The sequence below is a fragment of the Kitasatospora sp. NPDC097691 genome, from assembly GCF_040302665.1.
In the GTDB taxonomy this organism is placed as follows: domain Bacteria; phylum Actinomycetota; class Actinomycetes; order Streptomycetales; family Streptomycetaceae; genus Kitasatospora.
In genome coordinates this window covers 1-56,773 of sequence record NZ_JBEORY010000063.1, presented here as the reverse complement: position 1 = coordinate 56,773, position 56,773 = coordinate 1, and the positions used below count along the sequence as shown (strand labels likewise).

37 protein-coding genes are annotated in these 56,773 nt (G+C 74.7%); 31 read left to right on the top strand and 6 right to left on the bottom strand.

The window, feature by feature from the left end; genetic code table 11:
* From ABTY56_RS32070 to ABTY56_RS31995, 16 genes are all read left to right on the top strand, one after another.
* Positions 1 to 546 (top strand): class I adenylate-forming enzyme family protein (locus tag ABTY56_RS32070; RefSeq protein ID WP_350632874.1); only part of this gene is annotated, 546 nt, incomplete at its 5' end.
* Positions 543 to 4,295, top strand: coding sequence for a condensation domain-containing protein (locus ABTY56_RS32065; protein ID WP_350632873.1), 3,753 nt, complete (start codon positions 543 to 545; stop codon positions 4,293 to 4,295). The genes ABTY56_RS32070 and ABTY56_RS32065, both read left to right, overlap by 4 nt.
* Positions 4,292 to 6,793 carry a lantibiotic dehydratase gene (locus tag ABTY56_RS32060; protein WP_350632872.1) on the top strand — a complete coding sequence of 834 codons (2,502 nt, stop codon included), beginning with the start codon at positions 4,292 to 4,294 and terminating at the stop codon, positions 6,791 to 6,793. Before ABTY56_RS32065 ends, ABTY56_RS32060 begins: the two co-directional genes overlap by 4 nt.
* 15 nt (positions 6,794 to 6,808) lie before the next feature.
* Complete coding sequence (locus tag ABTY56_RS32055) at positions 6,809 to 10,276, top strand: non-ribosomal peptide synthetase (RefSeq protein WP_350632871.1); 3,468 nt, start codon at positions 6,809 to 6,811, stop codon at positions 10,274 to 10,276.
* 4 nt (positions 10,277 to 10,280) lie between these two features.
* Positions 10,281 to 12,869, top strand: a complete 2,589-nt coding sequence (locus ABTY56_RS32050) for a condensation domain-containing protein (protein ID WP_350632870.1) — start codon at positions 10,281 to 10,283, stop codon at positions 12,867 to 12,869.
* 28 nt (positions 12,870 to 12,897) lie between these two features.
* Entirely contained in the window at positions 12,898 to 15,696 is a 2,799-nt protein-coding gene (uvrA, locus tag ABTY56_RS32045) for an excinuclease ABC subunit UvrA (protein ID WP_350632869.1), read from the top strand.
* Positions 15,677 to 17,218, top strand: a complete 1,542-nt coding sequence (locus tag ABTY56_RS32040; RefSeq protein WP_350632868.1) for an amino acid adenylation domain-containing protein — start codon at positions 15,677 to 15,679, stop codon at positions 17,216 to 17,218. Before uvrA ends, ABTY56_RS32040 begins: the two co-directional genes overlap by 20 nt.
* 140 nt (positions 17,219 to 17,358) lie before the next feature.
* Positions 17,359 to 18,519 (top strand): hypothetical protein, encoded by a 1,161-nt coding sequence (locus ABTY56_RS32035; RefSeq protein WP_350632867.1) that lies wholly within the window; start codon positions 17,359 to 17,361, stop codon positions 18,517 to 18,519.
* A 43-nt stretch (positions 18,520 to 18,562) separates the two neighbouring features.
* Positions 18,563 to 19,852 (top strand): nucleotide sugar dehydrogenase, encoded by a 1,290-nt coding sequence (locus ABTY56_RS32030; protein ID WP_350632866.1) that lies wholly within the window; start codon positions 18,563 to 18,565, stop codon positions 19,850 to 19,852.
* Positions 19,845 to 20,825, top strand: a complete 981-nt coding sequence (locus ABTY56_RS32025) for an NAD-dependent epimerase/dehydratase family protein (protein WP_350523427.1) — start codon at positions 19,845 to 19,847, stop codon at positions 20,823 to 20,825. The genes ABTY56_RS32030 and ABTY56_RS32025 overlap by 8 nt, the downstream gene beginning before the upstream one ends.
* A complete protein-coding gene (locus ABTY56_RS32020; protein ID WP_350632865.1) occupies positions 20,822 to 21,901 on the top strand; it encodes a glycosyltransferase family 4 protein in 1,080 nt (359 codons plus the stop codon). The genes ABTY56_RS32025 and ABTY56_RS32020 overlap by 4 nt, the downstream gene beginning before the upstream one ends.
* 166 nt (positions 21,902 to 22,067) lie before the next feature.
* Positions 22,068 to 23,231 carry a DegT/DnrJ/EryC1/StrS family aminotransferase gene (locus ABTY56_RS32015; RefSeq protein WP_350632864.1) on the top strand — a complete coding sequence of 388 codons (1,164 nt, stop codon included), beginning with the start codon at positions 22,068 to 22,070 and terminating at the stop codon, positions 23,229 to 23,231.
* Entirely contained in the window at positions 23,228 to 25,114 is a 1,887-nt protein-coding gene (locus ABTY56_RS32010) for a beta-galactosidase trimerization domain-containing protein (RefSeq protein ID WP_350632863.1), read from the top strand. The genes ABTY56_RS32015 and ABTY56_RS32010 overlap by 4 nt, the downstream gene beginning before the upstream one ends.
* Complete coding sequence (locus ABTY56_RS32005; RefSeq protein ID WP_350632862.1) at positions 25,111 to 25,989, top strand: amidohydrolase family protein; 879 nt, start codon at positions 25,111 to 25,113, stop codon at positions 25,987 to 25,989. The genes ABTY56_RS32010 and ABTY56_RS32005 overlap by 4 nt, the downstream gene beginning before the upstream one ends.
* Positions 25,986 to 27,029 (top strand): alcohol dehydrogenase family protein, encoded by a 1,044-nt coding sequence (locus tag ABTY56_RS32000; RefSeq protein ID WP_350632861.1) that lies wholly within the window; start codon positions 25,986 to 25,988, stop codon positions 27,027 to 27,029. Before ABTY56_RS32005 ends, ABTY56_RS32000 begins: the two co-directional genes overlap by 4 nt.
* The gene (locus tag ABTY56_RS31995; RefSeq protein ID WP_350632860.1) at positions 27,026 to 30,217 is read left to right on the top strand and encodes a non-ribosomal peptide synthetase; all 3,192 of its coding nucleotides are present in this window, start codon (positions 27,026 to 27,028) and stop codon (positions 30,215 to 30,217) included. Before ABTY56_RS32000 ends, ABTY56_RS31995 begins: the two co-directional genes overlap by 4 nt.
* Before the next feature lie 44 nt (positions 30,218 to 30,261).
* On the opposite strand, the gene ABTY56_RS31990 is transcribed toward ABTY56_RS31995, so the two are convergent.
* On the bottom strand, positions 30,262 to 31,083 hold the full coding sequence (locus ABTY56_RS31990) for a thioesterase II family protein (RefSeq protein WP_350632859.1): 822 nt from the start codon (positions 31,081 to 31,083) through the stop codon (positions 30,262 to 30,264).
* A gap of 140 nt (positions 31,084 to 31,223) precedes the next feature.
* Here ABTY56_RS31990 and ABTY56_RS31985 point away from each other — a divergent pair, with 140 nt between their 5' ends.
* Both ABTY56_RS31985 and ABTY56_RS31980 read left to right on the top strand, forming a co-directional pair.
* Complete coding sequence (locus tag ABTY56_RS31985) at positions 31,224 to 32,099, top strand: iron-containing redox enzyme family protein (RefSeq protein ID WP_350632858.1); 876 nt, start codon at positions 31,224 to 31,226, stop codon at positions 32,097 to 32,099.
* Entirely contained in the window at positions 32,096 to 32,536 is a 441-nt protein-coding gene (locus tag ABTY56_RS31980; RefSeq protein ID WP_350632857.1) for a Rieske 2Fe-2S domain-containing protein, read from the top strand. The genes ABTY56_RS31985 and ABTY56_RS31980 overlap by 4 nt, the downstream gene beginning before the upstream one ends.
* Positions 32,537 to 32,594: 58 nt before the next feature.
* Here ABTY56_RS31980 and ABTY56_RS31975 read toward each other — a convergent pair whose 3' ends face one another.
* Positions 32,595 to 33,569 carry a YobF C-terminal domain-containing protein gene (locus ABTY56_RS31975; RefSeq protein ID WP_350632875.1) on the bottom strand — a complete coding sequence of 325 codons (975 nt, stop codon included), beginning with the start codon at positions 33,567 to 33,569 and terminating at the stop codon, positions 32,595 to 32,597.
* A 112-nt stretch (positions 33,570 to 33,681) separates the two neighbouring features.
* Between ABTY56_RS31975 and ABTY56_RS31970 the strand changes: the two genes are divergently transcribed.
* The 8 genes from ABTY56_RS31970 (at position 33,682) to ABTY56_RS31935 (ending at position 45,094) form a co-directional block, all read left to right on the top strand.
* Positions 33,682 to 34,395, top strand: coding sequence for a sugar phosphate nucleotidyltransferase (locus tag ABTY56_RS31970; RefSeq protein WP_350632856.1), 714 nt, complete (start codon positions 33,682 to 33,684; stop codon positions 34,393 to 34,395).
* A gap of 374 nt (positions 34,396 to 34,769) precedes the next feature.
* Complete coding sequence (locus ABTY56_RS31965) at positions 34,770 to 35,615, top strand: hypothetical protein (protein WP_350632855.1); 846 nt, start codon at positions 34,770 to 34,772, stop codon at positions 35,613 to 35,615.
* Between the two features lie 106 nt (positions 35,616 to 35,721).
* Positions 35,722 to 36,705, top strand: a complete 984-nt coding sequence (locus tag ABTY56_RS31960; RefSeq protein ID WP_350632854.1) for an ATP-binding cassette domain-containing protein — start codon at positions 35,722 to 35,724, stop codon at positions 36,703 to 36,705.
* Between the two features lie 158 nt (positions 36,706 to 36,863).
* Positions 36,864 to 37,934, top strand: a complete 1,071-nt coding sequence (locus tag ABTY56_RS31955) for a cysteine synthase family protein (RefSeq protein ID WP_350632853.1) — start codon at positions 36,864 to 36,866, stop codon at positions 37,932 to 37,934.
* Positions 37,931 to 39,448 (top strand): argininosuccinate lyase, encoded by a 1,518-nt coding sequence (gene argH / locus ABTY56_RS31950; RefSeq protein WP_350632852.1) that lies wholly within the window; start codon positions 37,931 to 37,933, stop codon positions 39,446 to 39,448. Before ABTY56_RS31955 ends, argH begins: the two co-directional genes overlap by 4 nt.
* Positions 39,445 to 40,746 (top strand): ATP-grasp domain-containing protein, encoded by a 1,302-nt coding sequence (locus ABTY56_RS31945; RefSeq protein WP_350632851.1) that lies wholly within the window; start codon positions 39,445 to 39,447, stop codon positions 40,744 to 40,746. Before argH ends, ABTY56_RS31945 begins: the two co-directional genes overlap by 4 nt.
* Positions 40,743 to 44,099, top strand: coding sequence for a non-ribosomal peptide synthetase family protein (locus ABTY56_RS31940; protein WP_350632850.1), 3,357 nt, complete (start codon positions 40,743 to 40,745; stop codon positions 44,097 to 44,099). The genes ABTY56_RS31945 and ABTY56_RS31940 overlap by 4 nt, the downstream gene beginning before the upstream one ends.
* Entirely contained in the window at positions 44,096 to 45,094 is a 999-nt protein-coding gene (locus ABTY56_RS31935) for a GHMP family kinase ATP-binding protein (protein WP_350632849.1), read from the top strand. The genes ABTY56_RS31940 and ABTY56_RS31935 overlap by 4 nt, the downstream gene beginning before the upstream one ends.
* An 82-nt stretch (positions 45,095 to 45,176) precedes the next feature.
* Here ABTY56_RS31935 and ABTY56_RS31930 read toward each other — a convergent pair whose 3' ends face one another.
* The 4 genes from ABTY56_RS31930 to ABTY56_RS31915 form a co-directional block, all read right to left on the bottom strand.
* A complete protein-coding gene (locus ABTY56_RS31930) occupies positions 45,177 to 46,124 on the bottom strand; it encodes a TauD/TfdA family dioxygenase (RefSeq protein ID WP_350632848.1) in 948 nt (315 codons plus the stop codon).
* Positions 46,125 to 46,220: 96 nt separating this feature from the next.
* Complete coding sequence (locus ABTY56_RS31925) at positions 46,221 to 47,048, bottom strand: ABC transporter permease (protein ID WP_350632847.1); 828 nt, start codon at positions 47,046 to 47,048, stop codon at positions 46,221 to 46,223.
* On the bottom strand, positions 47,045 to 48,301 hold the full coding sequence (locus ABTY56_RS31920) for a methylaspartate mutase (RefSeq protein ID WP_350632846.1): 1,257 nt from the start codon (positions 48,299 to 48,301) through the stop codon (positions 47,045 to 47,047). Before ABTY56_RS31920 ends, ABTY56_RS31925 begins: the two co-directional genes overlap by 4 nt.
* Positions 48,298 to 48,735 (bottom strand): cobalamin B12-binding domain-containing protein, encoded by a 438-nt coding sequence (locus ABTY56_RS31915; RefSeq protein ID WP_350632845.1) that lies wholly within the window; start codon positions 48,733 to 48,735, stop codon positions 48,298 to 48,300. Before ABTY56_RS31915 ends, ABTY56_RS31920 begins: the two co-directional genes overlap by 4 nt.
* Positions 48,736 to 49,138: 403 nt before the next feature.
* Here ABTY56_RS31915 and ABTY56_RS31910 point away from each other — a divergent pair, with 403 nt between their 5' ends.
* The 5 genes from ABTY56_RS31910 to ABTY56_RS31890 form a co-directional block, all read left to right on the top strand.
* Positions 49,139 to 50,956 carry a fatty acyl-AMP ligase gene (locus ABTY56_RS31910; protein WP_350632844.1) on the top strand — a complete coding sequence of 606 codons (1,818 nt, stop codon included), beginning with the start codon at positions 49,139 to 49,141 and terminating at the stop codon, positions 50,954 to 50,956.
* The gene (locus tag ABTY56_RS31905) at positions 50,953 to 52,875 is read left to right on the top strand and encodes an acyl-CoA dehydrogenase family protein (protein WP_350632843.1); all 1,923 of its coding nucleotides are present in this window, start codon (positions 50,953 to 50,955) and stop codon (positions 52,873 to 52,875) included. Before ABTY56_RS31910 ends, ABTY56_RS31905 begins: the two co-directional genes overlap by 4 nt.
* Positions 52,872 to 53,750, top strand: coding sequence for a hypothetical protein (locus ABTY56_RS31900; RefSeq protein WP_350632842.1), 879 nt, complete (start codon positions 52,872 to 52,874; stop codon positions 53,748 to 53,750). The genes ABTY56_RS31905 and ABTY56_RS31900 overlap by 4 nt, the downstream gene beginning before the upstream one ends.
* A 105-nt stretch (positions 53,751 to 53,855) precedes the next feature.
* A complete protein-coding gene (locus ABTY56_RS31895; RefSeq protein ID WP_350632841.1) occupies positions 53,856 to 54,128 on the top strand; it encodes an acyl carrier protein in 273 nt (90 codons plus the stop codon).
* 94 nt (positions 54,129 to 54,222) lie between these two features.
* A partial coding sequence (locus ABTY56_RS31890) for an amino acid adenylation domain-containing protein (RefSeq protein WP_350632840.1) occupies positions 54,223 to 56,773 on the top strand: 2,551 nt, incomplete at its 3' end.

Sequence of the window (56,773 nt, the reverse complement as noted above, 5' to 3'; positions counted from 1 at the left end):
GGCGTGCAGCTGCGGCTGGTCGACGACGCCGACCGGAACGTCGCCCCCGGCGCGGAGGGACTGCTCCTGGTCCGCACCCCCGCCATGTTCCTGGGCTACCTGGACCGGCCGGAGACCACCGCCGAGGTCCTGCGGGACGGCTGGTACCGGACCGGCGACCTGGCCCGGCTCGACGCCTCCGGCCGGCTGCACCTGATCGGCCGCAAGGACACCTTCGTCAACGTCGGCGGCAAGAAGGTCAACCCGGTCGAGGTCGAGCGGGTCCTGCTCGGCCACCCGCTGCTGGCCGAGGCCGCCGTGTGGGGCGAGACCCTGGCGGACGGCGGCCAGCGGGTCCGGGCCACCGTCGTGGCGACCGGACCGCTCACCGCGGCCGAGCTCAGCGCCTGGTGCCGGGAACGGCTCCAGCCGCACCAGGTGCCCGGCGGGGTGGAGTTCGCCGCCGAGCTCCCGAAGACCTCGTCCGGCAAGATCCGGCGCGCCGAGGTGGCCGCGGCCGCCGGCGACCGGGGCCGGACCACCGACCAGGGGGGAACCCGCTCATGACCTCGACCCTCGTCGGGCTGCTGCGCGGCCGGGCCGAAGCGGCCCCGGAGCGCACCGCCTACCGCTTCCTCGGCGACGGCGACGCCGCCGAGACCATCAGCTACGCCGAACTGGACCGCGACGCCCGCACGGTGGCCGGCCTCCTGCGCGAGCAGGGCGCCGCCGCCACCGACCGCGCGCTGCTGCTGTACCCGCCCGGCCTGGACTACATCAGGGCCTTCTTCGGCGCCCTCTACGCCGGGGTCGTGCCCGTCCCGGTCTACCCGCCGCGCTCCCTGCGCAACGCCTCCCGGCTCGGCTCGATCGCCGCCGACGCCCGGGCCGGCTTCGCCCTCACCGTCTCCCCGGTGCTCGACCTGCTCGGCCGGGACGGCGCCGGACTCGGCCTCGACGGACTGCGCACCGCCGCCACCGACGGGCTGGACGCCGAGCTCGCCGGGCAGTGGACCGGGCACCTCCCCGACGCCGACAGCCCCGCCTTCCTGCAGTACACCTCGGGATCGACCGCGGCGCCCAAGGGCGTGATGCTCAGCCACGGCAACCTGCTGCACAACCTCGGCATGATCAGCGAGGCGTTCGACTGCCGCGAGGACACCAGCGCCGTCGTCTGGCTCCCGCCGTACCACGACATGGGCCTGATCGGCGGCATCCTCACCCCGCTGTACGCCGGCTTCCCGGTCACCCTGATGTCCCCCATGAGCTTCCTGCGCCGCCCGATGCAGTGGCTGCGGGCCATCTCCGCCGAGGGCGCCGAACTCAGCGGCGGCCCCAACTTCGCGTACGAGATGTGCGCCCGGCTGGCCACCGACGCGGACCGCGCCGAGCTCGACCTCAGCAACTGGCGGGTCGCCTTCAACGGCGCCGAGCCGATCCGCGCCTCGACCCTGGACGCCTTCGAGGCGGCCTTCGGGGACTGCGGCTTCCGCCGCAGCGCCTTCCTGCCCTGCTACGGCATGGCCGAGGCGACCCTGTTCGTCACCGGCACCTCGGCAGCCGCCGAGCCGACCGTGCTGGAGGTGGACACCGCCGGCCTGGAGGCCGGCCGGGCCGACGCGCCCGCCGCCGACCGCCCGGCCCGCGCCCTGGTCGGCACCGGCCGGCCCGCCGCCGACCAGCGGCTGCTGGTCGTCGACCCCGCCTCCCGGGAGCCGCTGCCCGAGCGCCGGGTCGGCGAGATCTGGGTGCACGGGCCGAGCGTCGCCCAGGGCTACTGGGACAACCCGGACACCACCGCGGAGGTCTTCGCCGCCCGCCCCGCCGGCCAGGACGACGCGGACCCGCGCACCTGGCTGCGCACCGGCGACCTCGGCTTCCTCGCCGACGGCGAGCTGTACGTGACGGGCCGCCACAAGGACCTGATCATCGTCCGCGGCCGCAACTTCTACCCCACCGACGTCGAACTCGCCGTCGAGGGCGCCCACCCCGCCTTCCGGTCCGGCTGCGGCGCCGCCGTCGCCGCCGAGCACGACGGCGAGCAGGTGCTCGTCGTCCTCCAGGAGGTCGAGGGCCGCGCGCTGGCCACGATCGACGTCGCGCAGGCCACCGCGGCCGTGCGCGCGGCGGTGATGGACCGGTGCGACGTCGCCGTCCACGAGGTGCTGCTGCTCAGGCCCGGCACCGTGCCCAAGACCACCAGCGGCAAGATCCAGCGCTCGCTGAGCCGGCAGAGGTACGCCGCCGGGGAGTTCGAGGCGCTCGGCGACGGCCCGGCCGCCCCCGCCGCGGAGACCGTGCCCGGCCCGGCCGAGGTCGCCGCGCTGGCCCCGGCCGAGCGGACGGCGCTGGTCCACCGGGTGCTGCGGCAGCGGATCGCCGACGCGCTGGGCGGCACCGCCGACCAGGTCGCCACCACCGGGGTGCCGCTGACCAGCCTGGGCATCGACTCGCTGGCCGCCGTGCTGCTCGCCAACCGGATCCGCGAGGACCTCGGCGTCGAGCTGCCGCTCAGCCTGATGCTCGGCGGCGCCGACCTCGACGCCCTCGCCGCCGCGGCCACCCTCGTCGACGACCCGCAGCACGGCCCCGCCGACGACGCAGCGGCCGCCGACGGCACCCGGGCCGACGAGCCCGGCATGACCCTCGGCCAGCGCTCGATCTGGCACGTGCAGCAGCAGGACCCGGGCTCCACCGCCTACAACATCCCGGTCGCCCTCGACCTGGCCGGCCCGCTGGACACCGACGCGCTGCGCACCGCCCTGCGGCAGGTCGCCGACCGGCACGAGATGCTGCGCACCCGCTACCGGGTGACCGGCGGCGAGACCGTCCCCTTCCTGACCGGGGACCAGGTCGAGCTGCGGGTGACGGACGCCGCCGGGGACGACCCGGACCGGCTGGCCGAGCGGCTCTCCGCCCTCGCCCACCGCCCGTTCGACCTGGCACACGACCCGGTGCTCCGGGCCGACCTGCTGGTCCGCGCCGAGGACTCCCACGTCCTGCTGCTGACCGTCCACCACATCGCCGCCGACCTGTGGTCGATGGTGAACCTGACCGCCGAACTCGGCCGCCGCTACACGGCGCTGGCCGCCGGCACCCCGCCGGAGCAGACCGCCCCGGCCGGCCGCTACGCCGACCAGGTCCGCCGCGAGCGCCGGCTGCTGGCCGGGCCCGCGGGCGACGCCCTCAAGGCGTACTGGCGCGAGGAGCTCTCCGGGCCGCTGCCGCTGCTCGACCTCCCGCTGGACGCGCCGCACCCGGCGGCCCCCGGCTACCGCGGCGCGCGGATCCCGTTCCGCCTCGACGCGGACCGGACCGCCCGCGTCCGCGCACTCGCCCAGGAGAGCGGCACCACGCTCTACACGGTGCTGCTGGCCGCCTTCCAGATCGCCCTGCACCACGCGAGCGGCCGGCCGGAGCTGGTGATCGGCACCGCCGCCGCGAACCGGGGCGCCCGGGACGCCGAGGACGTCGTCGGCTACTTCACCAACATGGTCGCCGTCCGCGGCAGGTTCGAGGACGGCGTGACGCCCCGGGCGTTCACCGAGCGGCTGCACCGCACCGTGCTGTCCGCCCTGGACCACCAGGCGTACCCGATGTCCCTCGTCCTGGAGACGGTGCAGCCGCGCCGCGAACCCGGCCGCAACCCGCTCTTCCAGGCGGTCTTCGTCCTGCAGCGGCCGCACGCCCACGCCGAGACCGCCGGGTTCGTCCTGGGCACCGCCGACGGGGCCGCCGCCACCTGGGGGCAGCTGCGCCTCACCCCGTACCCGCTGCCGCACCGCACGGCCCAGTACGAGCTGATGCTCACCGTCGTGGACGCCGGGCCGGAGCTGCACGCGGCCCTGGAGTACAGCACCGACATCTTCACCGCAGCCACCGCGGAGCAGCTGGCGGCGCACTACCGGACCGTCCTGGACGACCTCCTGGACCGCCCCGACACCCCCGTCGCCGAGCTCTGCCCGGCCGAACTGCTGACCCGGCGCGCGGCCCGCGACGCCGCAACCGAGGAGGAAGCCCTGACCGGCTACGTGGCACCCCGCACCGACACCGAGCGCGCACTGGCGAAGATCTGGTCCGACGTGCTCGGAGTCGAACCCATCGGCGTCGAGGACGACTTCTACGACCTGGGCGGGCACTCGCTGCTCGCGGTCCAGCTCATCTCCGGCGTCCGGGACGCCCTCGGCGTCGACGTCCCGGTGCGCAGTGTGATGCAGACCCGCACCGTCGCCCAGGGCGCGGCGGTCATCGACGCGCTGCTGTGGGCCAAGGAGGGTGCCTCCGCCGACGGTTCCCGAGAGGACGGCGAGCTGTGACCGACCCCGCCGGCCACCTGCTGCCCCTGCCGTCCGGCGACTGGCGGGTGTGGCGGACCATGGGCCTGCGCGGCACCGGCTTCCCGGCCGGGCAGGTGCTCGACCTGGCCGCGCCGGGCGCGGCGGACGCCGCCGACCGGCTGCTGCGGGTCCGCGACCGGGCCGCGGCCGCCCGGGAGGGGGCGCTCGACGCGCTGCGCACCGCGCTCGACGACCTGCGCGCCACGGGCCGGTGGGACGACACCGCCCTGCGCCGCCCGCTGCTGAAGGCGATCAGCCGTCTCAACAAGGGCGGCCTGCCGGGGCCCGAGTTCGCCGCGCTGCCCGAGGTGTCCGCGCTCGTCGAGGCCGAGGAACTGGTCGCCGGCGCGGAGCGCGACCTGGACAAGGTCTTCGCGGAGGACCTCGCCCGGCTCTCCGCCGTCCTCGACCGGACCGCCGCCGACCCGCGCTTCCGCGAGGCCGTGATCTGGCAGAACCGCAAGGCCTACGCCGACGGCGTGCGCAAGGTCGGCGGCGACGGACGGCGCAACTCCCGCCGGCGCGAGCACGAGGCACTGGTCGCGGGCTACCTCCAGCGCTACACCGTCAAGAACGACTCCATCGGGTTCTTCGGCCCGATCGGCTGGGCCGAGGCCGTCCCCGCCGGGCCCGCGCTGGCCGTCACCCCCGGCGAGGGCCTGGTCGCCCGCCGCGAGGTGTACTTCGAGCAGTGGTGCCTGGACGCCCTGGTGCGCTCCCTGGGCACCGGCCCCGAACTGCGCCGCTGGTTCCCGCCCCGCCGGCTGCCCTCCGCCGCCCTGGAGGGCGCCACCCTGCGCCTGCCCGGCCGCACCGTCGACCTGCCGCAGGCCAAGGCCGCCGTGCTGCGCTCCGTCCTCGCGCTGTGCGACGGCGCCCGCAGCGGCGTCGAGGTGGCCGCCGCGCTGGGCCTCGGCGAGGCGGAGGGGCTCGCCCTGCTGGAGTCGCTGCGCGCCACCGGGCTCATCGCCTGGGACCTCGAACTCCCGGTGCAGCCGCGCCCGGAGCTGGTCCTGCGCGAGCAGCTGGAGCGGATCGGGGACCCGGCGCTGCGCGCGGACGCCCTGGACCGGCTCGGCCGGCTCACCGCGGCCCGCGACCGGGTGGCGGCCGCGGCCGGCGAGCCCGACGAGCTCGACCGGGCCCTGGCCGACCTGGAGTCCGTCTTCACCGAGCTGACCGGCACCGCCGCCACCCGGGCGCACGGGGAGACGTACGGCGCCCGCACCCTGGTCTACGAGGACTGCCGGCGCGACGGACGGGTCGAGGTCGGCCCCGAGCTGCTCGCCGAACTGGGCGGCCCGCTCTCCCTGATGCTGGACTCCGCCCGCTGGCTGACCACCCGGGTGGCGCAGGCCTACCGGGAGGAGTTCCGGCGGGCCTACGACCGGCTGGTCGCCGAGCGCCCGGACGCCGAACCCCGGCTGACCGACATCTGGACCCGCGTCCAGACCGCCCTCCTCGGGCCGGACCAGCGGATCGTCGACCGTGCCGTCACCGAACTCCAGGAACGCTGGAACGACGTGCTCGGCCCGCTGGAGGGGCGCCGCGTCGCGTTCACCACCGAGCAGCTGCGCCCGCGCGTGGACCGCGCCTTCGCGGCCGAGGCCCCCGGCTGGCCGGGCGCCCGCTACCAGGCGCCCGACGTGATGATCGCGGCCAAGGACCCGGAGGCGGTCGCCGCCGGCGACTACCAGCTGGTCATGGGCGAGCTGCACGTCGGCGTCAACACCCTGCGCAACCTGCTCTTCGTCGACCAGCACCCGGACCCGGAGGCGCTGGAACGGGCGACCCTCGCCGACATGTCGGCGCCCCGGGTCCGGCCGGTCCTGCCCAAGGAGTGGTTCTACTCCACCCGCACCACCATCCGCCTGTTCACCGACCGGGACTACCACCTGCTGCTGGGCGACGAGGGCTCCTGGCTGACCGGCCACCCGCGCGCGCTGAATGCCGCCGAGGTCCGGATCGGACTGCGCGACGGCCGGGTGGTGGCCCGGACCGGCGCGGACGGCCCGGAGCTCGACCTGGTCGAACTCCTCGCCGAGGCCATCGGGTTCAAGGTGACCAGTCGCTTCCAGCCGATGCCCGCCCGCCGGCACACCCCCCGGGTGACCGTCGACCGGCTGGTGGTCAGCCGCGAGTCCTGGCGCTTCAACCCCGCCGAACTCGCCTTCGCCCGGGAGAAGGACGAGGCGGCCCGGTTCACCGCCGCCCGCGCCTGGGCCCGCGAGCACGGCATCCCCCGGTTCGTCTTCGTCAAGGCCGCCCACGAGAGCAAGCCGTTCTACGTCGACCTGGACAGCCCGCTGTTCGTCAACGCCTTCGCCCACGTCGTGCGCGGCGCCCCCGAGCAGCCGGACGGCCGGCTGACCATCTCGGTCGGCGAGATGCTCCCGACCAGCGAGCAGACGTGGCTGAAGGATCGTCAGGGAAGCAGTTACACCAGCGAGTTCCGCGTCATCGCGGTGGACAAGTAAGGAGTGCGACGCACCATGTCGCTGATCGATCTGCTGGCCCGCCTGCGCGAGCAGGACATCCACCTGCGGGTGGAGGACGGAAAACTGCGCTACAGCGCCCCCGCCGAGGGACTCCCCGACGGGCTGCGCGCCGAGATCACCGCGCACAAGGGTGAGCTGATCGCCTTCCTGGCCGCGGGCACCGGCACCGACGGGCCGCGGCCGGTGCCGCGCCGCCCCGACGGCACGCTCCCGGCGTCGCCGGTCCAGGAGCGGCTGTGGCTGCTCGACCGGATGGAGCCCGGCAACCCCTCGTACCACATGCCGGCGGCGGTCCGGCTGACCGGGACGCTCGACGCCGCCCTGCTGGAGCAGGCCGTCAACCGGATCGTGGCCCGGCACGAGGTGCTGCGCACCTCCTTCGAGGACGACGGCGGCCGCCCCCGCCAGCGGATCGACGCCGAACGGCACGTCCCGCTGGTCCGGCACGACCTGCGCGACCTGCCCGAGCCGGAGCGCGCCGCCGAGGTCGCCCGCCGCTCGGAGGCCGAGGCCGCCGCCCCGTTCGACCTCGCCGCGGACCCGCTGATGCGCACCACCCTGCTGCGGACCGGCGACGACGAGCACGTCCTGCTGCTCACCCTGCACCACATCGTCGCCGACGGCTGGTCGGTGTCCGTCCTCGCCGACGAACTCGCCGCCCACTACCGGGCGCTGACCGAGGGCCACCCCGTCGAGCTGCCGGCCCTGCCGGTCCAGTACGGCGACTACGCCGCCTGGCACGCCGAGTGGCTGGAGAGCGACGCCTGCGCCGCCCAGCTCGACCGCTGGCGCGCCCGCCTCGGCGGCGAACTCCCCGACCTCAACCTGCCGTTGGACGTGCCCCGGCCCGCCGTCCGGACGTTCCGGGCCGGCCGCGCCGAGCGCACCGTCCCGGCCGCGACGGCCGACGCGCTGAACCGCATCGCCCAGCAGTCCGGGGCCACCCGCTTCACCGTCATGCTGGCCGCCTTCAAGGTGCTGCTGCACCGCCTCAGCGGCCAGGACGACCTGATCGTGGGCATCCCCGAGGCCGGCCGCACCCGGTCCGAGATCGAGCCCCTGGTCGGCTTCTTCGTCAACACCCTGGCGCTGCGCACCGACCTCTCCGGCGCCCCGGCCTTCCGCGACCTGCTCGCCCAGGTGCGGGACACCGCCTACGACGCCTACGCCGACCGCGACCTGCCGTTCGAGCGGATCCTGATCGACCTCCAGCCCAAGCGGCGGCTCGACCGCACCCCGGTCTTCCAGGTCTTCTTCAACATGGTCCCGTTCGCCGAGCAGCGCCTGGAGCTGCCCGGCCTGACCGCGAGCTTCCTGCACGTCCCGGACGCCGGCGCCAAGTTCGACCTGACCCTCTACGCCGGCCTCGACGGCCGCGACCTCACCCTCGTCCACAACGCCGACCTCTTCACCGAGGAGCGGGCCGGGCAGCTGCTGGACCAGTACGTCGCCCTCGTCGAGCAGATCGCGGCCGACCCGGACCGTCCCGTCGCGGCGTACAGCCTGGTCACCGACCCGGCCCGGGAGGTCCTGCCGGACCCGGCCCGGCCGCTGGCCGCCACCTGGCCGGGCAGCCTCGCCGAGGCGTTCGCCGAGCGGGCGCGCACCGCGCCGGACCGCGTCGCCGTCGAGGAGGCGTCCGGCCACTGGACGTACGGACAGCTGGCCGAGCGCGCCCACCGGCTGGCCCACCGGCTGCGCGCCGACGGGGTCGCCCCCGGCGACGTCGTCGCCCTGTACGGGCCGCGCGGCGCCGAACTGGCCTGCGCCATGCTCGGCACCCTCGCCGCCGGGGCCGCCTTCCTGGTCCTGGACACCGCCGAGCCCGCCGCCCGGCTCGCCGAGCAGGCGGCCCTCGCCGCCCCACGCGCCCTGGTGCGCACCGACGGCGCCGAGGCCCCGGCCGAACTCCTCGACCGGGTCCGGGACACCGCCGTCTCCACCCCGGTGCTGCCCTGCTGGGACGAGCTCGCCGGGCTGCCCGCCGACCCGCCGCCGCTCGACCTCGGCCCCGGCTCGCCCGCCTACCTGGCCTTCACCTCCGGCTCCACCGGACGCCCCAAGGCGGTGCTCGGCACCCACGGACCGCTGGCGCACTTCACCGCCTGGTACCGGGACGACCACGCGCTCACCGCCGAGGACCGCTTCGCCCTGCTGTCGGCCCCCGGCCACGACCCGATGCTGCGGGACGTCCTCGTCCCGCTCGCGCTCGGCGCCACCGTCTGCGTCCCCGACTACGCCTCGCTGCCCGGCCGGTTCGCCGACTGGGCCGCCGCGCAGCGGATCACCGTGGCCAACCTGACCCCGGCGACCCTGGAGTACCTGCTCGGCGGCCGGGCCGCCGAGCGCACCGCCCCGGCCCTGCGCCACCTGTTCTTCGGCGGCGACCGGCTGCGCGGACACCACGTCACCCTGGCCCGGTCCCTCAACCCGGACGTCGCGTGCGTCAACTTCTACGGCGCGACCGAGACGCCGCAGGCGATGAGCGCCCACCGGGTGCCGGCCGGCGAGCCCGCGGCCGAGATCCCGCTCGGCCCCGGCACCGCCGGCTCCCAGCTGATCCTGCTCAACGCGGCGGGCGTCCCGGCCGGCGTGGGCGAGCTCGCCGAGATCCACGTCCGCTCGCCCCACCTGTCCGCGGGCTACCCGGCCGACCCGGACCTGACCGCGGCCCGCTTCCTCACCAGCCCGGTCACCGGCGACCCGGCGGACCGCTGGTTCCGCACCGGCGACCTCGGCCGCTACCTGCCCGACGGCACCGTCCGGTTCTGCGGCCGCGCCGACCGCCAGATCCAGATCCGCGGCTTCCGGGTGGAGCCCGCCGAGGTGGAGGCCCGGCTGCGCGAGCACCCCGGCGTCGCGGACTGCGTGGTCGGCGTGCCGCGGACGGAGGGCGCCGACGGCACGGACCCGCGCCTGGTCGCCCACTGGACCCCGGCCGGCGCCCCGGCGCCGACCGTCCGGGAACTGCGCGAGCACATGGGCGCCGTCCTGCCCGACCACCTGGTGCCCGCCGCCTTCGTCCGGCTCGACGCGCTCCCGCTGCTGCCCACCGGCAAGGTCGACGTGTCGGCGCTGCCCGCGGCGCCCGCCGCCGAGCGCGACGCCGACGAGCCGTACGCCGCCCCCGTCACCGAGGTGGAGAAGGCCCTCGCCGCCATCTGGGAGGACGTCCTCGGGGTGGAGCGGGTCGGCCTGAACGACGACTTCTTCGCCCTCGGCGGCCACTCGCTGCTGGCCACCGTGGTCACCCACCGGGTGCGCGAGGCGCTCGGCGCGGAGATCGCCGTCCGGGCCCTGTTCGAGGACCGCACCGTCGCCGGGCTGGCCAAGCTCGTCGAGCAGCAGGGCGACGCGGAGAGCGCCGGGGCCCCCGGCCCCATCCGGTCGGTGGCCCGCACCGACGCCGGCCTGGACGACCTGCTGGCCCGGCTGGGGGCCCTGACGGACGGGGAGGGCTGACCGGATGCGCTGGACCGAGAAGCTCGCCGCCCTCGCCCCCGCGGACCGCAACCGGCTGGGCCGGCTGGTGGAGCAGGAGGGGAGCGTCATGAACCTCTTCCCGCTCTCCTACACCCAGGAGTGGGTGTGGTGGAACAGCCGGCTGCAGCCCGCCTCGCCGATGTACAACGTCGCCGCCACCCTCCGGCTCGACGGCCCGCTCGACACCGCCCTGCTGGACCGGGTGCTGCGCGAGATCGTCACCCGGCACGAGATCCTGCGCACCGGCTTCCACGTCCTCGGCCGCACCGCCGTCCAGGCCGCCGAGGAGCCCCCGGCCGGCCCGCTGATCACCGAGCACGACCTGCGCGGGGTGCCGCAGGAGCGGCGGGAGGCCGAGACCCTCGCGCTGGTCGGGCAGGAGCGGGCCCGGCCGTTCGTCCTCGCCGAGGGCCGGCTGCTGCGGGCGCTGCTGCTGCGTACCGCCGACGACACCTCCCTGCTCGCCCTGACAACCCATCAGATCGCCTTCGACGACTGGTCGATCGGCGTCCTGGTGCGCGAGGTGGGGGAGCTGTACGCGGCCTTCCGGGACGACCGGCCCTCCCCGCTCGCGCCGCTGCCGGTGCAGTACGGCGACTTCTCGCTGTGGCAGCGGCAGTGGATGGACGAGGCCCGGATGGAGGCCGAGTTCGGCTACTGGGAGTCCCGGCTGGGCGGCCTGCCGGCCCTGCTGGACCTCCCGGCCGACCTGCCCCGGCCCGCCGTCCGGTCCTTCCGCGGGCGGCTCCTCGACCTCCCCCTGGACGAGGCCGTCACCGAACGGCTGCGCGCGCTGTGCCGCGCGGCCGGCGCGACCACGTACATGGCCCTCACGGCCGTGTTCCACCTGCTGCTGCGCCGGGCCACCGGGCAGTCCGCGTTCGCCACCAGCACGCTCACCGCCTACCGGACCCGTCCGGAGGTGGAGCACGTGATCGGCGACTTCGGCAACATGATCGCCGTCGTGGCCGCACCGGACGGGCCGGGCACCAGCTTCGCCGACCTGCTGGCGGCCACCCGCAGCGCGGTCCTGGAGGCCCAGGAGCACGCGGACATGCCCGCCCACCGGATCACCGGCCGGCTGCGGCCGCGGCGCGAGGACAGCCACAACCCCCTCACCCAGGCGATGTTCCTGAGCGTGCACGCGATGAACTCCGTCGCCGGCGCGGACCTCGGGGACCTCCGGGTGGGCTTCGCCCGGATCGGCGAGCCCACCGCGTCCAGCGCCTTCGACGTCGAGGTCCGGCTGGTGGAGAAGCCGGACACCCTCACCGTGCAGTTCGTGCTCGCCGAGGACCTGTTCACCGCGGCCGGCGCCGCCCGGCTGGTGGCCCAGTACGAGGACCTGCTCACCGCCGTCCTGGACGACCCGCAGGCCGCGACCGCCGGGCCGGCCGCCCCCGCTCCCGCCCTCCCCGCGGCCCCGGCCGTCGACGGCGGCGGCGAGGCCGACGGCGTGGCCGAGGCGGTCCGCCGCACCGCCGGGCTGCGGCCCGAGGACCCGGCGCTGGAGACCCCCGGCGGCCCGGTCGGCTACCGGGAGCTGTGGCAGCTGGTCGCCGAGGTGCCCCAGGGCTCCCCGGCGGACGGCCCGCTGCCGCTCGCCGACGTCGCGCCCACCCCGGAAGCCGCCGCCCGGCTGCTCGCCGCGCTCCGCGACGGCCGGGGCGTCGACACCGGGACCGGCCCGCTGCTGGAGCCCGACGTGCTGGCCGCGCTGGCCCGGCTCTGGGCCGAGCGCTGCCAGGCCGGGCCGGGCGCCCGCTGCCTGGCCGCCGCCCCCGCCGGCACCGCGACCGCCCTGCTGGAGCTGCTGGTGCCGCTGTCCGCCGGGGCGACGGTGGTTCCCTCGGGCACCCCGGACGGCCTCCCGGCGGAGGGCGGCGTGCACCTCGCCGTCCTGCCGGCCGAGGCGCTGCACCGGGCGGCCCCCGAGGCCGTGGCCGGGCTGCGCGCCCTCGTCCTCACCGGCCGGCACGGCCGGCTGCCGGCGGCCCTGACCGGCGCCGCGGGGCCGGCGGTGCTGCGCGCGGTCGGCCCGGCGGGCCTGGAGCTGTGGCCGGTCCCGGCCGGCGCCGACCGCGGCCGCGGGCCCGCACTGGCCGGCCCGGCGGCCGACCGGGTCGACCCGCTGCCGGTGCGGCTGTGGCCCGCGGATGCCGCCGGGCGCCGGGTGCTGCCCGGTGCCGTCGGCGAACTGCGGGTCGGCGGACCGGCGGTGCCCGGCGGCGAGCTCGCCACCGGACTGCTGGCCCGCGAGGCCGCGGACGGCGGCCTGGAACTCCTCGGCGCCGCCGCCGACCAGCGGGTCGACCCGGCCGGCTACACCGTTCGGCCCGCCGAGAGCCGCTGGGCGCTCACCGCACTGCCCGAGGTCGCCGACGCCCTGGTCGGGTTCGACGACGACGGCGTGCTGACCGCCCGGATCGCCCTGCGGCCGACGGACGGCCCCGGCCCGGCCCCCGACGCGGCGGCGCTCACCAAGCGCCTGCGCACCGTCCTGCCCGGATACCTCCGCCCCGCCCGGCTGGTCGTCGACCAGCCGGCCGACGGGCCGCACCCGCACCACTGAACGAGTCAAGGAAGAACCGGAGAACGCATTGAGCAAGGCCGACCACGGCGGCGGGACGACCCCCGCCGCACCCGATCCGCGCGACTGGATCGTGCTCCGGGGAGTACGGGAGCACAACCTGCGGATCGAGGAGCTGGCCGTGCCGCGGCACGGGGTGACGGTTTTCACCGGCGTCTCGGGCAGCGGCAAGTCCTCGCTGGCCTTCGACACGATCTACGCCGAGGGCTACCGGCAGTACCTGGACAGCCTGTCCGCGTACGTCCGCCGGAAGCTGCCCAAGGTCCCCAAGCCGGCGGTGGAGTGGATCAGCGGCCTCAGCCCCACCGTGGCCATCGAGCAGCGGACCATCAGCCGCAACCCCCGCTCCAACGTCGGCACCATCACCGAGATCTCGGACCGGCTGCGGCTGCTCTTCGCGCGGGCCGGCCGGCACGAGTGCCGCGGCTGCGGGCAGCACATCCACCCGCGCGACGTCGGCGAGCACCTCGCGGCGCTCGCGCGGGCCGCCGCCACCGGACCGCTGGAGCTGTACCGGCCCGCCGTCGGGGACGAGCCCGGCGGGCGCGTCCTGCTGCTGCCCGCCGCCCCCGGCGAGGAGGACCTGGCCCGGGCCCGGCAGGGCATCGAAGCGGCACACCGCGACGGCAGCCCGCTGGTCGCCCGGCGCGACGGCTCCACCGTCCGCCACCTGACGGCCGGCTGGATCTGCCCCGACTGCGGCACCGAGGCCCGCGCCACCTCCTCGCACTGGTTCACGCCCAACTCCCCGGCCGGGATGTGCGAGGAGTGCCAGGGCCTCGGCTTCACCTACCAGGTGGACCCGGCGCTGCTCGTCGGCGACCCGGAGGCCTCCGTCCGCTCCGGCGCGCTGACCTTCTTCGGGGACCGCACCCGCAGCAAGAAGACCTGGTGGCCGCTGCGCGAACTGCCCGCGGTGCTCGAACTCGCCGGTGCCGGACTGGACACGCCCTGGCGGCTGCTCCCCGAGGGCGTGCGGGAGCTGGTCCTCACCGGCGCCACCGCGCGGCCGCTGCCGGAGCCGCTCGCCCGGGAGCTGGCGCGCAAGCCCTTCGACGGGCTGGCCCAGCACCTGGAGCGGCTGTTCCGCGAAGCGGACTCGCCCGAGCGCAAGTCCTTCTACCAGGTGTTCATGGCGGCCCGCGGCTGCACCGACTGCGGCGGCACCCGCCACCACGCCGAGGCGCTCGCGGTGCGCCTGGCCGACCTCAACATCGCCGAGGTGAACGCGCTGCCGGTGGCCCGGCTGGCCGAGTGGCTGGAGGCCGTCCGCACCGAACTCGCCACGACCTTCCTCGCCGAGCTGGCCGAGGAACTGCTGGTCCAGATCGGCACCCGGCTGACGTTCATGCTCGACGTGGGCCTGGGCTACCTCTCGCTGGACCGCTCCGCGCCCACCCTGTCGGCGGGGGAGGGCCAGCGGCTCCGGCTGGCCCGGCAGCTCGGCTGCGGACTGGTCGGCGTCACCTACGTGCTCGACGAGCCGTCCATCGGTCTGCACGCCAAGGACAACTCCCGGCTGATCGCCCTGCTGCGGCAGCTGGCCGACGCGGGCAACACCGTGCTGGTCGTCGAGCACGACCAGGAGACCATGGAGACCGCCGACCACCTGGTCGACCTGGGCCCGGGCGCGGGCACCCGGGGCGGCCTGGTGATCGCGGCCGGCCCGACGGCGGAGGTCGTCGCCCACCCGGACTCGCGGACCGCCGCCTACCTGCGCGGCGAGCTGGTCGTCGGTTCGCCCCGGGCCGGCCGGCGCCGCCCCGGGGACGACTGGCTGACCGTCCGCGGCGCCCGGCTGCACAACCTGCGCGGGGTGGACGCCGCCATCCCGGTGGGCCTGCTGACGTGCGTGACCGGGGTGAGCGGCAGCGGCAAGAGCTCGCTGATCACCCGGACCCTGCAGCCCGCCCTGGAGCAGGCCCTGACCCACCGGCGGGCTCCCGCCGGGCCGTTCACCGAACTGGCCGGCTGGGAGCGGTTCAGCCGGGTGGTCACCGTCACCCAGGAGTCCATCGGGGCCTCCTCCCGGTCCACGCCGGCCACCTACGTGGGCATCTTCGACGAGATCCGCAAGCTCTTCGCGAAGACCGAGGAGGCGGTCCGCCGCCGCTGGTCCACCGCGATGTTCAGCTTCAACACCGAGAAGGGCGGGCGCTGCGACCGCTGCGCGGGCAAGGGCACCATCCGGATCGAGATGCTCTTCCTGGCGGACTTCTCGGTGCGCTGCCCCTCCTGCGACGGGCGCCGCTACCACCCGCGGGTGCTCGAAGTCGCCTACCGGGGGCGGGACATCGCGCAGACCCTGGACCTGGAGGTCGCCGAGGCGCTGGAGGTGTACGGGGACATCCCGGCCGTCGCCAACCCGCTGCGGATGCTCTGCCAGGTCGGGCTGGGCTACCTCAGGCTCGGTCAGGACACCACCACCCTCAGCGGTGGCGAGGCCCAACGCCTCAAGCTGTCGCGGGAGTTGATGCGCCGTGACGACGGCCGGACGCTCTACCTGATCGACGAGCCGACCACCGGACTGCACTTCTCCGACGTGGAGGTGCTGCTCGGGGTCGTCCACGACCTGGTGGACCTGGGCAACACCGCGGTGGTCATCGAGCACAGCGTCGAGTTCGCGGCGGCCTGCGACTGGATCGTCGACCTGGGCCCGGGCGGCGGCGAGAACGGCGGCGAACTGGTCGCCGCCGGGCCGCCGGAGGAGGTCGCCGCCCACCCGAAGAGCGCGCTGGCGCCCTATCTGGACCGCCAGCTTCACGTCATGTCGAGCAGAGGAGGACACAGTGCCGGCACCGAGCGCTGAACCGGTCATCGACGTCGTCGCCGCGTTCGAGCGGTGGGTGGCCCGGGAACCCGGGCGGCCCGCCGTCACCGGCGAGGGGCGGACCTGGACGTACGGCGAACTGGGGGCCGCGGCCGACCGGGTCGCCGGGCACCTGCGGGCCCTCGGCATCGGGGCGGAGAGCCGGGTGGCCGTGCTCGCCGGCCGCACGCCCGAGATGCTCGCCGGCCTGGTGGGCGTCCTCAAGGCGGGCGCCGCCTACGTCCCGCTGGACCCGGCCTATCCACAGGACCGGATCGGCTACATGCTCGCCGACTCGGGCGCCGCCGCGGTGCTGGCCGAGCGGCGGCACGCCGGCACGCTCGCGTACGGGGGCCCCGAACTCGTCCTGGAGGAGCTGGTGCAGGGCGGCCCGGACGGGCCGGACGCCCCGCCGGCCGACGCCCCGCCGCTGCTCGGCGACCAACTCGCCTACGTGATCTACACCTCGGGCTCGACCGGCCGCCCCAAGGGCGTGTTGGTGCCCCGGGCGGCGATGAGCGAGTTCGTCGCCGCCGCGGTGGCCCTGCTGGGGCCGGTCGCGGCCGTCACCATGGTCGCGACCTGCCCCACCTCGTTCGACTTCTCGGTGTGCGACATCTTCGCCCCGCTGTACGCGGGCGGCCACGTGATGCTGGCCCAGGACGTGTTCTCGCTGGTCGAGCCGGACGGCTGGGTCACCGGGGACGCGGTCTGCGCGGTGCCGTCCGCGCTGGCCCAGATGGTCGCCCTGGGCGGCCCGCCACCGCGCGTCAAGGCCGTCCTCACCGGCGGCGAGGCGATGCCCAGGGCGCTGCTCGCCGAGCTGCGGGCGCGCGGGGTGACCCGGGTGTTCAACATCTACGGGCCGACCGAGACCACCGTGTCGGCCGCCGCCACGCTGCTGGACTGGGACGACGAACTGGTTTCCATCGGCACGCCGTTGCCCGCCGTCCACGCCTACGTGCTGGACGAGGAGCTGCGGCCGGTGCCCGACGGGACCTCCGGCGAGCTGGTCGTCGGCGGCGCCCAGGTCACCCGCGGCTACCAGGGCCGCCCCGGCCTGACCGCCGAACGGTTCCTCCCGGACCCGTTCTCCGGCGAGCCGGGCGCCCGGATGTACCGGACCGGGGACCGCGTGCGCCGGCGTCCGGAGAGCGGCCTGCTGGACTACTTCGGGCGGCTGGACGCGCAGGTCAAGGTGCGTGGCTTCCGGGTCGAACTCGGTGAGATCGAAGAGGCGTTGACATCGTGCCCCGGTGTCGTACAGGCTGCGGTAGTACTCCGTGACGATCTTCCCGGCGGCCCCCGCCTGGTGGCGTACACGGCCCCGTCGGACGCCTCCGCGCCGACCGGGGAGCAGCTGCGGGACCACCTCAGGCACAGCCTGCCGGAGCACATGGTGCCCGGTCAGTTCGTCACCCTGGACGCACTGCCGCTCACCCCCATCGGCAAGCTCGACCGCAAGGCGCTTCCCGCGCCGGCCCTGCGCCGCTCCCGGTCCGAGGTGCTGCCGGGCCGGTGACCGCGCGGAGCAGAAATTCCGCGGAACATCCGGAATTCCATTTCCCACCTGTGTTGTACGAGCCGGACACGATAAGCTCGCGGCATACGAATCAGGGCTTCTGGGAATTCTTTCCCGAGCCTGTTGGAGGTTGAATACCTGTGCGCCTTCTCGCGATCGAACGGGACCAATTCGAGGACCGTCTCAGGGACATTTTCGGGCCGCGCATCACGCCGGTCGAGGAATCCTTCGACATCATCCAGAAGTACAAGGACGGATCGTTCGCCATGGGCCACATCGGCCTCATGCTCTACGCGAACGGATACAATCTCCGCGGCGCCAGCAGCAAGTACCCGAACGGGCTCGTCTACCACGACGGGACCAACATCTTCGGGGTCGGGTACTTCAGCAAGGAGGGGCACGTCGCCAAGCACCTCCACATCGTCGCCCCGAAGGGCCCGACCCGGATCGAGGCGGTCCGGGAGTTCATCGCCACCGTCCGCGCGGCCGGCCTGGCCCGGGAGTCGGTGTACGTCCGGCACCTGTCGCCCGAGGACCGCGACGCCTTCCTGGGCGCCGGGTTCACCGGGATCGACACCGACCCCTGGCACCTCGGGGCCCCGGAGGAGGACGAGACCTACCCCAACCGGGTCTACTACCTGGACGAGGTCTTCGACCAGGACGAGGACGGGACGCTCCAGGTCGCCAAGCTGGCCGGCGAGGAGCGCCGGAAGTACAAGAACAAGAACAAGATGGCCTACCGGCGCTTCCAGAACTTCCTGGAGCGCAACCCCCACCTCTCCTTCCAGATCGAGCCCTACCACTACTCCGGGCCCGAGAAGGAGAGCGCCCGCGGCGTCGTCGAGAGCTATTTCCAGGCGCGCCGCGAACAGGGCACCGTCGTCGGCTCGACCCCCGAGGACTACCTCGCCATCGTCCGCGTGAAGCCGGGCGGCGAGAACGAGCGGGACTACTTCTCGTACCTCGGCAACATCGTCACCGAGGACGGCGAGAAATTCCCCGCGATGTTCTTCGCGGGAGAGCGGACAGGCGAGCGGCGGGCCGCCCTCTACTGCACCATGACCATGCGTTTCCGGGAGCGGCTGACCGGGCTCTTCAAGGACAGCACCGGATTCACCGCCATTCCGCAGTACGTCTGGCTCACCGTGTTCCGGCTCATGTGGGAGCAGGGCATCCGCGAGGTGGACGCCGGCGGTTCCGAGGTCAAGGGCCTCGACGACCAGAAGCGCCAGCTGGGCGGAAAGCCGGAGAAGACCTTCTGGGTCGTCGGGGCCGCCGGCGGCGACCCGTCGGCCGCGTGATGTGACCCGTTTCGAACTCGAAGGGGAAGTGATGGAGTCAACCATGTCCAACGCCGACTACGACGTCTGCGTCGTGGGTCTGGGATACGTCGGTGTCACGCTCACCGCGGCCCTGCTGAAGACCGGCAAGAGCGTCCTCGGGTACGAGTACAACAAGAAGGTCGCCGAGGACCTCGACGCGGGCGTGCTCCAGCTCGCCGAGCCCGGCGTCGAGGAGGTCTTCCGGGAGGCCGTCGGCACCCGGCTGAAGGTCACCTCCGAACTGGGGGCCGGCGCCCTCCCGCCGGTGGTCATCATCTGCGTGGGCACCCCGATCGAGGTGGACGGCACCGAGCCCAACCTGCGCCACCTCCAGGCGGCGGTGGAGACCATCGCCGGCGGGATCGACGAGAACACCCTGGTGATCGTCCGCAGCACCGTGCCGGTCGGCACCACCCGCAACCTGGTGCTGCCCGTGCTGCAGCGCACGGTGGCCGAGCCGCTGGTCGCGTTCTGCCCCGAACGGACCATCCAGGGCAAGGCGTTGGACGAGCTGCTGTCGCTGCCGCAGATCGTCGGCGGGATCGACGACGAGGCCGTGCGCCGCGCCACCGAGCTGTTCGCCACGCAGACGCCCACCGTGGTGCCGGTCTCCTCGGTCGAGGCCGCCGAGATGATCAAGCTGATCTGCAACTGCCACACCGACCTGATCTACGGGTACGGCAACGAGGTGGCGCTGATGGCCGAGAAGCTCGGCCTGGACGCGGTGGAGCTGATCAAGAGCGCCAACTTCGGCTACCCGCGGCCCGACCTGAGCCTGCCCGGCTTCGTCGGCGGCAGCTGCCTCACCAAGGACCCGTACCTGCTGATGCACGCGCTCAAGCCGCACGGCCACACCCCCGGCATGATCGCCGCGGCCCGGCAGCTCAACGAGTCCGTGCCGCGCCGGATCGGCGAGCGCGTGCTGGCCGCCCTGTGGGAGCAGGGCTGCGACCCGGCCACCGCCCGGGTGCTGGTCTCCGGCTTCGCCTACAAGGGCCAGCCCGAGACCGACGACCTGCGCGGCTCCGCCTACGAGGGCCTGCTCGACGTGCTGCGCGGCCGGGTCGGCGAGATCGTCGGCCACGACTTCGCGGTCCCGCACGAGCGCATCGCCGCACTCGGCGTGCGCCCGGTGGACCTCGCGGAGGGCTTCGAGGGCGCCCACGCCGTCGTCGTCCTCAACAACCACCTCTCCTACCGCGACCAGGACATCGACGCGCTGGTGGCCACCATGGCGCCGCCGGCCGTCGTCTACGACACCTGGCGCATCCTCCCCGCCACGTCCAACGTTATGAGGCTCGGCCATGCGTAAGAAGATCCTGATCACGGGCGGTGCCGGATTCATCGGCATGCACCTGGCCCGCCGGCTGGCCGACGAGCACGACGTCACCGTCGTCGACGACTTCAGCCGCGGCCGCCAGGACGACGAGCTCGACGAACTCCGCTCCAAGGTCACGGTGTTCACCCACGACCTGACCCTCCCGCTGCCCGCGGACCTGCCCCGCGACTTCGACGAGGTCTACCACCTCGCCGCCGTCGTCGGCGTGGTCTACTCCAACCAGGAGCCGCAGCGCGTGCTGCGCACCAACCTGCTCTCCACCATCCACGTCCTGGACTGGTTCAAGGAGCTGGACGGCGCCACCCTCTGCTTCGCCTCCTCCAGCGAGGCGTACGCGGGCAGCGTCACCGCGGGCGTGGCACCGGTGCCGACCCCCGAGGACGTGCAGCTCGTCGTCTCGGACCCGACGGTGGCCCGCTCCTCGTACGGCTTCAGCAAGATCGCCGGCGAGCTGCTGTGCCGCAACTACGCCCAGGCGTACGGCTTCCCGCTGCGCATGGTGCGCTTCCACAACGTGTACGGGCCGCGGATGGGCTACGAGCACGTCATCCCGCAGTTCATCGAGCGGCTGCTCGGCGGCGCCGACCCGTTCGAGATCTACGGCGCCGACCAGTTCCGGGCGTTCTGCTACGTCGAGGACGCCGTCGAGGCCATCGCCGCGCTGACCGCCCTGCCCACCGGGGACACCCTCCTGGTCAACGTCGGCAACGACCGCGAGGAGATCCGGATCGACGACCTCGCCAAGGTGGTCTTCGACGTCGTCGACCGGCACCCGGCCCTCGACGTCCACCCCGCCCCGCCGCTCTCCCCGGAGCGCCGCGTCCCGGACATCTCGCTGCTGCGCTCGCTCACCGGTTACGAGCCGAAGACCGACCTGCGCGAGGGCGTCCGCCGCACCTACGAGTGGTACGCCCGCGACCGGGCCGCTCGGAAGCAGCAGTCATGACCCACGTGCGCATCGTCCACCGCGGCTACTTCCCGGCCCGCGCCGGCGCCGAGGCGATGGCCCAGAACCTCGCCGAGTCGCTGGCCCGGCGCGGCCACCGGGTCGGGCTGTACTGCAGCAGCACGGACGAGGAGTCGGCCCGGTGGATGACCGGCGCCGGAGTCGAGGTCGGTGTGCTGCCGGCCTCGACCCCGCCCGCCGCGCGGCCCGACGTGGTGCACGCCTTCGACAGCGTCTGGCCGGACTACCCGCAGGCCGCGCTGCGGCTCGCCCGCGAGTGGGACGTCCCGTTCGTGTTCACCCCGGCCTCGGCCGCCGGCGTGTGGCAGGACCGGGAGGCCGTCCTGGACGTCGCCCGGCAGGCGGACGCCGTCTTCGTGCTCACCGAGGCGGAGCGGCGGCTGTTCGTCGAGGCCGGCGTCGACCCGACGGCCCTGCACCTCAACGGCCAGGGGCCGCAGCTGAGCGCCGGCGCGCCCGACGGCGCGGCCTTCCGGGCCCGCCACGGCATCGACGGGCCGATGGTCCTCTTCCTCGGCCGCAAGATGCGCAGCAAGGGCTACCACCTGCTGCTCCAGGCCGCCCGCACGGTGTGGGCGGACCACCCCGGGGCCCGGTTCGTGTTCGCCGGCCCGGACTGGGACGAGGACTGCGCGGAGGTCTTCGCCGCCCACCGCGACCCGCGGATCCTCGACCTCGGCATGGTCGAGGAGGACGAGAAGGCCGACGCCCTCGCCGCCTGCGACGTGTTCTGCCTGCCGTCCACCGTGGACATCTTCCCGCTGGTCTTCGTCGAGGCGTGGGTCAACGGGAAGCCGGTCGTCTCCGTCACCTTCGACGGCGGCGAGGAGGTCGTCCGGCACGGCGTGGACGGACTGCTGTGCGAACCCGACCCGGACGCCGTCGCGGCGGCCGTGGCCCGACTGCTCGCCGACCCCGCCGAGGCGGCGGCCCTCGGGGCGGCCGGCCGGCTCCGCACCGAGCGGGAACTCAGCTGGGACGCGGTGACCGACCGGTACCAGGCCGTCTACGACCGGCTCACCGCACACACCGCCGGCCCGGCCGGCACCCCTTAGGCCGTCCCCTCCGGATCCCGCCCGACCCGCGGGGCCCCGGGGGACGACCCGCGCGTGCTGCCGAGCGGCCCACCGCCGGCACCACCGCACCGTGCCCGATGCACACGCACGCGGCACCCGAACGAACACCGCGCACCACCGGCGCGCGGGGGGATGGTGGATAGAGATGTCCGACTGGAAGGTCAACCTGTACCGGCCCCGGCTCGGCGAAGCCGAGTTCGACGCCGTGGCCGCGGTGATGCGCTCCGGCTGGCTGTCCAACGGGCCCGTGACCCGGGAGTTCGAGGAGGCCTTCGCCCGGACGGCGGGCGCCGAGGACGCGGTCGCGGTCAGCAACGGCACGGCCGCCCTGCACCTGGCCTTCCTCGCCCTGGACCTGGGCCCCGGCGACGAGGTCGTCCTCCCGTCGCTGAGCTTCGTCTCCGCGGCCGCCGTGGTCACCCTGTGCGGGGCCACCCCGGTCTTCGCCGACATCACCGGCCCGGACGACCTGTGCGTCGACCCCGCCGACGTCGCCGCCCGCATCACCCCCCGGACCAAGGCGATCGTCGCCATGCACTACGGCGGGCACGCGGCCGACCTGCCCGCGCTCGCCGCCCTGGCCCGCAAGCACGGCGTGGCCCTCGTCGAGGACTCCGCGCACGCCCCCGCGACCCGCTCCGCGCACGGCGTGCTGGGCACCGTCGGCGACATCGGCTGCTACAGCTTCTTCGCCACCAAGAACCTCGCCACCGGTGAGGGCGGCATGGTGGTCGCCCGCGACGCCGCAGTGCGCGAACGGATCCGCCGCCTGCGCTCGCACGCCCTCACCGTCAGCGCCCAGGACCGTCACCGCGGCGGCCCCTCGCTCTACGACGTCGACTCCTTCGGCCTCAACTACCGCCCCACCGAGCTCGGCAGCGCGATCGGCCTCGTCCAGCTGGCCGACCTGCCGCAGCGCCAGGTCCGCCGCCAGGAGATCGTCACCCGCTACCTCGAGGGCCTCGCCGGCACCGAGGGCCTCGGCCTGCCCTTCCACGACCGGCCCGCCGACCTCGCCGCGCACCACCTCTTCGCGGTGCTGCTGCCGGACGGCGACGCCCGCGGCGCGATCCAGGACGCGCTGCGCGCGGCCGGCGTCCAGAGCGGGGTGCACTACCCGCCCACCCACCTGTTCACCGCCTACCGGGAGCGCTTCGGCCACCGCGAGGGCGACCTCCCGGTCACCGAAGAGGTGATGGACCGTCAACTATCGCTGCCCCTGCACGTCGACATGACCGACGACGACACCGACCTGGTGGCCCAGGCCCTCCGGGACGCCCTCGCCGAGGCCCCCGGGGCCGGCGCGTGACCCCGAACCCCGCCCACCGATACACCCTCGTCGACGGGGGGTTCCGGCGGGACGGTGCACCGTACTTCAGCGTCGGCTTCAACTACCACCCCTCGGAAGCCGGTTGCGACTACTGGCGGGACTGGGACCCGGAGCGCCTCGACGCCGACTTCGCCCGGATGGCCGAACTCGGCTTCAACACCGTCCGCTTCTTCGTCTTCTGGGCCGACTTCGAACCGGAGCCCGGCGTCTACGACCCGGTGGCCACCGAGCGACTGCGCACCTTCGGCTCCCTCGCCGCCCGGCACGGACTGCAGTGCCTGCCCTCGCTGCTCACCATCTGGATGAACGGGCAGCGCTTCGACCCGCCGTGGCGGGCCGGCCGGGACCTGTGGCACGACCCCGAGATGACCGAGCGCCAGCTGGGCTTCGTGCGGCACGTCGTCACCGCCCTGGGCGGGTCCGCCGACGTCCTCGCGTACGACCTCGGCGACGAGGTCATCCACGTCGACCAGGCGGCCTCCGGCGCGCTCGGCCCCGAGGGGGTCCGCCGCTGGTGGGGCCTGCTCGCCAGCGCCGTCCGCGAGGCCCACCCCGGCGCCCTGGTGCTGCAGGCCAACGAGGCCTCCGCGGTCACCGGCACGCACTCCTTCCGGCCCGAACACGCCGAGCCGCTCGACCTGGTGGGCCTGCACGGGTTCCCGGTGTGGAGCCCGTTCCACGTGGAGTCCGTCGCCGCCCCCAAGGCCGGCGCCCTGGTGCCCTACCTGGTCCGCCGCGGCCGGGAGCACCGCCCAGTGCTGGTCGACGAACTCGGCAGCTACGGCTGCGACGAGGAGACCGCCCGGGACTACCTGCGGGTCGCCGCCCACGCCGCGCTGGCCGCCGGGGCCTGCGGGGTGATCGTCTGGTGCTGGCAGGACTTCACCACCGAGGCCAAGCCGTACGCGCTGCGCCCCAACGAGCGGTTCGTCGGCCTGCTGCGCGCCGACGGCACGCCCAAGCCGGCCATGGCGGCCTTCCGGGAGTTCGCCGCCCGGGCGACCGGCGAACTGGCCGGGTTCCGGCCGCTGCCCGCGCCCGTCGGCGTCCACCTGCCCGAGCACCGGGAAGAGGGCAACGCCGGCTACCTCGCCTCCGGCGGCTCCGACGCGGCGGCCGGCTTCTACGCCGCCCAGCTCCTCCAACGCGCCCACCTGCCCTACGAGTTCACGGCCGGCCCGCCGGTCGCGCCCGGGGCCCCCGGTGGCCGGCGGCTGCTGATCTGCCCCTCCGTGCGCCACATCACCCTCGACGGCCAGCGGGCGCTGGCCGACTACGTCGAGGCGGGCGGCGTCCTGCTCTACACCGGCGGCGACCTGCTGCACGGCTTCGGCGGGGAGGAGCTGTTCGGCGTCCGGATCACCGACTTCACCCTGCGCGCCGCGGACGCCGACTCCTTCACCTGGCAGGGCACCCGCTACCCGCTGGTGCGGGAGGCCGGCCAGCTCCCGGTGCTCGCCGCGACCACCGCCACCGTGCTCGCCGCCTTCCCCGACGGCTCGCCCGCGCTCACCCGCCACCGCTACGGCCGGGGCGTCGCGTACCACCTCAACGCCCCGTTCGAGCAGCAGCTCAACGCCCCGCACCGGCTGGACGAGGCGCCCTGGCACCGGCTCTACGCCGACGTCGCCGCGGCCGAGGGCCTCACCGACGAGCTCGTCACCGGGCCCACCGTCGACAGCCCCGAGGTCGAGGTCGGCGTCCTGGGCCGCGGGGACGAGCGGTGCGCGCTGGTGATCAACCACGCCCCCCGCCCGGTCCGCACCACCCTGCACCACGACGGCCGGGCCGAACTGCTGGACCTCGGCCCCAAGGCCGTACACCTGGCCACCTGGACGGAAGGACGGAGGGCCGGCGCGTGATCATCGACTCCCACGTCCACGCGGGCGAGTACTACCGGCACTACACCGCCTCCTTCGCCGAGGAGATGATGGCCACCACCGGCATGCCGCCGCAGGCCCTGACCGCGCCCGAGGCCGCACTGCTCGCCCACATGGACGAGGCCGGTGTGGACCGGGCCTTCCTCCTCGCCTTCGACGTCCGGCGGATCGAGGGGTTCAAGGTCCCCAACGAGTTCGTCGCCGGGATCTGCGCCCGCCACCCCGACCGGTTCACCGGCTTCGCCTCGGTCGACGCCGGCACGCCCGGCGCCGCGGCCGAACTCCGCCACGCCGTCACCGAACTGGGGCTGTCCGGACTCAAGACCGCCCCCTGCTACCTGCGGATGTCCCCCGCGGACCCGCTCTGGAACGACGTCTACGAGGTCGCCCAGGAACTGGACGTCCCGGTCCTCGTGCACACCGGCTACACCCCGGCGAAGAAGGCCGACCCGCGGTACTTCTCCCCGCGGCTGCTCGACCGGGTCGCCACCGACTTCCCGGGCCTGCGGCTGATCCTCGCCCACCTCGGCACGCCGTGGACCGACACCGCACTGGACCTGATGTCCCGTCACCCCAGGGTGTACGCGGACCTGTCCATCTTCAGCTGGTACCGGCCCGCCGCCACGGTCGCCGCCGCCCTGGCCAAGGCCCGCGCCCTCGGCGTACTGGACCGCCTGCTGTGGGGGACCGACCACCCCTTCTGCACCATGACCGACTCGGTGTCCCGGATGCGCGAACTCGCCACCGACGACTCGCTCTGGCCCGACGGCACCGCACTCACCCCGGCCGAACACGCCTCCCTGATGGGCGGCGCCGCGGCCGGGCTGCTCGCCGAGACCCGGAGGGGGCTCCTGTGAAGACCCTGCAATGGCACGCCCCCTACGACGTACGGGTCGTCGACGCCCCCGTCCCCACCCTGACCGCCCCGGGCGACGCCCTCGTCCGGGTGGTCCGGTCCGCCGTCTGCGGCACCGACCTGCACCCCTACCGCGGCGAGATACCCGGCTTCACCCCCGGCACCGTCACCGGCCACGAGTTCACGGGCGTGGTCGAGGAGACCGGCCCCGCGGTGCGCGGCTTCCGCCCCGGCGACCGCGTGGTGGCCTCCGACGTGATCGCCTGCGGCGGCTGCTGGTACTGCCTGCGCGGCTGGCACTACCAGTGCGCCGAGGTCGGCCTGTTCGGCTACGACACCGTGGTCGGCAGCACCGCGGTGGCCGGCGGCCACGCCGAGTACGTCCGGGTCCCGTTCGCCGACACCGTGCTGTCCGCGATCCCCGACGAGGTCTCCGACGAACAGGCCCTGTTCGTCGGGGACATCCTGGCCACCGGCTACGCCGCCGCCGACCGCGCCGGGATCCGGCCCGGCGACGTGGTCGCCGTGGTCGGCTGCGGCCCGGTCGGCCTGATGGCCCTCAAGGCGGCCCAACTGATGGGCGCGGCCCAGGTCCTGGCGATCGACCCGGCCGAGGGCCGGCGAGCGGCGGCCGCGGCCCAGGGCGCGGTGCCGCTGGACACCGGCGACGACCTCGCCGAGCGGGTCCGCGCGCTGACCGAGGGGCGCGGAGCCGACGTCGTCCTGGAGGCCGTCGGCGTGGACGCCTCGCTGCGCAGCGCGCTGGAGATCGTCCGGCCGCTGGGCACCGTGTGCGCCGTGGGCGCGCACGCCTCCGAGGCCATGCCGATGCCCACCGGCCTCGCCTTCGGCAAGGAACTCACCCTCCGGTTCGCCGTCGGGGACCCGATCAGCTCCCGCGACCGGCTGATGCGGCTGATCCGCACCGGACGCATCGACCCCACGTTCCTGATCTCCCACCGGCTCCCCCTCGCCGAGGCCGTGGAGGGCTTCAAGCTGTTCGACGCCGGCCACGCCACGAAGGTGGTCCTCGTCCCGTGAACCCCCTCCACCTCCCCGCGGACGGGCCGGTCACCCTCCCCGCCCTGCTGGCGGAACGGGTCCGCCGCACGCCCGACGCCCCCGCCCTCGACTGCGGCGGCACCCGGCTCAGCTACCGGGAACTGGACCGGCGGGCCGGCCTGCTGGCCCGCCGCCTGCGCGGCGCGGGCGTCGGGCCGGACGTCCCGGTCGGCATCCACCTGCACCGCTCGGCGGAGCTCGCCGTCGCCCTGCTCGGCGTCCTGAAGGCCGGCGGCGCGTGCGTGCCGCTGGACCCGGGGTACCCGGCCGAGCGGCTCGCGTTCGTCCTCGGCGACGTCGGGGCCCCCGTCCTGCTCACCACCGGCGGCCTCGCCGACCGGCTCCCCGGGCACACCGCCCGCGTCCTGCTGCTCGACGAGCCCGCCGAGAGCCCGGTCGACGGGGACACGGCCGACGGGGAGCCGGCCGACGAGGCGGCGGCCGGGCCCGGACTCCACCCCGGGCACCTGGGCTGGATCGCGTACACCTCCGGCTCCACCGGCCGCCCCAAGGGCGTCCCGCTGGGCCAGGCCGCGCTGGCCGCGCTGGCCCTCGGCATCGCCGACCGGCTGGACCTGACCCCGGCCGACCGGGTCCTGCAGTTCGCCTCCATCGGCTTCTCGGTGGCGGCCGAGGAGGTCCTGTCCACCTGGGCCGCCGGCGCCTGCCTGGTCATGGACCCGGCCGAGGAACTCGCCGACAGCGCCCGGCTGCTCGCCCTGATCGAACGCGAGCGCGTCTCGGTGCTCCAGCTGACCCCGTCCTACTGGTACGAGTGGCTGCGCGAGCTCGACCGCGGGCAGGGGCCGGTCGCCCCGCCCTCGCTCCGGCTGCTCGTCGTCGGCAGCGAACCCGTCGCCGTCGACCGGGTCGCCGACTGGTGCGCCACCGGGGTCCGCCTCGTCCAGGAGTACGGCGCCACCGAGGCCACCGTCTCCCAGCTGCTGCACGAGACCGCGGCCGGGCCGCAGGAGATCCGCGGCTGGGACCGGCTGCCCATCGGCACACCGCTGCCCGGGGTCCACGCCCACGTCCTCGACGACCGGATGCGGCCGGTGCCGGACGGCGACCCGGGGGAGCTGTACCTCGGCGGCCCCGGGGTGTCCCGCGGCTACCTCGGCCTGCCCGCCCTGACCGCCGACCGCTTCCTGCCCGACCCCTTCACCGACCGGCCCGGCGGCCGGATGTACCGCACCCGCGACCTGGCCCGCCGACTGCCCGGCGGCGAACTGGAGTTCCTCGGCCGCATCGACTACCAGCTCAACATCCGCGGCATCCGGATCGAGCCCGGCGAGGTCGAGAACGCCATCGGCCAGTTCCCCGGCGTCCTGGAGAGCGCCGTGCTCGCCCGGCCCGACGACACCGGCGCCGAGCAGCTGGTCGCCTGCGTGGTGTGGGCGGGGGCCCCGCAGGTCCGGGCGCTGCGCGCCCGGCTGCGCGAGGCGCTGCCGCCGGCCCTGGTGCCGGCCCGGTTCGCCGCCCTGGCCGGACTGCCGCTGAACGCCAACGGCAAGGTGGACCGGCGCGCGCTGCGCACCCTGGAGCTCGACCTCGCGTCCGGCCGGCCGGACGCCGGCGCGACCGCACCGCGGACCCCGCTGGAGGCCGAGCTGACCGAGGTCTGGGAGGAGGTCCTCGGCACGGCGCCGATCGCCGTGGACGACGACTTCTTCGAACTCGGCGGCGACTCGCTGACCGCCGTGCGGCTGGCCGCGGCCTGCCGCGCCCGGCTGGGCGCGGACGTCCGCCAGCGCACCCTGTTCCAGGCACCCACGGTGGCCGCGCTCGCGGCGGAACTGGAACGCGCCGCCCCGGCGGCCGGTACGGCCGGCGCACCGGGGACGGCCGGCGGGGAAGGGGCCGGGCCCGCCCCGGCCTCCTACGCCCAGCAGCAGATGTGGCTGCTGCACAAGCTCGCCCCCGGCTCGCCCCGGTTCAACGAGCCGGTGGTGCTACGGATCGCCGGACCGCTGGACCGGGCCGCGCTGCACACGGCGCTCGGCGGCCTCGTCGAGCGACACGGGGCCCTGCGCACCGTGTTCGCCACCGAGGACGGCCTGCCCGTGCAGGTCCTGCGGGAGCCGTACCGGCCGGACCTCCCGCTGCTGGACCTGACCGGCCGCGGCGAGGAGGCGGTGGCCGAGGCCGCCGCCCGGCTGGTGCGCGAGCCGTTCGACCTGACCCGGGGCCCGCTGCTGCGGGCCACCCTGGTGCGCCGCGCGGCCGAGGACCACCTGCTGGTCCTGGTCCTGCACCACATCGTCTTCGACGGCCGCTCGATGGAGGTCCTGTTCGACGAGCTCGGCCCGCTGTACGCGGCCGCGGCCGCGGCGGCCGGCACCGACGCCGACCTGCCGGCCCCCGCCCCGGAGTACCGGGACTGGGCCCGCGAGCAGCGCCGGCAGGCCGCCGAACAGGGCTGGGACGCGCAACTGGCGTACTGGCGCAAGCAGCTCGCCGGCGCCCCGGAGACCACCCGGCTGCCCGTCGCCCCGGACGCCTCGGCGCCCGCCCCCGGCCGCGGCGCGGTGCACACCTTCGCGGTGCCCGCAGCGCTCACCGCCCGGCTGCGGGAGCTCGCCGGGGCCGAACGGGCCACCCTGTTCATGGTCCTGCTGAGCGCCTTCCACGAGCAGGTCCACCGCGCCTCGGGCGCCCGCGACCTGGTCGTCGGCACCCTCACCTCGGGCCGTGACCGGCCCGAACTGGACGGTGTCGTCGGCATGTTCGTCAACACCCTGTGCCTGCGGACCGAGCTGGAGCCGCAGCGGTCCTTCCGCGATCTGCTCACCCGGGTGCGCCGGACCGTGGGCGAGGCGCTGGCCCACCAGGACGTGCCCTTCGAACGGGTCGTGGAGGAACTGCGGCCCGCCCGCGGCCGCGGGCACAGCCTGTTCTTCCAGCTGATGTTCACCTTCGGCAGCACCCCCGCCCGGGGGCCCGAACTGCCGGGGACGGTCACCACGGTGGTGCCCTGCGACACCGGCACCGCGAAGTTCGACCTCAGCCTCGCGCTGGACGAGGACGGCGCGGGCGGCCTCACCGGCCGGCTGGAGCACGACCTCCACCGGCTCGGCCCGGAAGCCGCCCGGCAGCTCGCGGACGGCTACCTCGCGCTGCTGGAGCGGGTCGCGGCCGACCCCGGCCACCGGGTGGGTGCCGAATGACCCGCACCGTGCCGCCGTCGGACCACCGGGGCGTCCCGGCGCCGTCAGGCCACCGGGCCGTCCGTGCCGTTCAGGCCGTCCGGGCCGCCAGCGCCGTTCGCGCCGGGCAGCCGGCGGGCCACCTCGGCCAGCAGCGCCCGCTCGTGCTCGCGCAGGTAGAAGTGGCCGCCGGGGTACGTCAGCACCTCGTGCCCGGCGTTCGTGACCTCGGCCCAGCTGTCCAGCTCGGCCACCGGGCAGGCCGGGTCGTCCTCCCCGCCGAACACGGTGACCGGCACGTCCAGCAGTTCGGTGGGCGCGACCGGCCGGTAGCGGTCCAGCATGGTGTAGTCGGCGCGCAGCGACGGCATCAGCAGTTCCCGCATGTCCGGGTGCTCGTAGACGTCGGCGTCGCTGCCGGACAGCGCCCGCACCACGGCGATCAGCGAGGCGTCGTCCAGGCCGGGCCGGCGCCGGTCGCCGTAGCCCACGTGCGGTGCGCCGCGGCCCGAGACCAGCAGCCGCGCCACCCGCTGCCCGCCGTCCCGCCGCAGGTTGCGGGCGACCTCGTAGGCGACCGCCGAGCCCATGCTGTGCCCGAACAGCACCAGCGGCAGGCCGGTGTGGGCCTTGAGGGCCCGCGTCGCCGCCTCGGCCAGCTCCGGCAGGGACTCGAAGCAGGGCTCGGCGATCCGGTTCTGCCGGCCCGGGTACTGCACGGCCAGCACCTCGACGTCGGGCGGCAGTTGCTGCGGCCAGTCCAGGTAGCTGGTCGCGGTGCCGCCCGCGTGCGGGAAGCACACCAGCCGCACCCGGGCGCCCTCGACGGGATAGCGCCGGAGCCAGGGATCGGAGTTGTCCACCTTCGGACGCCGTGCCACGACCATGACCGCCCCGTTCCGGCCCGCGTCCCGCAGCCCCCGGTGGGCGGGAGGACGGCCGGCCACTTGATCAACGGCGTCACCCTACCAACCGGCGACGTCCCGCCGACCGGTGACTTTCGCCCCGAGCCGACCTGGAGCACCGCATGACCACGGCCCCGACCGACAACCGGACACCCTGCAACCGGACACCCTGCACGGTGATCGACCAGAAGCGCCTGTACGACCTCTACACGACCGTCCCGACGGCGGCCGGGTACCAGGAGATGGTCGGGATGGAGGAGCGCTGGATCGGGGCGATCGCCGAGGGCCACCGCCGTACCGCCCCGGAGTTCGCCTCGCACACCGAACTCCTGCGGGAGCTGTCGGGCTTCCTGGCCCGGGAGGGCGCGGTGGCTTCCGACAGCCACCGCTTCCTCGCCGAGGAGGCGACCCTCGACCAGTTCCGGGTGGTGGTCTCCGAGTTCGCGATGGACGGGCTCACCGAGTCGCTCAATCTGCTGCCGGTGGTCCCGCGGCTGCCCTACAAGGCCGGCATGGCCGTCTTCCGCGTGATGGTGGACGAACTCGGCTGCGGCAACGACGACCAGGCGCACTCGGAGCTGTACCGCGAGCTGCTGCGCGAACTGGACCTGCCCACCGAGGTGGCGGCGTACCGGGCCGGCTCGAGCCCGCAGAGCCACGCCTACGTCAACATGTTCCACTGGCTGGCCTCGCGGGCGGACACCCCGGAGTACTTCCTCGGCGGCTACGCCTACTTCGAGGCCAGCGTGCTGTACGGGTTCCGCAGCTTCGCGCAGGCCGCCCGGCGGCTCGGCCTGACGTCGGGGAAGTACTACACCGAGCACCTCTACATCGACACCTACCACAGCAAGCAGATGCGGGTGGCGATCCGGGAGACGCACGCGGCCCAGGGCTTGGACCTCGCCAAGGTGTGGGCCGGTGTCGAGCTGACCAGCGCCATCGTCGGCGACGCGACGGAGACGGCGATCGCCCTGGCCCGGGAGGCGGGACGCGCATGACCGTGACCGTCACCGAAGACACCCCGGACACGCCGGACACCCCGGACACCCCGGACACCCCGGACACCCCGGGCGAGGCCGGCGCCCGGCCGGCCCCGGAGGGGGGCCTGCCGGACCAGGAGGCCGCGCAGGACCCCCGGGTCCAGCAGGTCAGCGAGCGGCTGATCCTCGTCGAGGCGGGCGGCCGGCGGCTGATCACCGACGCCGCCTGCCCGCACCGCAAGGGCCTGATGCGCTACGGCCACCTGGACGCCGACCGGATGCTGATCCGCTGCCCGCTCCACCACTCCGCCTTCGACCTGCGGGACGGCGGTCGCCGGGTCGCCGGGCCGGCCTGCGCCGCGCTGCGGATCGTCGCGGAACTGCCGGCCGGCGCACCGGTGCCGCCGGAGGCCGAACTGCGCCGCCTGGAGGGGCGACTCGATGCGGCGGACTGACCCCGGGCACCCGGCGGCGGACCGGCCCCCGGCCGGTCCGCCGTGCCGGGCGGCCGGCTCAGCCCGCGGCGACCGCGGCGGCCGGTCGGCCGTCCTGCCCGGCCAGTTCCGCGACCAGGGCGGCCCGCAGCTCCTCGTAGGTCGGCGCGAGCGCGCGCAGGCCCGCGATCACGGCGGCGTCGTCCTGGACGACCAGCGGGTACTGGAGCCCGCCGAGGATCCGGGCCTGCCGGCCCAGCACCTCGGCCGCGGTGCGCAGGCCGATCCCCGCGAGGGCGGTGGAGGCGTCCGACAGCCGACGGGCACCGGCCCGGACCGCGAACTTCTCCATCACCTGCCGGATGTCCGGGTCCAGGCCCTCGGCCACCTGCTCGGCCAGCCGCTCCAGGCCGGCCGCGGTGCCGAGCGAACCCGGCGGCATGTCGGCGGCGCCGGTGCTCAGGCCCCGCAGCAGCTCCACGGCGCGCGGCAGCGAGGCCCGCAGGGCCTCGGCCTCGGTGGTCTCCCGGACGCGGGTGAAGCCGGTGCGCAGCACGAACGGCCGGTCCACGTAGTCGATCTTCTCCGCCTGCCAGGCGGCCAGGAAGGCCGGCACCGGCAGGGTCGCCCAGGGGTGACCGTGCGGGTCGTGGAAGACCACGGTGTCCCCGTCGACCGCCACCACCAGCACGTAGTGGTCGGCGCCGATCGCCTCGCCGGAGCCGGGCTGCTGGAGCAGCAGGCCCATGTCCAGCGGCCCGGCCAGCACCGGGCCCCCGGCGACGGCCGCGCGCAGCCGTGCCTCGGCCTCCTCGGGGTCGTCGCCGTCACTGCGCAGGCACTCCCAGCCGAGCAGTCCGATCGCCGCGTCCAGGCCCTGCTCCGGGTCCCAGCCGAAGGGGTCGAAGAACGGCAGCACCCCGTCGATCAGCTGGAAGCCGAACGGTGACCCGGTCAGCACCTCCAGCACCGGCGTGCCGGGCGAGCCCGGCCCTAGCGCCATGGCGAGCGAGTTGGAGAAGCAGTACGGGCCGGAGCCGATGTAGGGGAACAACACGACCTCATCACATGGAACTTGACAGCACGTTCCCGCTCACCTTAGGCACCCGCGGCTGACCTCCACCACTCGGCACGAAGCACACCACTCCAGCGGAAGGGACTCGATCATGCACGCTTTCATCATGGCCGGCGGCAAGGGCGTCCGGCTGCGGCCCTACACCACCGCGCTGCCGAAGCCCCTGGTCCCGATCGGCGACCAGCACGCGATCCTGGAGATCGTGATGCGTCAGCTCTCGGCGGCCGGTTTCACCCGGGTCACCCTCGCGATCGGACACCTCGGCCACATCATCCGCGCCTACGTCGGCGACGGCACCCAGTGGGGCCTGGAGGTCGAGTACGCGGTGGAGGACAGCCCGCTGGGCACCCTCGGTCCGCTGGTCATGATGCGGGACCGGCTCCCCGAGCACTTCCTGGTGATGAACGGCGACATCCTCACCTCGCTGGACTACGCGGCGGTCCTGGAGCGGCACCGGACGTCCGGGGCCCCGCTGACCGTCGCCACCCACAACCGCCAGGTGAACATCGACTTCGGCGTGCTCACCACGGACGACGGCCGGATCACCGGCTTCCGGGAGAAGCCGAGCCTGGCCTACCAGGTGTCCATGGGCGTGTACGGCCTGAGCCGCGCGACCCTGGAGGGCTACACGCCCGGTCTGCCGCTCGGCTTCGACGAACTCGTCCTGGACCTCCTGGAGCGGGACACCCGCCCGGCCACCTACGAGTTCGACGGCTACTGGATGGACATCGGCCGCCCCGAGGACTACGACCGGGCGAACACCGAGTTCACCACCCACCGCGACCTGCTGCTCGGCAGCGCCTGACCCCGCCCGCCCGCAACGCCCCGCCCCGCACACCGCGATCGAACCGCGTCCGAACCGCACACCGCGTCCGAACCGCACACCGCGTCCGAACCGCACGCCGCGCCGCCCGACGGATCCACGGGCGGCGCGGCGTTCCCGTCCGTGCCGGCCGGGGGCGCGGAATTCGCCGAAAGCGCCCGCGGGGCGGTGCATTTGCTTTGGCGTGCAACTGTTTGACCGGCTCGAACAGCGGCTCCTAGGGTGAAGTCCATGGAGAGAACGGGGGCTCTCGGCAGTTGCGGTGCCTCGAAGGCGGCCGCTTTGCGCTTGCCATAACCGGCCGGGCCTCACGCCCCTCCTGAACGGACGTCGCGAGTCAAGCATCAGGGGGAAATGTGACGAGTACGCCTGTCAATGATCCGTCCGCCGTCGTCACCGTGCCCGCCGGGCCGAATCCGCCGTCCGAGCAGCCGGCGAGGAAACCGTCCAGCGGAGAAATCGAGAGCATGCTGCTGGAGGCGCGCAGGCTCGTCGAGTTCGCCGTCGACCGGCACCGCAGCGAAGGACGGCTGTTGACCGCGCTGGGGCCGGAGGAGGCGACGGAGACCGCCGAGCACCTGGTGGGTTCGGCCGCCCGCTCCCTCGCCGTGGTGCTCTCGGGGCACCACGACGAGGAGATCACCCGGCTCGTCTCCTGCCTGGGCCGGGCCGCGGCGCGCGGGGTGGACGTCCGGCTCCTCGCCGGAGTCGGCCTGCTGGAGAACCGGCTGCTCCTCGAACGGCTGGACAAGTACGCCGCGGGCGTCGAAGTCCGGCTGGTGGGAGCGGCGTTGCAGGACATGGTGCTGGCCGACGGCCTGGTCAGCGTCGTCTGGTCGCGCACCGCCGGGCCGTCCCGGGAGGCGGTCCTGATGCGGGCCCCGGCCGTGCTGCGCAATCTGCGCACCCTGTTCATGACCTCCTGGAACGGCAGCGCCCCGCTCGCCGACCACCGGCGGCTGAGCGACCGGACCCGCAGCGCCGTGGCCCGGCGGATCCTGCTGGCACTCAGCTCCGGACGCACCGACGAGGTCGCCGCCCGGGAGCTCGGCATGTCCGTGCGCACCTACCGGCGGAACGTCGCCGAGATCACCCGCGAACTCGGCGCGAACTCGCGATTCCAGGCCGGCGCCCGCGCGATGGAACTCGGCCTGCTGCCGCCCGCGACGGCCGAACACCACCCCACCCGGGCCGCCGGATGAATGGCAGCTTGCTGTAGCGCTCCTTGCCGCGGAAAGGCCGAGGAATGTACGAATTCTGGAGCCCCCCGATCCGTACCCGCCCGCTCCCAGCGAGGAATGACATCCGGTGAACAGCGTGATGATCGAAGCGATAGACGTAAGCCGGTCCTTCGGCAGCACGCAGGCGCTCGGCGGAGTCAGTTTCGGGATCGCGAAAGGGGAGGTGCTCTGCCTGCTCGGGCACAACGGGGCGGGAAAGAGCACGCTCGTCAGCATCCTTTCCACCGCGCTGCCCCCCACCTCGGGCACGGCCCGGGTCGCCGGGTACGACGTGGTGCGGGAGGCCCGTGAGGTCCGCCGCCGGATCGGGCTGACCGGTCAGTTCGCCGCCGTGGACGAGAGCCTGTCCGGCCGGGAGAACCTGGTGCTCGTCGCCAGGCTCCTCGGCGCGGGCCGGGCCGAGGCCCGGGCCCGGGCGGACGAACTGCTGGAGACCTTCAGCCTCACCGGTGCGGCCGACCGGACGGCGGGGACGTACTCGGGCGGGATGCGCCGCCGCCTCGACCTCGCCAGCAGCTTCGTCGGCCACCCGCAGGTGCTCTTCCTCGACGAACCCACCACCGGGCTCGACCCGGTCAGCCGCGGCGGCCTCTGGAACCTGGTGCGCTCCTGCGTGGCCGAGGGCACCACCGTGCTGCTGACCACCCAGTACCTCGAAGAGGCCGAGCAGTTGGCCGACCGGGTCATCGTGCTCGGCCAGGGCCGGACCATCGCCGACGGCACCGTGGCCGAACTCAAGGGCCGGCTGGGCGGCAGCACCGTCCGGGCGCAGCTCGCCGAACCGGCCCGGGTGGCCGCCGCGCTCGACGCGCTGCGCCGGGCCGGTCTGGAGGCCCGCGCGGGCGAGGCGGACGGCGCGGTCGTCGTCCCCGTCGGCGAGTCCACCGCCCTGGCCGTGGTCGTCCGCGCCCTGGACGAGGCCGACCTGGGCATCACGGGGATCTCGCTGACCGAACCGACCCTCGACGACGTCTACCTGGCCCTCGCCGAAGGCGCCGCGCCGCTGCCCGACCGGGCCGACCCCCGGACCGGCGTCCCGGTCCCCTCCTGATGGCCGGCTCCCGGCCGCGGGCCGCGCCGACCGGGAGGCCGCACCCGTGAACCTGTGGATCCTCTACCGGCTCGCACACCCAGCCCCTGTCCTCGTCGGCCCGCCCCGGGATGCCGGCCCGGGCACGCCGGTCCCCACCGAATCCCCTGGGAGCTCCCATGACGGTGACCACCGCGACGTACCACTCGATCACCGAAGCACAGATGATCCCGCGCCTCGTCCGGCTCGGTCCCAACCTGTACGGCGCCGTCTTCACCCTGATGAAGCTGCTGCCGGCCCACTACATCCTCCAACGGGCCGAACAGCGCGGTGAACTCGGCGACGGCCCGGTCGTCGAGACCACCTCGGGCACCTTCGGCCTCGCCCTGGCGATGCAGTGCGCCCTGATGGAGCGTGAGCTGATCCTGGTCAGCGACCCGGCGATCGACCCCAACCTGTACCGCAGGCTGACCGACCTCGGCGCCCGGGTCGAGATCTGCCGGGACCCGGCACCGGTCGGCGGCTACCAGGAGGCCCGGCTGCGCCGCCTGGCCGAGATCCGCGCCGAACTGCCCGAGTCCTTCTGCCCCGAGCAGTACAGCAACCCCGACAACCCCCGCTCGTACGGGGTGGTCGCCGAGATGCTGCACCGCACCCTCGGGGACGTCGACTGCGTCGTCGGACCGGTCGGCTCCGGCGGTTCGATGTGCGGCACCGTCCGCGGCCTGCGCGAGCACACCCCGCAGACCCTGGCGATCGGCGTCGACAGCCACCGCAGCGTGCTCTTCGGCCAGCCCGACGGGCCGCGCGGCCTGCGCGGACTGGGCAACAGCCTCTGGCCGGCCAACCTCGACCACGGCGTCTTCGACGAGATCCACTGGTGCGACGCGGCCGAGGCGTACGCCCAGACCCGGGCCCTGCACGCCCGGCACGCGCTCTTCCAGGGCCCGACGAGCGGCGCCGCCCACCTGGTCGCCCGGTGGTGGGCCGACCGCCACCCGGACCGGCTGTGCGTGGTGATGCTGCCGGACGAGGGGTACCGCTACCAGGCGACCGTGTACGACGACAGCTGGCTCGCCGACAACGGGCTGCTGCTGGACGCCCCGCCCGTCGAGCCGGTCACCGTCGCCTCCCCCGCCGAGGCCGGGCCGGGTTGGAGCCGCTTCGACTGGGCCCGCCGCGCCTACGACGAGGTGCCCGGAACCGTCGCCCGCACCGACCGCCCACTGCCCGAGCGGGCCCTGTCGTGACCGTCACCGGACGTCTCACCCGGACCCTCGGCGCGCGCACCCGGCGCGTGGTGTACGGCGAGTCGGGGCCCGCGGACATCCGCCAGGAACTGGGCGCCACCAGCATCGTGGACCTGGCGCACGTGGTGATGCTCACCGAGAGCGGACTGCTGCCGCGCGACGCGGCGGCCGCCCTGCTGCGCCGGATCACCGCCCTGCGCGCCGACGGCTTCCGCGAGCTGTACGACCTGCCGGCCCCGCGCGGCCTCTACCTGATGTACGAGGGCCACCTGGTGGCCGAACTCGGGTCCGAGGTGGGCGGGAAGCTGCACACCGGCCGCTCCCGCAACGACATCAAGGCCACCATCACCGCCCTGCGGCTGCGCGCCGAACTGACCGATCTGCTCGGCGAGTTGCTGCGACTCCAGGCGGTCCTGCTGGCCCGGGCCCGCGCCCACCGCGGCGTGGTCATGCCGGTCTACACCCACTTCCAGCCCGCGATGCCGGTCGGCTACGGCTACTACCTGGCGGGGATCGCGACCGCGCTCGACCGGGACGTCGAGTCCCTGCAGCAGGTCCTCGACCAGCTCGACCGGTGCCCGCTGGGCGCCGGGGCGGTGGCCGGCACCGACCTGCCCATCGACCCGGCCCGCACCGCCGAGCTGCTGGGCTTCGCGGACGGCCCGCTGCACGCAACCGACGCCGTGGCCGCCCGCGACACGATGCTGCGCGCGGTCGCGGCGGCCGCCTCGGCGGCCCTGACGCTCAGCCGGCTGGCCACCGACCTCCAGCTGTGGAGCACCCAGGAGTTCGGCTTCGTCGAGTTCCCGGAGCGGCTGGTCGGCGGCAGCTCCGCGATGCCGCAGAAGCGCAACGCCTTCCTGCTGGAGCACGTCAAGGCCAAGGCCGGGCTGGCGGTCGGCGCCTGGACGGCGGCGGCCTCCGCCATGAAGTCCACGCCCTTCACCAACTCCATCGAGGTGGGCACCGAGGCGGTCGCCGCGGGGTGGCCCGCGCTCGCCGCCGTCCGGGACTCGGTGCTGCTCGGCCAGGCCCTGGTGAGCGGCGCCCGGCCCGTCCCGGCGCGGATGGAGGAGCGGGCCCGGGAGGGCTTCGTCACCGCGACCGTGATCGCCAACCGGCTGGTCGCCCGGGGCGTGCCCTTCCGCACCGCGCACCACGTCGTGGGCGAGGCGGTGCGGGAGGCCGTCGAGGCCGGGGCCACCGAGCTCGCCGCGATCCGCCTGCCCGACGGCACGGCCGCCGACTCGGCCGAACTCCCCACGCTGCGCGAGGTGGTGGACGACCACGACCGCGGCGGCGGCCCGGGCGAGTGCGACCGCACGGTGCGGGTGCTGCGGGAGCGGCTGGCCGGGCACTGCGACCGGCTCGCCGCCCACCGGGCCCGGACCGAGCAGGGGCGGCGGCTGCTGGCGGAGGCGGTGGCGGCACTGACCGGCCCGGCGGCCCCCGCGGCACGAGCCGCCGACGTGAACACCAACGCTGACGGAGACGGAACGGAGAGTGCGCCGTGAGCGCGACGGCAGGACAGCACGACGGCGCGGACGAACAGCGGCCCGACGGGCCGTGGTTCGCGCTCCTGGAGAGCAACACCACAGGGACCGGGCGGGAGTTCTGCGCGGCGGCCCGAGCCAGGGGACTGCGCCCGGTCCTGCTGACCCGGGACCCGGACCGGTACCCCTACGCGGCCGAGGACCGGATCGCCACCCGGCTGCTGGACACCGGCGACCCGGACGCCGTCCTCGCCTGCTGCGCCGAACTCGCCGAGGACGGAGCCGGGTTGGCCGGGATCGCGTCCAGCTCCGAGTACTTCGTCGCGCCCGCCGCGCGCACCGCCCGCAAGCTCGGGCTGCCCGCCGCCGACGGCGACGCCATCGCCCGCTGCCGCGACAAGGAGCACCAGCGGTCCGCGCTCGCGGCCGCCGGTGTGGCGGTGCCCGCCTTCGCCGCCGTGGCCGAGGTGTCCGAGGCGGTGCGGGCGGCCGACGCGATCGGCCACCCCGTCGTCCTCAAGCCGGTCAGCGGCTCCGGTTCGGTCGGGGTCCGGCTCTGCCGGGACGCCGCCGAGGTCCGGGCCTGGGCGGCGGAGCTGCTGGCCAGGGCCACCGACGAGCGCGGCGCCCCGGTCGCGGCCCGGATCCTGGTCGAGGCGGCCGTGCGCGGGCCGGAGTTCTCCGTCGAGACCTTCGACGACACCGTGGTGACCGTCGTCGCCAAACACACCGGCGCCGAGCCGTACTTCGTGGAGACCGGGCACGACGTGCCCGCGCCGGTGCCCGCCGCGACCGCCGCCGCACTCGGCGACACCGCGCTGCGGGCCCTCGCCGCGCTCGGCCTCGGCTGGGGCGCGGCCCACACCGAACTGCGGCTGACCGACGCCGGGCCGGTGGTGATCGAGGTCAACCCGCGGCTGGCCGGCGGGATGATCCCGGTCGCCGTCCGGGCCGCGCTCGGCACCGACCTGGTGGACGCGGTCATCGCCCGGGTGGCCGGGCTGCCCGTCGGTCCGTCCGCCGGCGGTGACGGACACGCGGCGATCCGCTTCCTGCCCGCCGACCGCGAGGGTGTGGTCGCCCGGGTCGGCGGACTCCCGGACGCCGAGGCGGCGCCCGGCGTGGTGGCGGTCACGGCCGGCACCGCCGAGGGCCGGACGGTACGGATCACGCACTCGTTCCAGGACCGGCTGGCCTGCGTGGTCGCCACCGGAACGGACGCGGACGAAGCAGCACAGCGCGCGGTGACCGCCGCGCGGCTGATCAGGATCGAGCTGGCGGAGCCGGCGACGCCGGGACGAGGAGTCGGGGGCCGATGACGGAGCACGCGGACAACCAGGCGTTCACCAGGGTCCCCCGGTGGACCGCGCCGACCGCCCGGGAGGAGGGCAGCGCGGTCCACGACACCCGGATCGCCGAGGACCTCACCCGCAACCTGGAACGCCGGGCCGCCGAGCTGGGGGCCGGGCTGCCCGCCCTGCTGACCGCCGCCCACGCCCGGGTGCTCGCGACCGTGGCGGCCGAGCGCGCGCTGCTCGTCGGGTACCTGCCGCCGGAGGGGGCGGGGCCGGTCCGGCCGCTGCGCCTGGCCGTCGAGAACTCCACCTGGGCGGAGCTCGTGGCGCGGACCGCCGCCGCCCAGGCCGGGCCGGCGACCGAGGGGGCGGCCGACGCCGAGGGCCGCCCGGAAGCGGTCCTGGACCTGTCGGGCCTCGCCGCCGACGGCACCGCCCCCGAGCCGGCCGACGGCACCGCCCCCGAGCCGGCCGACGCGCCGGCCGCCGCCCCGACCGCCGCCCCGGCCGCGACGCTCGCCGAGGGCGTCGTGCTGGACGTGGCCTGGCACCGCGACGGCCCGGGCCTCACGCTGCGCCTGCGGTACGACCGCGCCGCGCTCGACGCGAGCCACGCCCAACGCCTGGCCGGTTACCACCTGGCGGCGCTGGGCAACCTGGCGGCCGGCCCCGGCGAGCGGCACGACCGGCAGAGCCTGCTGTCGGACCGGGAGGTCGAGAAGCAGCTCTACGGCCTGGCCGGACCGCGCGCCGAGCTGCCCGACCGCACCTTCGTGGACCTCTTCGAGGAGCGGGCGCGGGCCGTGCCCGACGCCGTCGCGGCCGAGCACGCCGGGGAGCGCTGGACCTACCGGGAGCTGGACGAGCGGGCCAACCGGGTCGCGCACGCCCTGGTCGGGGCCGGTGCCGCCGCCGAGGACGTGGTCGCCGTCGTCATGGACCGCACCCTGGACTGGCTCGCCGCCGCCCTCGGCGTGTTCAAGGCCGGCGGCGTCTACCTGCCCGTGCGCCCCGACTTCCCGGTGGACCGGGTGGCGACCCAGTTCGAACGCAGCGAGTGCCGGTTCGTCCTGACCGGACCGGGCAGCGAGACCCTGGCCCGGGAGGCGTCCGCGGCCGTCCCGCAGCCGCCCGTGGCCCTGTCGGTGCCGGAGATCCGGACCCGCCCCGACCTCTCCGTCGCCCCGACCGGGGTGACGGTGACACCCGGGCAGGCGGCGTACATCTACTTCACCTCCGGCTCGACGGGCGCCCCCAAGGGCGCGGTGTGCGAGCACGCGGGCATGCTCAACCACCTCTTCATGAAGATCGAGGACCTGGAGCTGGCCGGGGGTGCCGACGAGGTCGTCACCCAGACCGCCTCGCAGTGCTTCGACATCTCCCTGTGGCAGTTCGCCGCCCCGCTCATGGTCGGCGGCACCGTGCGGATCGTGGACACCGACACCCAGCTCGACGTCGCGGGCTTCCTCGACGAGATCGCCGACGGACGCGTCACCGTGATCCAGATCGTCCCGTCCTACCTGGAGGTGCTGCTGACCCACCTGGCCCAGCACCCGCGCCCGCTCGGCCGGCTGCGCACCGTCTCGGTCACCGGGGAGGCGCTCAAGTACGAGCTCGTCCAGCGCTGGTTCGCCGCGTACCCGGGGATCGCCCTGGTCAACGCCTACGGCGCCACCGAGGTCTCCGACGACACCATGCACGAGGTCCTGCACGGGCTGCCCGACCGGGACTTCGTGACGGTCGGCCGCTCGCTGCGCAACGTCAACACGTACGTGCTCGACGAGAACCTGGCCCTGGTGCCGCTCGGCTCGCCCGGCGAGATCGCCTTCTCCGGCGTGTGCGTCGGCCGCGGCTACATCAACGACGAGGAGCGCACCCGGCAGGCCTTCGTCCCCGACCCGTTCCGGCCCAACACCCGGATGTACCGGACCGGTGACTTCGGCCGCTGGCTGCCCGAGGGCCGGATCGAGTACCTGGGCCGGCGGGACGAGCAGGTCAAGATCCGCGGCTTCCGGATCGAGATCGGCGAGATCGAGAACAAGCTGCTGGCGATGCCCGGCGTGCGGGAGGCCGCCGTCGTCATCGACGGGGGCGCCGGCGACCTGCGCAACCTCGTCGCGTTCTTCGCGGGCGACGAGGACCTGCCGGCCGAGCGCGTCCGCGACTTCCTGGCCACCCTGCTGCCCGACTACATGGTGCCCACCTACTTCCACCAGGTGGAGCGGCTGCCGCTGACCGAGAACGGCAAGATCGACAAGAAGGGCCTGGTCCGGATCGCCGGGACCCTGGGCCACGGCGGCGCCCCCTACGCGGCCCCCAGCACCCCCTCCGAGCAGCGGCTGGCCATGCTGTGGGCCGAGGTGCTCGGCGTACCGCTGGAGCGGATCGGACGGGCCGACAGCTTCTTCGACCTCGGCGGCACGTCGCTGGCCGCCGTGCGGCTGCTGGTCCACCTGGACCGGGCGCTGTCCCTGAAGGACCTCGTCGGGCGTCCCGTCCTCGCCGACCTGGCCGCCGCCCTGGACGCCCGGGGCCGCGGCGACAGCGCCCCGGCGGCCACCGGCCTGCTGCAGCCGCTGTCGGCCGCCCGCGCCCCGCACCACACCCTGGTCTGCTTCCCCTACGCGGGCGGCAACGCCGTCAACTTCCGTTCGCTGGCCGCGGAGTTGGAGCGGGACGGCTTCGCCGTCGAGGCGGTGGAACTCCCCGGGCACGACTTCCCCGGCCTCGGCCCCGGCCCGGCCGGCGAGGGCGAGGACGAGGCGATGCCGGACGTCCCGGAGATCGCCCGACGGGTCCGGGACGAGATCATCGAGCGGATCACCACCCCGGTCCTGATCTGGGGGCACTGCGCGGGCGCCGCGGCGGCGCTGGAGACGGCCCGCCTCCTGGAGGAGGCCGGCCGGCCGGTCGAGCGGGTCTTCGTCGGTGCCCTCCTGCTGGCCGACACCGAGGAACTGCGCGCCGAGACGGCCGAGGTGTCCGCCGCCGACAACCAGGCCCTGCTGGCCCGGCTGCGCGCCGACAACGCCTACGTGGAACTGGACGCGCTCAAGCCGGAGCGGGCCGACGTGGTGGGCCGGGCCTACCGGCACGACGTCGTGACCTCCAACCGCCAGCTGATCCGCCTGCGGGAGGACGGCGCGCGGTACCGGCTGGACGCGCCGGTGGACGTCGTGGTCGCCCGGGACGACGCCTCCACCGCCGGCTTCGAGGCCGCCCACGGCGACTGGAAGGCGGTCTCCGACCGGGTCGAGCTGCGCGAACTCGCCAAGGGCGGCCACTACTTCATCAGCACCCGGCCGGGGGAGACCGCCGACGTGGTGCGGCGCGCCGGCCGGCAGCCCGAGCCGTGGGACGGGGAGGAGGCCAGGTGACGGCCGAGATCATCACCCCGGTGTCCGGCCGGGCGGTCGCCGGGATCGGCACCGGGATCGGCACCGGGATCGGCACCGGCGTGAGCACCGGGGCCGCCGCCGGGGTCGGCACCGGGTCCGCTGCCGGGGTCAGCACCGGGGTGAGCACCGCCTTCGGCACCTTCGGCGAACTGCTCCAGGGCGTCCTGCCCGAGGAGGACGGGGACTTCCTGGTCACCCTGCCGGTCGCCCGCTGGGCGATGGCCAGGTTCGAGCCCGACCCGGACTCCGACCTGCTCCGGGTCTGGCCGCCGCACAAGAAGAAGGCCCTGCGGCTCACCTCGATGATCATGGAGGACGCCGGCCGGCCGGCCGGCGGCCTGCTGAAGATCCACAGCACCCTGCCCGAGGGCAAGGGACTGGCCAGCTCCTCCGCGGACCTGGTGGCCACCGCCCGCGCCGTGGCCAACGCCCTGGACGAGGCCATGCCGCCGCGCCGCATCGAGTCCTACCTCGCCCGGATCGAACCGACCGACGGCGTGCTCTACCCGTCGATCGTCGCCTTCCACCACCGCACCGTGCGGCTGCGGGCCCGGCTGGGGTCGCTGCCGTCCATGGCGGTGGTCAGCGGCGACGAGGGCGGCGCGGTGGACACCGTCTCCTTCAACGCGATCCCCAAGCCGTTCACCGCGGCCGACAAGCGGGAGTACGTGCGGCTGCTGGACCGGATCACCGGCGCCGTCGCCCGCCGGGACCTCGCCGAGGTCGGGCGGGTCGCGACCGCCAGCGCCCGGATGAACCAGGTGCTGCGCCACAAGTGGTCGCTGGAGGGGATGATCGGCATCTGCCGCGAGGTGGGCGGCCTGGGCGTGGTGGTCGGCCACAGCGGCACCACCCTCGGCATCCTGCTCGACACCGCCTCGCCGGACTGCCCGGCACAGCTCGCCGCAGCCGCCCAGGCCTGCCAGGACCTGGTCGGCAACGTCACCGTGTACCGCACGCTGAGCTTCGACTGACGGCCGGCCCGCACAGCGGAGCGGGGCCGCACCCGGGTGTTCCGGGTGCGGCCCCGCTCCTTCGTGCGGAGGGCGCCGCGGCTCAGGGGCGGAACGGCTCGCCCAGCCCCACGACGATCTCCCGCTCGCCCCGGTACGGCTCGCGGCTGTGCGCCGTACGGACGTTGTCGACCACCAGCAGGTCGCCCCGCTGCCAGGGCTCGCGCACCGTGTGGCGCTCGTAGACCTCGTTGATCGAGTCCACCGCGGCGGCGTCCAGCGGTGTCCCGTCGCCGTGGAAGGTGTTGAACGGCAGCCCCTCGGGACCGAATTCGGCGATCAGGAACTCCCGGACCTCGGGGGCCATCGTCCACTCGTTGAGGAAGGCGATCTGGTTGAACCAGCAGCGCTCGCCGGTGTCCGGGTGGGCGAGGACCGCGGGCCGGGTCTGCACGGTGCGCAGGGCCCCGTCGGAGTCCCAGTGCGTCTCGATGCCGTTGGCCGCGCAGTAACCGTCCACCTCGGCGCGGTCCGTGCTGCCGAACGCGTCCTGCCAGCCGATGCCGACGAACGGGTTGTAGTGCCGGGTCAGCCGCCAGCCGTGCCGTTCGAACCGCTCGACCAGCGCGGCCGGCAGGTCCTCCAGGACCAGCCGGGCGTCCGCGAGCGCCGTCACCCCGCCGCTCGTCGGCGGCGTGACGCAGGCGAAGGCGAGCAGCCGCGGCGCCCGGGCCGCGTAGCTCATCTCGTGGTGCATGCACATGGGCTGGTCGGCCGGCCAGTGCGAGGAGGAGTACACGCCGGGGGCCGGGAACGGGTCGCGCGGGGCGAACCCCTCGCGTTCGACCAGGCCCTCGCCGAGGACCCCGGCCACGACGGCGGCGGCCCGGTCCCGCCCGTCCAGGTCCAGTCCGCGGACCAGGACGGCGCCGTGCCCGGCCGCCAGCTCGCGGATCTCCGCGCGATGGCGCGCCGTCCAGGCCTCGGCGTCGGTGCCCGGGTCGGGCGCCGCGTCCAGGCGGACCAGCGGCCGTGATCGCAGTTCGGTCATGGGTGCTCCGTTTCGTGGAGGTCCGAGGACGTCCGGTACAGGAGGACGTCCGGTCCGAGGGGGAGGTCCGGTACGGGGGGAGGGGCCGTCGCGGGGTCAGGCCACCGGGCGGCGGAACGCCCGGACGGCGGCGGCCGATCCGACCGCCGCGACGAGCACGCTGGTGCCCAGGGCGGCCCACACCCGGGTGCCCAGCGGCAGGTCGAGGGCGAGCGCCCGGCTCGCGTCCATCGCGTACGACAGCGGGTTGAGCCTCGCCAGCAGCTGGAGCCAGCCCGGCAGCCGGTCCGCCGGCACGAACGCGCTGGACGCGAACATCAGCGGGAACGTCACCAGGTAGCCGGCGCTCTGCATGGCCTCCGCGTTGCGCAACCACGCCGCCAGGGCGAGGAAGATCCAGGTCATCGCCCACACCACCGCACAGGTCAGCAGCAGGGCGGCCAGCAGCCCGAGCGGACCGCCGGCCGGATCGGCGTCCAGCACCACGACGGCGACCACCAGCAGGATCACCAACTGCACGGCGGTGCGCAGCAGATCGGCGAGGCTGCGGGCGATCAGCAGCAGCGGCGCGTGGATCGGCAGCGTCCGCAGCCGGGCCACCGCGCCGTTGTCCATGTCCCGGACCAGTCCGATGCCCGAGGCCACCGCGGGACCGATCCCGGTGGTCACCAGGAGCGCCGGGAGCAGGTAGTCGAGGTAGCCGACCTTCGCCGGCAGGTGTCCGCGGTCGACGATGCTGCCGAAGACCTGACTGAGCAGCAGCAGCATGAACACCGGCTGGAGCATGCTCAGGACCACCGCCCGGCGGTGCGCCAGATGGGCCCGGACCGAGCGGCCGGTGAGGATCAGCAGCTGCGCGGGCACGCTGCTGCCCTGCCAGGGCGTGCCGGCCGAGCGGTCCGGCAGCGGGATGGTGGCGGTCATCGGATGCCTCCTGGGTCGTAGGTGCGCTGGACCCGGGTCAGCGCGGTCAGCAGGTCGGCGGAGGTCAGCTTCCGGGCGCCGGTCACGGCGGTACCGGTCAGCGGCAGCCGTCCGGTGTCCGACCAGCGCAGCCGCCCGTCGGTGTCGATGAAGCTCCTGCTCCGCCCCGCGTTGTCGGGGTGCAGGCAGAACGGGATGTCGAGCAGGCCGTGCCGGAAGGCCAGCAGCAGCGCCTCGCCGATGTCGTCGTGCAGCGCCAGCACGGTGTGGACCAGGGCGCGGGCCTCCGCGTACACCTCGGAGTCCACGCCCGGGCCGGCCCCGGCCGGTGGCCGCACGGTGGTGCGCGCCGCCCGCGCGGCGGTCTCCAGCGCCTCCACGTTGTCGGCGATGGTGGGGATGCGGTGGGCCTCGGCGGCGGTCTTGACGATGAGCCGGGCCGCACCCGACTCGACCGCGAGGCGCGCCGCCGCCTCCAGCAGCCGCAGCGCGCCGGTCCGGGAGGCCGGGTACACCCCCATGTAGGCGTAGACGACCAGGTGCCGGTCGACGCCCGGCAGCAGTTCGCCGGCCAGCGCGTCCAGGGCGGCCACCGCCTCCCGGTCCTGCTCCGGACTGGTCTGCTGGGCGTAGCTCAGCGAGACGCTGCGCAGGCCGTGCTGGGCGAAGAACACGCCCTCCAGGACGCTCAGTGCCACCAGCATCGACGGCGGGCACAACTGCCCGAGCATGCAGCCGCCGAAGCTCTCCAGGTGCGGCACCCGGTCCTCGGTCCCCGCGCGCGCGAGCATGCCGCAGACGGTTCGCCAGGCGGCCACCGCCTCGCTCAGCGGGGTGCGGCTGTACGGCAGGCAGTACGAGACCGGGCCGCCCTCGGTGGCGTCGAGCCCCAGGGACAGCAGGGCGGCCACGATGTGCTCCGGCCGCGCCGAGCCGTGCCGCACCTGCACGGGGAAGTCGGCGCCGTGGACGCCGTCCAGCACCGTGTGCGACACGGCGGGGGCGTGGGTGCAGATCGGGTAGCCGTTGAGCGGGACGCCCTCGGCGACGGCCAGCCGGGCCGCCGCCAGGTCGTTGACCCGGGTGTAGCTGTCCAGGGTCAGGGTGCCGACCGTGACGGCCTCGGCCGCCCTGGTCCGCTCCAGCCCCTCGCGCATCAGCCGCGGATCGCTGAAGCCCATCCGCGGCTGCACCACGAGCTCGCCCCGCGCGTGCGCGCGGGCCACGAAGCCGCCGAACGACGGCGGAGTCACGACACGGCTCGGTACGGCGCCCGGGCGGCCAGGGCGCGGAACGCGGGCAGTTCCCCGTCGTCGAAGACCCGGTCGTAGCCGGCCGCCGTGAGCCGGCGGATCATGCCGACGTTGCGCAGGCCGTCGGTGACGAGCTTGCCGCCGATGACGACGGTGGTCGCGGCCAGTTCGGGCCGCGCCCGCAGCGCCCGGATCAGCCGCAGCCCGTCGTTGAAGCCGTGGCCGTTGACGCTGCTGACCACCACGAGCCCGGGCTGCAGCTCCAGGCAGGAACGCACCACCAGGTCGTCGGGCGGGCACGGGCCCAGGTTCGCCACGGTGTGGCCGATTTCCTCCAGGACGAGCTGGAGGTACACGAGATTCCAGGTGTGGGCGTCGGATGAGGTGCCGGTCAGCAGCACGGAAGGGGATTCGGTACCAGGTGAGGAATTCATGGTTCCAGGTGTCGAATTCATGGGGGATCCGGTCTCGGGAGAACCGGCGCATTCCGGCGCGAGGACCGGTACGCCGATCACTCGGCGGAATGGGAGGAGTCCGATGCCAGCGGTCGGGAAAGGCGGCCTCGCGCTGACGGCCGCGCGCTGACGGTGCCTCGACTCTACTGCCCGTCAGAGCCCCCGGACCGGGTCCCGACTGGCCGGTACCGGAGGGTCGGAGGCCCCCGACGGGGCCCGGGGCGCAGGAAAGGACCCCGCCGCCGGGCGCCTGCCCGTCCCGTCCTGCAGTTTGCTGTCAGCCGCCTTCCGCGGCCCGCCGGGGCGTCGCTAGAAAGAAGCTGCGGTGCCGGACCGGCGCGGCAGGAATTCCCAGGAGCGAAGGCGAAGGGCAGGCATCCACATGGCGGAAATCGTCACCGCCCCCAGTGTCACCGCAGTGCTCGTCAGGCATGCGGAGAGAATTCCGGAGAAGGACGCGCTGACATTCGTGAGCGATCCGCTCCGGGAGGACGGGGCGATCCGGCTGACGTACGCGGAGCTGGACCGGCAGGCCCGCGAGATCGCCGTGCGGCTGCGCGCCGCCGGGATCGTCCCGGGCGAGCGGGCCGTGCTGCTCTACCCCGCCGGGCCGGCCTTCCTGACCGCCTTCCTCGGCTGCCTCTACGCCGGCGCCGTCGCCGTCCCCGCCTCGCTGCCGGGCCGCTACCGCCACGAGCGCCACCGCGTCGTGCGGATCGCCGCCGACGCCGGAGCGGTGGCCGTCCTGACCGACACCGCCACCTGCGGCGACGTCGAGGACTGGATCACGGAGGAGGGGATCGACGACCTCGCCCTGCTGGTCACCGACGACGGCGCCGGACCGGGCCCGGACGGCTGGACGATGCCGCCCGCCGCGCACGACACCGTCGCCGTGCTGCAGTACACCTCCGGCTCCACCGGCGACCCCAAGGGCGTCGTCATCACCCACGGCAACCTGCTGCAGAACAGCTCCACCATCATCGACCGGTTCGGGATCGACGAGCACACCCCGTTCGGCGGCTGGATCCCGCACTTCCACGACATGGGGCTGATGGGCATCATCCTGCCGCCGCTGCTGCGCGGCGCCGGGACCGTCCTGATGAGCCCGTCCACCTTCCTCAAGCGGCCGCACCTCTGGCTGCACATGATCGACCGCTTCGGGATCCACACCAGCGCCGCACCCGACTTCGCGTACGAGCTGTGCGTCCGGCGGATCACCGACGACCAGGCCGAGGGCCTGGACCTGTCCCGCTGGAAGTACGCCGTCGACGGCTCCGAACCGGTCCGCCCCGCCGTCCTGGACAGCTTCCAGCAGCGCTTCGCCGCGTACGGGCTGCAGCCCACCACCCTGAGCCCCTGCTACGGCATGGCCGAAGCCACCCTCTTCGTCTCCGGCGCGCTCGACGGCCGCCCCCGCGTGCGCCACATCGACCCGGACCTCCTGGAGAACCACGAGTTCCGGCCGGTCGCCGACGGCGCGTCCGGCCGCGCCGTGGCCGGCTGCGGGCCCGTCACCGGCGCCGAGATCCGGATCGTCGACCCCGCCACCCACCGCGTCCTGCCCGAGGGCGGCGTCGGCGAGATCTGGCTCCGCGGCCCCGTCATCGGCCACGGCTACTGGAACCGCGAGGCCACCAACGCCGCCGAGTTCCGCGCGACGACCGACGACGGCGACACCGGCTACCTGCGCACCGGCGACCTCGGCACCCTGTACGACGGCGAGCTGTACGTCACCGGCCGGCTCAAGGACGTGCTCAACCTGCGCGGCCGCAACCTCTACCCGCAGGACATCGAGCACGAACTCCGCGTCCAGCAGCCCGAACTGGGCAGCCTCGTCGGTGCCTGCTTCGCCGTCCCCGGCGACGGCCCGCAGCGCGAGGACGTCCTCGTCGTCACCCACGAGGTGCGCGGCATCAAGGAGGAGGAGCCGCTGCGCCGGCTCGCCGCCGACATGCGGCTGACCGTCGCCCGCGAGTTCGGCGCCCCCGTCGGCGCCGTCCTGCTGCTGCGCCCCGGCGGGGTGCGCCGCACCACCAGCGGCAAGGTCCAGCGCTCGGCGATGCGCGAGCTGTTCCGGGCCGGCGCCCTCGAACCCACCTACGCGGACTACCAGGAGAACCTCCTCCGCCCGGTCGCCGCCACGGCTGCCGCTGCCGCTCCCGCCGCCGTCGCTACCGCCGCCGGGAAGGCCGGCGCATGACCGCCGCGGCGCCCCCCGCCCGGAGCCCCGCCGACACCGACCCGGTGGAGCGGTTCACCCGGCTGCTGCGCGAACTCACCGGCCCCGGACAGCCCTTCGACACGGCCGCCCTGGCCGCCCTGGACGAAGCCGACGCCTTCCCCGCCGACGCCTGCCGGGCCCTCGACGAGGCCGGCCTGCCCCGCTACTACGTGCCCGTCGAACACGGCGGCGCCCTCGACGACTTCGGCGTCGTGATGCGGCTGCTGCGCGCCGTCTCGCGGATCGACCTCACCGTCGCCGCCGCCCACGGCAAGACCTACCTCGGCGCCGTGCCCACCTGGATCGCCGACGCCGCCGAACCCGCCCGGCGGCTCGGCCGGCGGATCACCGCCGCCGAGGTGGTCTCCTGCGCGCTGACCGAACGCCACCACGGCAGCGACCTGCTCGCCGGCGAGGTCGTCGCGCGCCCCGCGCCCGACGGCGGCTGGCTGCTGGACGGCGAGAAGTGGCTGATCAACAACGTCACCCGGGCCGGCCTGGTGACCGTGCTCGCCCGCACCGACGACGCCGGCGGCCCGCGCGGCTTCAGCCTCTTCCTGGTCGACAAGGCCCGGCTGGCACCCGGCGCGCACACCGCCCTGCCCAAGGTGCCCACCTACGGCATCCGCGGCGCCGACATCAGCGGGATCGCCTTCCACCGGGCCCTGCTGCCCGCGGACGCGCTGATCGGCGCGCCCGGCCAGGGCGTCGAGATCATCGTCAAGGCCCTGCACATCACCCGGACCTGCTGCGCCGCCATGTCGCTCGGCGCGGGGGACCACGCGCTGCGCCTGGCCGCGGACTTCGCCGCCGCGCACCGGGCCGACGGCGCACCGCTCGCCCCCGGGCAGCCGGACGCGGCGCTCGCGCGGCAGCCGCACGTCCGGCGCGAACTGGGCGAGGCCGCCGCCGGACTGCTCCTCGCCGAGGCCACCGGCCTGGTCGCGGTGCGCTCCCTGCACTCCCTCACCGGCGAGATGAGCGTGATCTCCGCCGTCGCCAAGGCCTACGTCCCGGCCCAGACCGACGCCGTGATCGCCCAGCTGCTGCACCTCCTGGGCCCGCACGGGCTGCTCGGCGCCGGAGACCCGCACGCCCTGTTCGCCAAGGCGGAGCGGGACCACCGCATCATCGGGATCTTCGACGGCAGCAGTCTCGTCAACCGCAACGCGTTGATCGAGCAGTTCGTGCGCATCGCCCGCGGTTACCGCAAGGGCCGCGTCGACGCGGACGGCCTCGCCGAGGCCGTCGACCCGCACACCCCGCCGCGGCCCTTCCGGCCGGCCGCGCTCAGCCTGCTGTCCACCGGCGGCTGCTCCGTCGTGGCCGGACTGCCGGGGGCCGTCGCGGAACTGCGCGAGCGGGCCGCCCGGGAGCCGGACGGGGCGACGACCGCCGCGCCCGCTTCGTCCGCCACGCCCGCCGCGCCGCGCTCGCTGCTCCCGCTCGCCGAGCGGCTCCTCGACGCCACCGACCGGCTCCACGAGGCGATGGCGGCGGTCCGGTTCACCCCCCGGGCTGTACCGGCCGAGGCGTTCGACCTCGCCGAGCGCTACGAACTGTGCTTCGCGGCGGCGGGCGTCCTGCACCTCTGGCTGCGCGGGACCGGGACCGGGACCGGGACCGGGGCCGGTGACGGTGCCGGCGTCGGAGCGGTGCCGGACGCGTGGCTGCGCGGCTGCCTCGTCAAGGCGCTGACCGACCTCGGCGAACCCGTCGAGGACGCCGAGGCCGAGGTGCTGGACGAGCTCGCCGACGAGCTGCTGGCCTGCCCGCCCGGCACCTTCCTCTCCCTGCTGGACCAGCCCGGCACCCCGGGCCGGCCGGACGCCCCGGGGCACCCGGACGCCCCCGGCCACCGTGCGCCCGTCGGAACCCGGAAGGCGGAGGCCTCGTGAACACCACCACCGCAGCCCTCGCGGACGCCCTGGAACAGCGCCTCGGCGACCCCTACGACCCCGCGAACCCGTACGGCTTCCAGGCCGTCCTCGCCGCGTCGCAGGACCACCGGCGCCCCGACGGCGAAGCGTGGGCGGTCCCGGACGGTGACCCCGAGTCGGTGCTGCACGCCCTGCGGGCCGTCCACCGCCGGTCGCCCGCCCTGGCCGTGCTGCCCGCGGTGGCCGCCGGGTCCGACGGCCTCGCCGAGGCCCTGGCCGTCGGTGCCTGCGTCGGCGCCCTCGACTCCGCCCTCCGGATCACCCTGCGGCACCTGCGGTCCCGCCGGCTCTACGGGGCCGCGGCGATCGACCTGCCCGCCCTGCGCTCGCTGCTCTCCGGCGCCTTCGCCGACCTCCTGCTCTGCGACGTGCTGGCCACGCTCGCCGTGCGCGGGACGGACGCCGGGCCCGCGGAGCGCGGCGCCCCCGCGCGGGCCCTGGCGGTGCTCGGACCACGCGTCCTCCAGGGCGCGCTGGACCGCCTCTCGGTGGTCATGGGGTCGCGCTTCTACATCCGCGTGGGCGAGCACGCCGCGTTCCAGCAGCTGCTGTCCGAGACCCAGCGCGCCCTGTTCGAGGCGGGCCGGCGGACGCCGGAGCCCGACGCCGCCCCGGTCCCGCTCACCGAGCTGCTCGCCGACCCCGCGGTCGCCGCCCTCTGCGACCCGCGGCTGCTCGCCGCGGCCCCCGGACGCGGGCTGACCGGTCGGGCCCGACGGTCCGCGCAGCCGACCGGCCCGGTGCACGAGCAGCTGTACGCGGAGCTCGTGGACCGCTACGAGAACGGCCGGTCCTTCGACCTGGCCCGGCGAGCCCTTCCCGACCGGCCCTGACCGGCCCCGACCGGCCCCGACCGGACCCGATCCGACCGGCCCTGACCGGACACCCGGCCCGACCGGCCCCACCGTCCCCCGACCACAGCCACCGAGGAGAGCCCCATGACCGACACCGGTACCGACACCCACACCGTCGAGAGCCTGCGCACCTGGCTGGTCGACTGCGTGGCCGCCCACCTGGAGCGGCCCGCGGACACCATCGACCCCGCCGCGAGGCTCTCCGACTACGGCCTCGACTCGCTCTACGTCCTCTCGGTCGCCGCCGAGCTGGAGGACCACCTCGACATCTCCCTCGACCCGACGGTCATGTGGGACAACCCCACCATCGACGCCCTCAGCGCGGCCCTGGTCGAGGAGCTGGCCCGGGAGGCCTGACCCTCCGACACCCGCACCGGCTCCAGTCCCGCCCCACGCGTCCGCGCCACGCCCGCAGTCCGCCACCCCGCAGATCCGAGAGGACCGCTCGTCCATGTCCGACGACGCCCGTACGCTCCGTCGACCCGTCACCGCCGCGCAGCTGGGCATCTGGGTCGCCCAGCAACTGCAGCCGGACAGCCCCCTCTACAACTGCGGCGGCTACTACGAGATCGACGGTCCGGTCGATGTCGACGTGCTCGCGGAGGCCGTGCGCCGGGGCGTCGAGGAGACCGAGGCCCTGCGCTCCCACTTCGCGGAGGACACCGGCCCGGACCACGAGCCGGACGGCGAACCGCGGCTCCGGCAGCTGGTCACGCCCGCCGGGGACCGGCCGCTGCGGGTGATCGACCTGCGGGACACCCCGGACCCGGAGGCCGCGGCGCACCGCTGGATGGCGGGGGAGATGGCCCGTCCGTTCGACCTCGGCCGCGGCCCGCTCAGCGCCCAGACCCTGCTCAGGCTCGCCGACGAGCGCTCCTTCTACGTGCACCGCTACCACCACGCGGTGCTCGACGGCTTCGGCCAGTCGGTCTACACGGACCGCGTCGCCGCCCTCTACACCGCCCTGCTGGCCGGGCAGGAGCCCCCGGCGTCCCCCTTCGCGACGCTGGACCGGGTGGTCGCCGACGAGGCCTCCTACCCGGACTCGCGACGGCGGCGGCAGGACCGCGCGTACTGGCTGGACCGGTTCACGGAGGTGCCGGACCCGATCACCCTCGCCGACCGCACGGCCGGCAGCACCCACAGCAGCCTGCGCCGCGTCCGGACCCTGGATCCGGACCTGGTCTCCCGGCTCGCCGCCCTCGCCGAGCAGTCGGGCGTGCCGTGGCCCGCCCTGGCGATCGCCGCCACCGCGGCCCTCTACCAGCGCATGACGGGTCGCACGGACTTCACCTTCGCGCTCCCCCTCGCGGGCCGCACCGGCCGCACCGGGCTGACCACGCCGAGCGCGATGGTCAACGTCCTGCCCATCCGCGTGACGCCCGACCCGGACCGCACCTTCGCCGAACTGACCGCCGACGTCGCCCGCTCGCTGGCGGACGTGATCCGCCACCAGCGGTTCCGCGGTGAGGACCTGGTCCGGGAACTGGGCCTGTCCGGCGGCCGCCAGGCCCGCCTCGGCCCGACGGTCAACGTGATGGCCTTCGCCGGCGAGCCGGTCTTCGGGGACAGCCCCGCCACGGTCCACCCGCTGTCCACCGGGCCGGTGAACGACCTGAAGGTCAACTTCTACGGCAGCGCGACGTCGCGCGGGGGGATCCGCCTGGAGTTCGACGCGGACCCGGCCCTCTACCGGGAGGACGAGCTGACCGCCCACCAGGACCGGCTGGTCCGGGTGTTGGAGCAGGTCGTGGCCGACCCGTCGGTCCTCGTGGACCGGGTGGATGTGTTTGTTGCGGGTGAGCGTGAGCGGGTGTTGGTGGGGTGGAACGGCGAGTCGCGGGTGGTTCGTGAGGTGTCGTTGCCGGTGTTGTTCGGTGAGCAGGTGGTGCGGACGCCGGATGCGGTGGCGGTGGTTGCGGGTGGGCGGTCGTTGACGTATCGGGAGTTGGATGCGTGGTCGAACCGGGTGGCTCGGTGGTTGATCGGGCGGGGGGTTGGTGCGGAGTCGTTTGTGGGGGTGGTGCTGCCGCGGTCGGTGGAGTTGGTGGTGGCGCTGCTGGGTGTGGTGAAGGCGGGGGGTGCGTATGTGCCGGTGGATGCGGGGTCGCCGGCGGAGCGGGTGGCGCAGGTGTTGGGGGATGCGCGTCCGGTGTTGGTGATCGATGACCCGTCGATGCTGGATGTGTCCGGTTTTTCGGATGCTGTGGTGTCGGATGTGGATCGTCGGGTGGGGTTGTCGTTGTCGCATCCGGTGTATGTGGTTTTCACGTCGGGTTCGACGGGTCGGCCGAAGGGTGTGGTGGTTGAGCATCGTTCGGTGGGTGCGTATTTGGTGCGTGCTCGTGAGGTGTATGGGGATGCGGCGGGGTTGTCGTTGTTGCATTCGTCGGTGGCGTTTGATCTGTCGGTGACGGGTTTGTATGCGCCGTTGGTGAGTGGTGGGTGTGTGGTGTTGGCGGAGTTGGATGAGCGGGCGGGGGAGTTCGGTCGTCCGTCGTTCATGAAGGTGACGCCGTCGCATTTGGGGTTGTTGGAGGTGTTGCCGGCGGGGGTGTCGGCGTCGGGGATGTTGGTCACGGGTGGTGAGGCGTTGGTGGGTGAGGCGCTGGATTCGTGGCGGTCGGTGCATCCGGGTGTGGTGGTGGTGAATGCGTATGGGCCGACGGAGGCGACGGTCAATTGCACGGATTTCCGGATCGAGCCTGGTGAGGTTGTGGGTTCGGGTGCGGTGCCGATTGGTCGTCCGTTCTGGAATACGCGGGCGTATGTGTTGGACGGTGCTCTGCGTCCGGTTCCGCCGGGGGTGGCGGGTGAGTTGTATGTCGCGGGTGTGGTGTTGGCGCGTGGGTATTGGGGGCGTGCTGATCTGACGGCGGAGCGGTTTGTCGCGGATCCGTTCGGTCCTGCGGGTGTGCGGATGTATCGCACGGGTGATGTGGCGCGGTGGAATGCCGATGGCCAGTTGGTGTATGTGGGCCGGGTCGATGATCAGGTGAAGG

What these genes read in the sequence shown, in the direction of transcription:
- ABTY56_RS32065 (WP_350632873.1), top strand. Translation starts at nt 543, where the DNA reads ATGACCTCGACCCTCGTCGGGCTGCTGCGCGGCCGGGCCGAAGCGGCC.
- ABTY56_RS32055 (WP_350632871.1), top strand. Translation starts at nt 6,809, where the DNA reads ATGTCGCTGATCGATCTGCTGGCCCGCCTGCGCGAGCAGGACATCCAC.
- ABTY56_RS32050 (WP_350632870.1), top strand. Translation starts at nt 10,281, where the DNA reads ATGCGCTGGACCGAGAAGCTCGCCGCCCTCGCCCCCGCGGACCGCAAC.
- ABTY56_RS32030 (WP_350632866.1), top strand. Translation starts at nt 18,563, where the DNA reads ATGTCCAACGCCGACTACGACGTCTGCGTCGTGGGTCTGGGATACGTC.
- ABTY56_RS32025 (WP_350523427.1), top strand. Translation starts at nt 19,845, where the DNA reads ATGCGTAAGAAGATCCTGATCACGGGCGGTGCCGGATTCATCGGCATG.
- ABTY56_RS32020 (WP_350632865.1), top strand. Translation starts at nt 20,822, where the DNA reads ATGACCCACGTGCGCATCGTCCACCGCGGCTACTTCCCGGCCCGCGCC.
- ABTY56_RS32015 (WP_350632864.1), top strand. Translation starts at nt 22,068, where the DNA reads ATGTCCGACTGGAAGGTCAACCTGTACCGGCCCCGGCTCGGCGAAGCC.
- ABTY56_RS31990 (WP_350632859.1), bottom strand. Translation starts at nt 31,083, where the DNA reads ATGGTCGTGGCACGGCGTCCGAAGGTGGACAACTCCGATCCCTGGCTC.
- ABTY56_RS31985 (WP_350632858.1), top strand. Translation starts at nt 31,224, where the DNA reads ATGACCACGGCCCCGACCGACAACCGGACACCCTGCAACCGGACACCC.
- ABTY56_RS31980 (WP_350632857.1), top strand. Translation starts at nt 32,096, where the DNA reads ATGACCGTGACCGTCACCGAAGACACCCCGGACACGCCGGACACCCCG.
- ABTY56_RS31970 (WP_350632856.1), top strand. Translation starts at nt 33,682, where the DNA reads ATGCACGCTTTCATCATGGCCGGCGGCAAGGGCGTCCGGCTGCGGCCC.
- ABTY56_RS31955 (WP_350632853.1), top strand. Translation starts at nt 36,864, where the DNA reads ATGACGGTGACCACCGCGACGTACCACTCGATCACCGAAGCACAGATG.
- ABTY56_RS31940 (WP_350632850.1), top strand. Translation starts at nt 40,743, where the DNA reads ATGACGGAGCACGCGGACAACCAGGCGTTCACCAGGGTCCCCCGGTGG.
- ABTY56_RS31930 (WP_350632848.1), bottom strand. Translation starts at nt 46,124, where the DNA reads ATGACCGAACTGCGATCACGGCCGCTGGTCCGCCTGGACGCGGCGCCC.
- ABTY56_RS31925 (WP_350632847.1), bottom strand. Translation starts at nt 47,048, where the DNA reads ATGACCGCCACCATCCCGCTGCCGGACCGCTCGGCCGGCACGCCCTGG.
- ABTY56_RS31915 (WP_350632845.1), bottom strand. Translation starts at nt 48,735, where the DNA reads ATGAATTCCTCACCTGGTACCGAATCCCCTTCCGTGCTGCTGACCGGC.
- ABTY56_RS31910 (WP_350632844.1), top strand. Translation starts at nt 49,139, where the DNA reads ATGGCGGAAATCGTCACCGCCCCCAGTGTCACCGCAGTGCTCGTCAGG.
- ABTY56_RS31905 (WP_350632843.1), top strand. Translation starts at nt 50,953, where the DNA reads ATGACCGCCGCGGCGCCCCCCGCCCGGAGCCCCGCCGACACCGACCCG.
- ABTY56_RS31895 (WP_350632841.1), top strand. Translation starts at nt 53,856, where the DNA reads ATGACCGACACCGGTACCGACACCCACACCGTCGAGAGCCTGCGCACC.